58 protein-coding genes, 1 tRNA gene and 2 pseudogenes (2 of these 61 only partly in view) are annotated in these 57671 nt (G+C 37.1%); 32 read left to right on the top strand and 29 right to left on the bottom strand.

The features are described 5' to 3' along the window. From IPP64_02545 to IPP64_02515, 7 genes are all read left to right on the top strand, one after another. Positions 1-776 carry the end of a tetratricopeptide repeat protein gene (locus tag IPP64_02545; protein ID MBL0328309.1) on the top strand. The gene continues 997 nt to the left of window position 1, outside the view, so the window shows 776 of its 1773 coding nt (coding positions 998-1773); its start codon lies beyond the left edge, outside the window; the stop codon is at positions 774-776. 13 nt (positions 777-789) lie between these two features. Continuing rightward, complete coding sequence (locus IPP64_02540) at positions 790-1275, top strand: hypothetical protein (protein ID MBL0328308.1); 486 nt, start codon at positions 790-792, stop codon at positions 1273-1275. 5 nt (positions 1276-1280) lie between these two features. Next, positions 1281-1583 (top strand): DUF4286 family protein, encoded by a 303-nt coding sequence (locus IPP64_02535; GenBank protein MBL0328307.1) that lies wholly within the window; start codon positions 1281-1283, stop codon positions 1581-1583. Between the two features lie 2 nt (positions 1584-1585). Beyond that, positions 1586-2365 (top strand): 16S rRNA (adenine(1518)-N(6)/adenine(1519)-N(6))-dimethyltransferase RsmA, encoded by a 780-nt coding sequence (gene rsmA, locus IPP64_02530; GenBank protein MBL0328306.1) that lies wholly within the window; start codon positions 1586-1588, stop codon positions 2363-2365. A 74-nt stretch (positions 2366-2439) separates the two neighbouring features. After that, on the top strand, positions 2440-2700 hold the full coding sequence (locus IPP64_02525; protein MBL0328305.1) for a hypothetical protein: 261 nt from the start codon (positions 2440-2442) through the stop codon (positions 2698-2700). Then, positions 2651-3832, top strand: a complete 1182-nt coding sequence (gene mgtE, locus IPP64_02520) for a magnesium transporter (protein MBL0328304.1) — start codon at positions 2651-2653, stop codon at positions 3830-3832. The genes IPP64_02525 and mgtE overlap by 50 nt, the downstream gene beginning before the upstream one ends. 50 nt (positions 3833-3882) lie before the next feature. Next, positions 3883-4815 (top strand): hydroxyacid dehydrogenase, encoded by a 933-nt coding sequence (locus IPP64_02515; protein ID MBL0328303.1) that lies wholly within the window; start codon positions 3883-3885, stop codon positions 4813-4815. On the opposite strand, the gene IPP64_02510 is transcribed toward IPP64_02515, so the two are convergent. Further along, on the bottom strand, positions 4810-6123 hold the full coding sequence (locus IPP64_02510) for an aspartate kinase (protein MBL0328302.1): 1314 nt from the start codon (positions 6121-6123) through the stop codon (positions 4810-4812). The genes IPP64_02515 and IPP64_02510 overlap by 6 nt on opposite strands. A gap of 3 nt (positions 6124-6126) precedes the next feature. Then, entirely contained in the window at positions 6127-6594 is a 468-nt protein-coding gene (locus tag IPP64_02505) for a GNAT family N-acetyltransferase (GenBank protein MBL0328301.1), read from the bottom strand. A gap of 86 nt (positions 6595-6680) precedes the next feature. Between IPP64_02505 and fbp the strand changes: the two genes are divergently transcribed. The 5 genes from fbp (at position 6681) to IPP64_02480 (ending at position 13895) form a co-directional block, all read left to right on the top strand. Continuing rightward, the gene (gene fbp / locus IPP64_02500; GenBank protein ID MBL0328300.1) at positions 6681-7700 is read left to right on the top strand and encodes a class 1 fructose-bisphosphatase; all 1020 of its coding nucleotides are present in this window, start codon (positions 6681-6683) and stop codon (positions 7698-7700) included. A gap of 265 nt (positions 7701-7965) precedes the next feature. Then, positions 7966-11337 (top strand): transcription-repair coupling factor, encoded by a 3372-nt coding sequence (gene mfd / locus IPP64_02495; protein ID MBL0328299.1) that lies wholly within the window; start codon positions 7966-7968, stop codon positions 11335-11337. A 33-nt stretch (positions 11338-11370) separates the two neighbouring features. Then, positions 11371-11820: a KTSC domain-containing protein gene (locus tag IPP64_02490; GenBank protein ID MBL0328298.1), complete on the top strand. Its 450-nt coding sequence runs from the start codon at positions 11371-11373 to the stop codon at positions 11818-11820. Between the two features lie 87 nt (positions 11821-11907). Beyond that, a complete protein-coding gene (locus tag IPP64_02485) occupies positions 11908-12585 on the top strand; it encodes a hypothetical protein (GenBank protein MBL0328297.1) in 678 nt (225 codons plus the stop codon). 29 nt (positions 12586-12614) lie between these two features. After that, positions 12615-13895 (top strand): hypothetical protein, encoded by a 1281-nt coding sequence (locus IPP64_02480; protein MBL0328296.1) that lies wholly within the window; start codon positions 12615-12617, stop codon positions 13893-13895. Positions 13896-14017: 122 nt separating this feature from the next. On the opposite strand, the gene IPP64_02475 is transcribed toward IPP64_02480, so the two are convergent. The 3 genes from IPP64_02475 to IPP64_02465 form a co-directional block, all read right to left on the bottom strand. Then, a complete protein-coding gene (locus IPP64_02475; protein MBL0328295.1) occupies positions 14018-15136 on the bottom strand; it encodes an acyl-CoA desaturase in 1119 nt (372 codons plus the stop codon). Between the two features lie 76 nt (positions 15137-15212). Continuing rightward, positions 15213-15554, bottom strand: a complete 342-nt coding sequence (locus tag IPP64_02470) for a hypothetical protein (GenBank protein MBL0328294.1) — start codon at positions 15552-15554, stop codon at positions 15213-15215. A gap of 82 nt (positions 15555-15636) precedes the next feature. Then, a complete protein-coding gene (locus IPP64_02465) occupies positions 15637-16881 on the bottom strand; it encodes an ABC transporter permease (GenBank protein MBL0328293.1) in 1245 nt (414 codons plus the stop codon). Between the two features lie 188 nt (positions 16882-17069). Here IPP64_02465 and purH point away from each other — a divergent pair, with 188 nt between their 5' ends. From purH to IPP64_02435, 6 genes and pseudogenes are all read left to right on the top strand, one after another. Further along, positions 17070-18596 (top strand): bifunctional phosphoribosylaminoimidazolecarboxamide formyltransferase/IMP cyclohydrolase, encoded by a 1527-nt coding sequence (purH, locus tag IPP64_02460; protein MBL0328292.1) that lies wholly within the window; start codon positions 17070-17072, stop codon positions 18594-18596. Positions 18597-18714: 118 nt separating this feature from the next. After that, positions 18715-19737 carry a rod shape-determining protein gene (locus IPP64_02455; protein ID MBL0328291.1) on the top strand — a complete coding sequence of 341 codons (1023 nt, stop codon included), beginning with the start codon at positions 18715-18717 and terminating at the stop codon, positions 19735-19737. 71 nt (positions 19738-19808) lie between these two features. After that, positions 19809-20648: a rod shape-determining protein MreC gene (mreC, locus tag IPP64_02450; GenBank protein ID MBL0328290.1), complete on the top strand. Its 840-nt coding sequence runs from the start codon at positions 19809-19811 to the stop codon at positions 20646-20648. Between the two features lie 2 nt (positions 20649-20650). Next, positions 20651-21263, top strand: a pseudogene (mreD, locus tag IPP64_02445) (rod shape-determining protein MreD). After that, positions 21166-23022 (top strand): penicillin-binding protein 2, encoded by a 1857-nt coding sequence (locus tag IPP64_02440; GenBank protein ID MBL0328289.1) that lies wholly within the window; start codon positions 21166-21168, stop codon positions 23020-23022. Before mreD ends, IPP64_02440 begins: the two are co-directional and overlap by 98 nt. After that, a complete protein-coding gene (locus tag IPP64_02435) occupies positions 22997-24271 on the top strand; it encodes a rod shape-determining protein RodA (protein MBL0328288.1) in 1275 nt (424 codons plus the stop codon). The genes IPP64_02440 and IPP64_02435 overlap by 26 nt, the downstream gene beginning before the upstream one ends. A 31-nt stretch (positions 24272-24302) precedes the next feature. On the opposite strand, the gene IPP64_02430 is transcribed toward IPP64_02435, so the two are convergent. After that, positions 24303-25853: a hypothetical protein gene (locus IPP64_02430; GenBank protein ID MBL0328287.1), complete on the bottom strand. Its 1551-nt coding sequence runs from the start codon at positions 25851-25853 to the stop codon at positions 24303-24305. A 134-nt stretch (positions 25854-25987) separates the two neighbouring features. Here IPP64_02430 and IPP64_02425 point away from each other — a divergent pair, with 134 nt between their 5' ends. The 3 genes from IPP64_02425 (at position 25988) to IPP64_02415 (ending at position 29205) form a co-directional block, all read left to right on the top strand. Next, positions 25988-26974 carry a ketoacyl-ACP synthase III gene (locus IPP64_02425; protein ID MBL0328286.1) on the top strand — a complete coding sequence of 329 codons (987 nt, stop codon included), beginning with the start codon at positions 25988-25990 and terminating at the stop codon, positions 26972-26974. An 83-nt stretch (positions 26975-27057) separates the two neighbouring features. Beyond that, complete coding sequence (locus IPP64_02420) at positions 27058-28164, top strand: hypothetical protein (GenBank protein ID MBL0328285.1); 1107 nt, start codon at positions 27058-27060, stop codon at positions 28162-28164. 27 nt (positions 28165-28191) lie between these two features. Beyond that, positions 28192-29205: a T9SS type A sorting domain-containing protein gene (locus IPP64_02415; protein MBL0328284.1), complete on the top strand. Its 1014-nt coding sequence runs from the start codon at positions 28192-28194 to the stop codon at positions 29203-29205. Between the two features lie 67 nt (positions 29206-29272). Here the strand turns inward: IPP64_02415 and IPP64_02410 are convergent, their stop codons facing one another. The 8 genes from IPP64_02410 to IPP64_02375 form a co-directional block, all read right to left on the bottom strand. Next, positions 29273-31471 carry a SurA N-terminal domain-containing protein gene (locus IPP64_02410; GenBank protein ID MBL0328283.1) on the bottom strand — a complete coding sequence of 733 codons (2199 nt, stop codon included), beginning with the start codon at positions 31469-31471 and terminating at the stop codon, positions 29273-29275. Positions 31472-31613: 142 nt separating this feature from the next. Then, positions 31614-32885 (bottom strand): HlyC/CorC family transporter, encoded by a 1272-nt coding sequence (locus tag IPP64_02405; GenBank protein MBL0328282.1) that lies wholly within the window; start codon positions 32883-32885, stop codon positions 31614-31616. A 1-nt stretch (position 32886) separates the two neighbouring features. Further along, complete coding sequence (locus tag IPP64_02400) at positions 32887-33099, bottom strand: hypothetical protein (GenBank protein ID MBL0328281.1); 213 nt, start codon at positions 33097-33099, stop codon at positions 32887-32889. Positions 33100-33123: 24 nt separating this feature from the next. Then, complete coding sequence (lptC, locus tag IPP64_02395) at positions 33124-33714, bottom strand: LPS export ABC transporter periplasmic protein LptC (GenBank protein ID MBL0328280.1); 591 nt, start codon at positions 33712-33714, stop codon at positions 33124-33126. A gap of 149 nt (positions 33715-33863) precedes the next feature. Next, the gene (locus tag IPP64_02390; GenBank protein MBL0328279.1) at positions 33864-34733 is read right to left on the bottom strand and encodes a hypothetical protein; all 870 of its coding nucleotides are present in this window, start codon (positions 34731-34733) and stop codon (positions 33864-33866) included. Continuing rightward, entirely contained in the window at positions 34663-35394 is a 732-nt protein-coding gene (locus tag IPP64_02385) for a hypothetical protein (protein MBL0328278.1), read from the bottom strand. Before IPP64_02385 ends, IPP64_02390 begins: the two co-directional genes overlap by 71 nt. Next, positions 35395-35790, bottom strand: a complete 396-nt coding sequence (locus IPP64_02380; protein ID MBL0328277.1) for a type III pantothenate kinase — start codon at positions 35788-35790, stop codon at positions 35395-35397. It lies immediately after the preceding gene. Beyond that, positions 35700-36125, bottom strand: coding sequence for a type III pantothenate kinase (locus IPP64_02375; protein MBL0328276.1), 426 nt, complete (start codon positions 36123-36125; stop codon positions 35700-35702). Before IPP64_02375 ends, IPP64_02380 begins: the two co-directional genes overlap by 91 nt. 105 nt (positions 36126-36230) lie before the next feature. On the opposite strand from IPP64_02375, the gene IPP64_02370 reads away from it, so the two are divergent. Continuing rightward, positions 36231-36303 (top strand) — tRNA-Phe (locus tag IPP64_02370). Between the two features lie 505 nt (positions 36304-36808). Here the strand turns inward: IPP64_02370 and IPP64_02365 are convergent. The 13 genes from IPP64_02365 to IPP64_02305 all read right to left on the bottom strand — a co-directional run bounded on the left by IPP64_02365 (position 36809) and on the right by IPP64_02305 (position 42861). Beyond that, complete coding sequence (locus IPP64_02365) at positions 36809-37450, bottom strand: T9SS type A sorting domain-containing protein (GenBank protein ID MBL0328275.1); 642 nt, start codon at positions 37448-37450, stop codon at positions 36809-36811. Then, on the bottom strand, positions 37432-37620 hold the full coding sequence (gene nrtS, locus IPP64_02360; protein MBL0328274.1) for a nitrate/nitrite transporter NrtS: 189 nt from the start codon (positions 37618-37620) through the stop codon (positions 37432-37434). Before nrtS ends, IPP64_02365 begins: the two co-directional genes overlap by 19 nt. Further along, on the bottom strand, positions 37590-37988 hold the full coding sequence (locus IPP64_02355; protein MBL0328273.1) for a thioredoxin family protein: 399 nt from the start codon (positions 37986-37988) through the stop codon (positions 37590-37592). Before IPP64_02355 ends, nrtS begins: the two co-directional genes overlap by 31 nt. A gap of 3 nt (positions 37989-37991) precedes the next feature. Further along, positions 37992-38213 carry a hypothetical protein gene (locus tag IPP64_02350; GenBank protein MBL0328272.1) on the bottom strand — a complete coding sequence of 74 codons (222 nt, stop codon included), beginning with the start codon at positions 38211-38213 and terminating at the stop codon, positions 37992-37994. Position 38214: 1 nt separating this feature from the next. Further along, positions 38215-38658, bottom strand: coding sequence for a DUF255 domain-containing protein (locus IPP64_02345; GenBank protein ID MBL0328271.1), 444 nt, complete (start codon positions 38656-38658; stop codon positions 38215-38217). A gap of 5 nt (positions 38659-38663) precedes the next feature. After that, positions 38664-38912 carry a hypothetical protein gene (locus IPP64_02340; protein ID MBL0328270.1) on the bottom strand — a complete coding sequence of 83 codons (249 nt, stop codon included), beginning with the start codon at positions 38910-38912 and terminating at the stop codon, positions 38664-38666. A gap of 31 nt (positions 38913-38943) precedes the next feature. Continuing rightward, on the bottom strand, positions 38944-39603 hold the full coding sequence (locus tag IPP64_02335) for a hypothetical protein (protein ID MBL0328269.1): 660 nt from the start codon (positions 39601-39603) through the stop codon (positions 38944-38946). Then, on the bottom strand, positions 39596-40333 hold the full coding sequence (locus IPP64_02330) for an NRDE family protein (protein MBL0328268.1): 738 nt from the start codon (positions 40331-40333) through the stop codon (positions 39596-39598). The genes IPP64_02335 and IPP64_02330 overlap by 8 nt, the downstream gene beginning before the upstream one ends. Further along, positions 40321-40827: a DinB family protein gene (locus IPP64_02325; protein MBL0328267.1), complete on the bottom strand. Its 507-nt coding sequence runs from the start codon at positions 40825-40827 to the stop codon at positions 40321-40323. The genes IPP64_02330 and IPP64_02325 overlap by 13 nt, the downstream gene beginning before the upstream one ends. A gap of 23 nt (positions 40828-40850) precedes the next feature. After that, positions 40851-41405 (bottom strand): DUF4833 domain-containing protein, encoded by a 555-nt coding sequence (locus IPP64_02320; protein ID MBL0328266.1) that lies wholly within the window; start codon positions 41403-41405, stop codon positions 40851-40853. An 82-nt stretch (positions 41406-41487) separates the two neighbouring features. Further along, positions 41488-41886 (bottom strand): hypothetical protein, encoded by a 399-nt coding sequence (locus tag IPP64_02315; GenBank protein MBL0328265.1) that lies wholly within the window; start codon positions 41884-41886, stop codon positions 41488-41490. Between the two features lie 69 nt (positions 41887-41955). Next, positions 41956-42234 carry a hypothetical protein gene (locus IPP64_02310; protein MBL0328264.1) on the bottom strand — a complete coding sequence of 93 codons (279 nt, stop codon included), beginning with the start codon at positions 42232-42234 and terminating at the stop codon, positions 41956-41958. 42 nt (positions 42235-42276) lie between these two features. Further along, positions 42277-42861, bottom strand: coding sequence for a sigma-70 family RNA polymerase sigma factor (locus IPP64_02305; protein MBL0328263.1), 585 nt, complete (start codon positions 42859-42861; stop codon positions 42277-42279). Between the two features lie 144 nt (positions 42862-43005). Here IPP64_02305 and IPP64_02300 point away from each other — a divergent pair. The 3 genes and pseudogenes from IPP64_02300 (at position 43006) to IPP64_02290 (ending at position 44872) form a co-directional block, all read left to right on the top strand. Continuing rightward, a pseudogene (locus IPP64_02300) lies at positions 43006-43946 on the top strand (YafY family transcriptional regulator). Between the two features lie 75 nt (positions 43947-44021). Then, on the top strand, positions 44022-44519 hold the full coding sequence (locus IPP64_02295) for a DinB family protein (protein ID MBL0328262.1): 498 nt from the start codon (positions 44022-44024) through the stop codon (positions 44517-44519). A gap of 143 nt (positions 44520-44662) precedes the next feature. Then, entirely contained in the window at positions 44663-44872 is a 210-nt protein-coding gene (locus IPP64_02290) for a hypothetical protein (GenBank protein ID MBL0328261.1), read from the top strand. A 72-nt stretch (positions 44873-44944) separates the two neighbouring features. Here IPP64_02290 and IPP64_02285 read toward each other — a convergent pair whose 3' ends face one another. Both IPP64_02285 and IPP64_02280 read right to left on the bottom strand, forming a co-directional pair. Beyond that, positions 44945-48124, bottom strand: a complete 3180-nt coding sequence (locus tag IPP64_02285) for a tail fiber domain-containing protein (protein MBL0328260.1) — start codon at positions 48122-48124, stop codon at positions 44945-44947. A gap of 164 nt (positions 48125-48288) precedes the next feature. After that, complete coding sequence (locus IPP64_02280) at positions 48289-50880, bottom strand: LytTR family transcriptional regulator DNA-binding domain-containing protein (GenBank protein ID MBL0328259.1); 2592 nt, start codon at positions 50878-50880, stop codon at positions 48289-48291. A gap of 304 nt (positions 50881-51184) precedes the next feature. Between IPP64_02280 and IPP64_02275 the strand changes: the two genes are divergently transcribed. From IPP64_02275 to IPP64_02245, 7 genes are all read left to right on the top strand, one after another. Next, complete coding sequence (locus IPP64_02275; GenBank protein ID MBL0328258.1) at positions 51185-51574, top strand: response regulator; 390 nt, start codon at positions 51185-51187, stop codon at positions 51572-51574. 60 nt (positions 51575-51634) lie between these two features. Further along, positions 51635-52570, top strand: coding sequence for a hypothetical protein (locus IPP64_02270; protein MBL0328257.1), 936 nt, complete (start codon positions 51635-51637; stop codon positions 52568-52570). A 219-nt stretch (positions 52571-52789) separates the two neighbouring features. After that, entirely contained in the window at positions 52790-53152 is a 363-nt protein-coding gene (locus IPP64_02265; protein MBL0328256.1) for a DUF2200 domain-containing protein, read from the top strand. A gap of 406 nt (positions 53153-53558) precedes the next feature. After that, entirely contained in the window at positions 53559-55007 is a 1449-nt protein-coding gene (locus IPP64_02260) for a class A beta-lactamase-related serine hydrolase (GenBank protein ID MBL0328255.1), read from the top strand. A 94-nt stretch (positions 55008-55101) separates the two neighbouring features. Beyond that, the gene (locus IPP64_02255; protein MBL0328254.1) at positions 55102-55596 is read left to right on the top strand and encodes a hypothetical protein; all 495 of its coding nucleotides are present in this window, start codon (positions 55102-55104) and stop codon (positions 55594-55596) included. A 329-nt stretch (positions 55597-55925) separates the two neighbouring features. Continuing rightward, complete coding sequence (locus IPP64_02250) at positions 55926-56990, top strand: (p)ppGpp synthetase (GenBank protein MBL0328253.1); 1065 nt, start codon at positions 55926-55928, stop codon at positions 56988-56990. A 152-nt stretch (positions 56991-57142) separates the two neighbouring features. Then, a protein-coding gene (locus IPP64_02245; GenBank protein MBL0328252.1) for a hypothetical protein crosses the window boundary here: on the top strand, positions 57143-57671 show its beginning. The gene runs 1154 nt beyond the window's last position; only the first 529 of its 1683 coding nucleotides appear in the window; it begins with the start codon at positions 57143-57145; the stop codon falls past the right edge of the window.

Here is a 57671-nt window from a genome sequence, read left to right as displayed (position 1 = left end):
TAAAAAATCTGGCGCACCTTCAAGCTTTCTATTTAAACAAAACCGATGAGGCAAAAACCATTCTGGAAGAAGCGATAAACATGCCTAAATTAGCACCGATAACGCAGGCTGAATGCAAATTAGAGTTGGCTGATGTACTATTAATGACAGGTGATATCTGGGAAGCATCCTTACGTTATTCACAAGTAGAAAAAGCATTTAAGTACGATGTTATCGGACAAGAAGCAAAATTTAGAGTTGCAAGAATTTCTTATTACACAGGAGATTTCGGCTGGGCCCAAACACAACTGGATGTTTTGAAAGGTGCAACATCAAAGTTAATCGCCAATGACGCATTGCAACTCTCATTAACCATCAGTGATGCATTGGCAATCGATACGAATGAAGCACCGCTAGAACTCTTTGCTATGGCCGATTTATTCGCTTTCCGCAATTTGGATGCAGAGGCATTTCTACTTTTTGATTCTTTAAATAAGACCTATCCTAACCATGCACTCGCAGATGATATCGTTTATAAAAAAGCGCAAATTGCACTCAAAAAAATGCAGTTCGAAAAAGCAGCTGAATACTTTGAAGAAATTCTAAAAAATTATGGCGAGGACATTCTTGCTGATGATGCATTGTTTAAACTAGCCGACCTTTATGAAAATCAATTTAAAAACACAGATAAAGCAAAAGAACTTTATCAACAGCTATTAGAAAAATATCCGGATAGCTTGTATGTGGTGGAAGCACGAAAACGCTTCCGGAAATTAAGAGGAGATAGTATTAACTAATTTTTAGATGCCTTTGAAAACAACAATTTTACTTTTACTTGGGGGAATCACCATTTTTTTTGCTTCTTGTTCTAACTCTGAAAGCAAAACCAACACCGTTGAAACCGAAACAATAAAAGCTGAAAACACGGACTCCTTGACGTTTTATATTGACCAACCTTGTTTGGTATTTATCATTCCCGATAGCCTTGAATTGTGGCAAATGAAAAACGATGATTCAACCAGCTTTTATGCAGCCATGGATGACTATTCCTATTATTTATCTCAAGCAGAAGTGCTTGCCGATTCATTAATGATTAAATCGTTTCCTACAACTAAAAAACTACTCGATTTTAAAACCATTAAAAACGAACACATTCTTATAGACTTGTCAAAACTTAAAGCAGAAGACCCAGCATGGGGCATTTATTTATTCAATGGAGAAGAAGCCCCACAACTGAAAAGCTCAATTGATATAGATAAGAAATTATTAGTAACGTACTTTAAACTAACAGAATAATTAAAATGATAATATACAACGTTACCATTAACATCGAAAAAGATGTGCATGATGAATGGCTGGAATGGATGAAAACCAAACACATTCCGGATGTAATGGCTACAGGATTTTTTCTTGAAAACAAATTGTGCAAAGTATTAGTAGATGAAGAACAAGGCATCACCTACTCTTTTCAGTACACCAGCAAAAACATGGAAGACTTGAAAGAATACCAACGATTGCATGCACCCCGCTTGCAAAAAGAAGTTGCCGATAGATATGCAAACAAGTTTGTTGCATTTAGAACTTTATTAGAAGTAATTAAATAGATATGACAGAACAAGTTCGTGCAAAAAAACATTTAGGACAGCATTTTTTAAAGGATGAAACCATCGCGCTGAACATTGTTAAAAGTCTCAAGCATTCCTCCCTCTATAAAAAAATAATTGAAGTTGGCCCCGGAATGGGCGTCCTTACAAAGTATTTGATTGAGGAAAAACAATACGAAACATTTATTATCGATATTGACAGAGAATCCATCGCATACTTAAAACAAAATTTTCCTATACTTGAAAATAAAATTATTGAAGGTGATTTTTTAAAATTGGATTTCGATAATTTATTTAATAACGAGCCATTTGCTGTTATTGGGAACTTCCCGTATAATATTTCAACCGAAATTTTATTCAAAGTTCTGGATCATAAAAACCAAGTTCCTGAAGTAGTTGGAATGTTCCAAAAGGAAGTAGCCGAGCGCATCGCTTCTAAACCCCGAAATAAAACTTATGGAATTACCAGTGTTTTATTGCAAGCCTTTTACGATATAGAATATTTATTTACGGTAGATGCCAGTGTATTTAATCCGCCACCAAAAGTACAATCCGCGGTTATTCGCCTCACAAGAAACAATCTACAACAACTTGATTGTAACGAGAAACTATTCAAGCAAGTTGTAAAGGCGGGATTCAACCAACGTAGGAAAACATTGCGGAATTCCATTAAAGCATTTAAGCTAAAACCTGAGTTTCTAGACCATAAATATCTTACGCAACGGGCTGAAGAATTATCGGTTGCCGACTTTGTAAACCTGACAAATATGGTTGAAGTTTAAATTTCCGTTAAACGTTCGCTCCAATAGGTATAAATCTTACCTTTGCACCCGTATCTATCTAAATACAAGATAAAGTGCAATTTGAATTAACAGACGACTTTTTAATTCAACTCCGTGAAGCCATTCGTGCTCGTAACGGAGCATTTGTCGTTAATCAATTTAAAGAGCTGTATCCACCGGATATTGCTGTTGTATTTAATGAACTCGAAATTGAAGAAGCCAAGTATGTTTATTCTTTATTGGATGAACAAATTGCGGCCGATGTGTTGGTTGAACTGGATGACGATGTTCGTGAAGACTTCCTTGCTTCCCTTTACCTCAAAAGAAATTGCTGAGCACATCGACAACATGGATTCCGATGATGCGGCTGACGTTATCGCAGAACTTCCGGATGCAGTGCAAGATGAGGTTTTGTCGCACATGGAAGATAGTGAACAAGCCAGCGACATTGTTGAACTTTTAAATTACGATGAAAATACTGCCGGTGGTTTAATGGCTACCGAGTTGGTTCGTGTGCATGTAAACAGTAACGCCATTGAATGTGTGCGTGAAATCCGTGAGCAAGCCGACAACGTAGAAAACATTTATGCTATTTATGTAGTAGATGATGATGAAAAATTAGTTGGGTTACTTCACCTGAAAAAATTAATCGTCTCCTCTACTCGCTCACGTGTTTCTGAAATATACGATCCAAAAGTCATTTCAGTAAAAACCAATACCGATGCCGAAGAAGTTGCCAATCTAATGGATAAATACAACTTGGTAGTTTTGCCGGTTGTAGACGCCTTAGGACGATTGGTTGGACGAATCACGATTGATGACATCGTTGATGTTCGAAGAGAAGAAGAAACGGAAGACCTTCAGAAAATGGCCGGTATGGAAGCCCTTGACGAACCGTACATGAATGTTTCTATCTGGGGAATTCTGAAAAAGCGTGCCGGTTGGCTGGTCATCTTATTTTTAGGAGAAACATTAACAGTAACGGTTATGGGCTTTTTCGAAAATGAAATAGCAAAAGTGGTCATCCTCTCTTTGTTTGTCCCTTTAATTATCTCCAGCGGAGGAAATACCGGATCACAAGCCTCTACACTTGTTATCCGTGCATTAGCATTGGGTGAAATCACTATTCGCAATTGGTGGACCATCATCCAACGTGAAATAAAAGTAGGATTTATCTTGGGCTTGATACTCGGTGTTATTGGATTTTTAAGAGTTGCTGTTTGGTCACAGTTCACCCCAATTTATGGTCCACACTGGAGAGAAATTGCTTTTACTGTCGGCACCTCACTGGTTGGTGTTGTACTTTGGGGAAACATCATTGGCTCCTTGTTCCCGCTAATTTTAAAACGTTTTGGATTTGATCCTGCTGTTTCTTCAGCGCCATTCGTGGCTACCTTAGTAGACATCACCGGATTGATTATTTATTTTTCTGTTGCATCCTTGCTTTTGGGAAGTGTAATTGTTTAAAATACCGTATCGCAGGTTTTCAACCTGCGTAATTTTAATTGCCTTAAAAAATGAACATTCTCTTTATCGATTCCAATCATTCATTATTACACGAAACGCTTATCAAAGCGGGACATACCTGCGACTTGAATTATCAATGGACAAAAGAGGAAATTGAAAACAACATTCACTTGTATGATGGTATTGTTATTCGCAGTAAAATAAAAATCACAAAAGAACTAATCGACAAAGCAACAAAGTTGAAGTTTATTGCTCGAGCCGGAGCGGGAATGGAAAACATTGATGTGGCATATGCTGAAAGTAAAGGCATAAAATGTTTGCATGCACCCGAAGGAAACAAAGATGCAGTTGCAGAACAAGCAATAGGAATGTTATTAGGTTTATTTAATAATTTATTCAGAGCCAACAAAGAAGTACGTGAAGGCAAATGGATTCGTGAAGGAAATCGTGGAGTGGAATTAATGGGAAAGACCATTGGAATTATCGGTTACGGAAATATGGGTAGCGCTTTCGCAGAACGTTTAAAAGGTTTTGGTGTGAATGTATTGGTATACGATAAATACAAAAAGAATTACGGAACTGATGTCGTAAAAGAATCTACGCTTGACGAAATTTTTAAAAATGCTGATGTATTAAGTTTACACACTCCACTTACCGATGAAACAAATTATTTAATCAACGATTCATTTATAAATAAGTTTTCGAAAAACATTTACATCATCAATACTGCAAGAGGAAAATGTTTAAACACTTCCGACTTAGTTAAAAATTTAAAATCTGGGAAAGTACTTGGTACTTGCTTGGATGTAATGGAATATGAAATGCTTTCGTTTGAGGCGTTAGACACCAAACAACTTCCTGAAGCATTTCAATACTTGATTCAATCGGATAATGTAGTTTTATCTCCTCACATTGCTGGCTGGACACAGGAGAGCAATGAGAAAATTGCGAGAGTTTTGGCTGAGAAAATATTAAGCCTATAACGGCTTCACCACCAACTGCACCGTATATCTACTCTTCACTTCCAATAACACTTTTTTATCTATTGTTACTCTATCAATGGTCGCTTGATCATAATAACGAATGGTAATTAATTCTAAATTGTCGTTATATAAAACGCGATACTGTTTCTGAAGTGTTTTAATTAAATCAGGAAGTTTACGTTCATCCGCATCCACACTCACTGAAAAGCTGATTGCTGAATTTTGCATCACATTTACTTTCACCTGCTTTTCGGCAAATAGATTAAATATATTACTGAAATTTTCTTCTGCAATAAAGGAGAAGTCTTTTGGAGAAATAGAAATCAACACCTGATTTACTTTAAAAATAAAACAAGGAATTGGCAAAGGCGATTGCACTTCATTGATGATTGTCCCTTTTTCAGAAGGATTCAAAAATGATTTTACCAACAGAGGAATCTTTTTATTCTGTAAAGGTTTAATTGTTTTCGGGTGAATGACAGTCGCTCCGTAATACGCCAACTCAATTGCATCTTGATACGAAATCTGTTCGAGCTTTTTGGTTTCATCAAACCATTTCGGATCGGCATTCAATACACCCGGAACATCTTTCCAAATGGTTACACTTTCGGCATTGGTTGTATATGCTAGGATTGCAGCTGTATAATCGGATCCTTCACGACCTAAGGTTGTGGTAAAGTTTTCGGAAGTCCCACCAATAAATCCTTGTGTAACGATGATTTTTGCGTCATCCCCCTTGCCCCCTTCTAAGGGGGACTTGATAGCGGTCATTAAATGTTCATCGACTAAAGTTTGAGTCAACTCCCAATCTACTTTTCCTTCTCTGTAGGTATTGTCTGTTTGGATAAAGTCGCGAACGTCTTTCCATTGACTATTCAATCCAACTTCTTTTAAATACGCTTGAACAATTTTTGTAGAAATAATTTCACCCATGCTTACAATCTTATCATACTCATAATTGTAATTTTCTGTTGGTGTATCTTCCACAGCCCAATCCAGCTCCACGAATGTATTGTTGATTTCATTATAAATAGGATGCGTTTTCGAAGGAAATAGCTCTTCAATAATATCAAAATGATACTTTTTAATTTCCGCCAAAATCGTTGATGCACTTTCCTTTTGTTCATCTGAAATTTTTGCCGGATAAAAAATTGCATCTGTCAAACGCTCCAAAGCATTGGTTACTTTTCCCATCGCAGACACCACCACCAAAATATTTTCTTTTGGAAAAAACTTAAGAATTTCTGCTACATTTTTTACCGCTTTTGCATCTTTCACGGATGCGCCACCGAATTTGAATACTTTCATGTACTAAAATTTATAATTCTGTATTTCTGAATCAGTCAATTTGCAATTAATCCATTCGCCATCAAAATGCGAATCTAATTTCTCATAAAATTTAATCGCAGGTTCATTCCACTCCAACACTTGCCATTCCATTCTACGAGCATTCATTTCTTTCGCTACCTGAACAACAGGGTCGAATAATTTTTTACCGATGCCATGCTTTCTAAACTCCTCCGTCACAATGATGTCTTCCAAAAACACACATTTGCCTTTCCAAGTCGAATATTTGATATAATACAAGGATATTCCAACAATCTTCCCTTCTACTTCCGCCACAAAAAATTTAAAGATGGGATCTTTTCCAAATCCATCGCGCTCCATTTCAGCAAGGGTAACAGCCACTTCATCGGGCGCTTTCTCATACGTTGCTAGTTCCTGAACCAATTTCAATACCTCGGGCAAGTCAGGTTTTAGTCCTTTTCGAATGATCATATTCATAGCCACAAAGTTATTTAATTCTTTGGTTTTTATCATCCAAAAATATTGCGATATTTGTAGGAATTCAAAATAAACAAACAATGAGCAGAGTTAAAACGTTAGGACAATTTATTATTGAAAAACAGGCTGATTTCCCTTATGCAAAGGGCGAATTATCGCGATTATTACGTGACATTGCCATTGCATCCAAAATTGTAAACCGTGAGGTAACAAAAGCCGGATTAGCCGATATACTTGGTGATGCAGGAGAAATTAACGTGCAAGGGGAAAATGTTAAAAAGCTGGATGTATACGCAAATGAACAATTTATAGCCGCATTAAGTGTAGGCGGAGAATGTTGCGCGATTGCTTCAGAAGAAAACGAAGACATCATTATTATTGATAACGAAGTTTCCAAAAATGCGAAATATGTAGTGGCAATGGACCCGTTGGATGGTTCTTCCAATATTGATGTAAATGTTTCCATCGGAACCATTTTCTCTATCTATCGCAGAACTTCGCTTTCCGGACCAGGCACCTACGAGGATTTTATGCAACGCGGAACAGAACAAGTGGCTGCCGGATACGTGATTTACGGCTCTTCTTGCATGATGGTTTATACCACAGGAAAAGGCGTAAACGGATTTACCTTAGACCCTTCTATCGGTGAATTTTGTTTGTCGCATCCCAACTTACAAACCCCGAAACAAGCTAAAACCTACTCAATCAACGAAGGAAACTATGTACACTTTCCGGAAGGAGTAAAAAAATACATTAAATATTGTCAGGAAGAAGATGTATCAATGAATCGCCCTTATTCATCTAGATACATAGGATCTGGTGTTGCTGACATTCACCGTAATTTAATTACCGGTGGCGTTTACATTTATCCCACCACAGCAAAATCTCCGAAAGGGAAATTACGTTTATTATACGAATGTAACCCCTTGGCATTTATCCTTGAACAAGCCGGTGGTAAAGCCACTGATGGATTTAAGCGCATTATGGAATTAGACATCAAAGAACTTCACCAACGCACACCCCTATTTTTAGGTTCCGCGGATATGGTTGATTTGGCCGGTGAATACATGAAAAAGTATTCGGTTGCTGAAAAGGTATAGTTAATTCGAATAAGATTTCTCGCCCTTCGACTCCACTCAGGGTGATAGCTCGAACTGACATAAATGTCATCTCGACACTATTTTTTGTCATCTCGACCGAAGCGGAGAGATCTAAATAAACCCTCGTTTTTTCTAAGAAAACGAGGGTTTATTTTTTGTACTTTTACATTCCCATTTTGAAAATTTCTTTCAAACAGGAAAGCTTGCAAAGTGGGAAAAAGAGAAGTGAACAAAATTGTTCATGCTCAAATAATAAAAACTGTCTTTGACAGCGAAAGAAGATATATTACGCAAGTACGGTGAATCCACTAACAATTCTTTACTAACACAAGAATTGGCTGGGAATACTACGCGCACTCAGCTCAAAGGCGTTATTGGATCAGGCATCTCTTTTATTGCTGCCAGCGCTTTTCAGCACATCCACAAAACAAATTTATTCATACTGGCCGATAAAGAAGAAGCCGCCTACTTTCTCAACGACCTCGAAAACTTAATTGGTGAACAAAATGTTTTATTCTTCCCGGCTTCGTATCGCATGCCCTACGAACACGAAGAAATTGATAATGCCAATATTTTATTACGTGCCGAAGTATTAAATAAAATCAATACAGGTAAAAAACACATTGCCGTTGTTACTTATCCGGAAGCATTGACCGAAAAGGTGGTCACCAAAGCTCACCTCACCAAAAACACCTTGGAATTAAAACAAGGTGAAAAAATTTCCATCGACTTTATCACTGATGTATTAAATGAATATGGTTTTGAACGTGCTGATTATGTCGTGGAACCAGGACAATATTCCGTGCGTGGAGGAATTGTAGATATCTTTTCTTTCTCCAACGAACATCCCTACCGGGTTGAATTTTTAGGAAATGAGGTGGATTCCATCCGCAGCTTTGATCCCATTTCACAATTATCCATTCATAAACTCACCTATTGCAGCATCATTCCGAATGTGCAAACAAAGCTCTTACAGGAAAGCCGACAAACATTGTTTGAATTTTTTCCCGAGAGCACCGTTTTATGGTTCAAACATTTTCAACTCACACTTGATCGTATCGAAAAAGCATTTGCACTGGCAGAACTTTCCTACAGCAAATTGGATAATGTAATTGCGCAATTGCCCCCGGAAGAACTTTACATTCACAAAGATGTTTTTAGTAAACAAGCCTTAGGATTTCCTGTGGTTGAATTTGGCAATCACTTTTCGTTAGCGCCAACAAAAACAATCACCTATAATTTTTCGCCTCAACCAAGTTTCAACAAAAATTTTAGTTTCTTAAACGATAACTTCAAAAGCAATCTCCGCAATGGCTTAACCAACATTATTTTTGCAGATGCGGCAAAACAAATTGAACGGTTGTATAAAATTTTTGAAGACATCGCTCCAAAAAAATCCGAAGAACCGGAAGTGTTTACTCCTATTCTTCTTTCGATTCACGAAGGATTTATTGACAATGAATTAAAACTCGCGTGTTATACCGACCACCAAATATTCGACCGGTATCATCGCTTCCGCTTAAAAAGCAGTTTCTCAAAAAAGAACGAGGCCCTTACATTAAAAGAACTGAAAGGATTAAATCCGGGAGATTACATCACGCACATCGATTATGGTGTGGGGCGTTATGGCGGATTGGAAACCATTGAAGTAAATGGTAAAACGCAGGAAACTATTCGATTGATTTATAAAGATTATGATATTGTAAACATCAGTATTCATTCGTTACACCGCATTGCAAAATATTCGGGTAAAGAAGGTGCAGAACCGAAAATAAATAAACTCGGAACAAATACGTGGGCAACCTTAAAACAAAAAACCAAGAAAAAGGTAAAAGAGATTGCGTACGATTTAATTCAACTCTATGCCAAACGAAAAGCGTTAAAAGGTTTTCAATTTAGTCCGGATACCTATTTGCAAAATGAGTTAGAAGCATCCTTCATTTACGAAGACACGCCTGACCAAATTAAATCCACAGCGGATGTAAAAAAAGACATGGAAAGCGAATGGCCCATGGACAGGCTTGTTTGCGGAGATGTGGGTTTTGGGAAAACGGAAGTTGCTGTTCGTGCAGCATTCAAAGCTGTATGCGACAGTAAACAAGTTGCGATTTTGGTTCCTACTACCATTCTTGCTTTGCAACATTATAAAACATTTAAGGAACGATTAAAAGATTTGCCTTGCACGGTCGATTATATTAATCGCTACCGCTCATCCAAACAACAAAAAGAAACATTGGAAAAAGTGGCAGAAGGGAAAGTGGATATTTTAATTGGCACACATGGTATCGTAGGCAAAGGAGTGAAATTCAAAGATCTTGGATTAATTATCATTGATGAAGAACAAAAATTCGGAGTGGGTGTAAAAGACAAATTGAAAACGATTAAAACAAATGTCGATACGCTTACATTGACCGCAACTCCGATTCCGCGTACATTACAATTTTCAATGATGGGTGCGCGCGACTTATCGGTTATCAGCACACCTCCGCCTAATCGCTATCCGGTGCAAACAGAGTTGCATACATTTAATGAAGAAATTATTCGAGATGCGGTTTCATTTGAAATATCGAGAGGTGGACAAGTATTTTTTGTGCACAACCGTGTACAGAACATTCTTGAAATTGCCGGGATGATTCAACGCTTATGCCCGGATGCAAAAGTAGCCATCGGTCACGGGCAATTAGAAGGCGACAAGCTTGAACAAGTGATGATGGATTTTGTGGAAGGAGAATACGATGTATTGGTTGCCACCACCATCATTGAAGCAGGTTTAGATATTTCGAATGCCAACACCATCATCATCAACCAAGCACATATGTTTGGGTTAAGCGATTTGCATCAGATGCGTGGTCGTGTTGGACGATCGAACAAAAAAGCATTTTGTTACTTATTGACTACTCCGGTTTCATTACTAACACCGGAAGCGCGCAAACGATTAAAAGCCATCGAAGAGTTTTCGGATCTAGGAAGTGGCTTCAACATTGCGATGCGCGATTTGGATATACGTGGAGCAGGAAATTTATTGGGAGGCGAACAAAGCGGTTTCATCAATGAAATTGGCTTTGAGATGTATCAGAAAATTTTGGATGAAGCCATCATGGAATTGCGCATGGAGCACGAAGAATTGCGCGACACGAATGTGGGAGGCTCTCAAAAATACACACAAAAGCAGCACAGTCAATACATTTCTGATTGTGTGATTGACACCGATATGGAAATTTTGATTCCGGATGAATACGTCAATAATATTACAGAGCGATTGAATTTATACCGCGAGTTGGATGATTCCAACAACGAAGAAGCATTAACCAAATTTGAAGCACAGTTGAAAGATCGTTTTGGACCTGTTCCTGAACAAGCCTTGGAATTGATTCACACGATTCGTTTGCGTTGGCTGGCGATGGAAATTGGTTTTGAAAAATTGATTTTAAAAAACAATCGCATGGTGGGTTACTTCCTTCAAAACCAACAATCTCCGTATTATCAAAGTGAAACATTTACCAAAGTATTGAAATTTGTACAACACAATGCGCGTGTTTGTAAAATGAAAGAGAACAATGGAAAATTGAGTCTTACATTTGAAAACATCAAATCCATTGACGATGCGATGAAGGTATTGAAGCCGGTAATTAATTAACATTTTAAATAAGAAATAAAATTTCAAAAAACGATGAATAGAATTATCAATTACAGAAAATTATTTGACATCAATCAGGAAACAGATCTTGTGAAGTTGAAAATTAGTTACAGAAATTTAATGAAGGAGTGGCATCCTGATAAATTTACTGAAGACGATGAACGAAAACAGGAGGCAGAATTAAAAAGCAAACGAATAATTGAAGCATACCATTTTTTAGTGAGTATTTCACCCGAAACACATGAATTAAACAAAGAAGCATACGCTCTTACAACTACCAATTCTGCAATCGATGACTTTTCGTATAAAGGACAAAATCTAAAAATTACTTTTCAAGATGGAAGTGTTTATGAATACTTCGGGATTCCAAAAAACGTTTATACCAAACTTTCAAATTCTCTTACATTATCAAGATTTGCAAGAAGACATATTTTCTATTCCTACACCTACAGTAATGTGAGTAAACCAGCCACAATAGCATAGGATTTTAATAATAAAATCCATTTCTGTATCTTTTTCTTCCTCTTGCATTATGACCTCAAAAAGTATTCACCTCTAAAACTAAATAGTATGAAAAAGAGTCTAAATGTAGTGGGATTCATAGCAGCATTGCTAGTGTTCTCAACCGTTGTAATGAAAAGCAATCATCTTCCAGGAGCTGGAATAGTAATGGTATTATCAGGAGTGGCTGTAAGTATTTATTTGCCTTTCTTTTTACTTTACAAACCAGGAGAAGCATCAAATTCTGAAAAAAATACAGCGGGAGTGGTGGGTGCGATTTCAGCTTCTATTCTAAATTTAGGAATCACTTTCAAATTTATGCATTGGCCTGGAGCAGGAGTGATGATTGTATTAGGACTTACATTTTTTGCGCTGGTTTTTATTCCAATGCTTTTGAGAAAAAAATTAAAAGGAGAAGCATCTGAAAGAAAAACAACCATGAATACTTTAGGAGCAAGTGGATTGACATTATTTGCTTTGGGCATTTTATTTAAAATACAATACTGGCCAGGTGCGGATGTAATGTTAGGGTTAAGTGTATTCCTTTTGTTTTTCGGATATTTTTTAATGTATATGTTAGACAAATCAATAGAGTTGGAAGCAAAAACAAACTATTTAAGAAAAGCATTTTTTGCAGTAATTCTTGGAAGTGTTGTAGCTTCTTTAATTTTGGTAGCGTTGAATAAACCGTTCTTGAAACAAAATCCGGGACAAGAGGTAGCAACAGTAGTAGAAAGTAATCAGTAGTTCGCTGCAAGCTTTAGAAGATCTTAACTATGAAATTCATGAATTTGTTTCGGCTATTTATCATAACATTCCTGTTGATTTTATCTTCAAAGAGTACACGCGCTTGCAGTGCTTATAAAGTTACTGTAGCTGACCATACGATGCTTGGAGTAAATTTCGACACATGGACAACGCATCCAAAGATTTGGTTCGAAACCAAGGGCTATGGCTCAGTATTTACTGGCGCGAATTACGATGAAGATGGCTTGAGACCACAATCAGGAATGAATGAATATGGCCTTGCATTCGGAACACTTGCAGCACAAACCCCTCCGAACCGAAAGGAGATGCTCAACAAAAAACAAATTACGAGTCGAATAAATTATCTTAAAGACATATTACATTCTTGTAGAACCGTTGAGGAAGTAAAAGCTTACATTGAACAATACGATCATAGTTCATTGCAGAACGATGTGTTCATTTACACTGATAAATCAGGGAAATATCTTATTGTTGAACCATACACAATTACTCTCGGCAATGATAATAAATATGTTCTTGCCAACTTCTGCCCCTCAACAATCAACGACTTCAGTACTATTCAACAGCAACGGTATATTAATGGTGCAGCCTTTCTAAAAAACAAAATTGATACGTCCCTTGCTTTTTGCACTGCTCTTTCAGACACAATGCACGTTTGCAGAGAAAAAATGGGAGACGGGACATTGCTCACTACAATTTGGAACCCGAGCAACGGTGTCGTTCATCTTTTTTTCTATCATGATTACAGCCATAAAGTAACGCTTGACCTAAAGAATGAATTAGCAAAAGGCGATCATTTGCTGGAAATAACCTCCATATTTCCAACAAATTCTGAATATCAAAACCTACTTGATTTTAAGACTCCCGCGAATAGCAATTCTATCGATAAATTTATACTTGTTTGCTTCTTTTTATTCCTGTTTTCATTTGTCTATTTTGGTATTGACTATTTTAGAAATAGAAAAGTAAAATATGCATATCTTAAACTTTTGTTGGCAATGCTAAGTACATTTATGGCGTATTACATGATCATTTTAGCTAGAGAGCAAGGTATTTTCTATTTTCCTGCACCTTACAAAAGTTCTCAGTTTGGCTTAATAGAATTTACGGCCTATCTTCCATTCTTGGTTTTATTATTAATCATTCCATTAGTGATTATTAATATTAACGTCATTAAGAATAATCTCTGGAAGACGATTTCAAAATTGCTTTTTACATTAAACAATTTCACTTATATCATATTAATTGTACTATTTTTTTACTGGGGGTTATTTGATGTCTTTCATTAAAACGATAACCCTTTTGGGCAACCAAATGGACGGAAGGAGACATCCTCTTTGCTAAAAATAATTTATAAAATAAAAAAGGTCAAACATACATGTTTGACCTTTTTTTAATTTCTTATTGAAAATTAACCCATGCTATTTGCAATAGCACTAAATGTTACATCGTCCTTACCCAATTTGGAAATAATGGTCATGTGTGATTTAAGTGCTTTTACGAATGTTTCATTATAGATATACGGAACGCCAAATTCTTTTGCTGTAGCCTGCACAATTGGAGCAATTTCAGGATAATGAATATGGCAAATACGTGGGAATAAATGGTGTTCAGTTTGATAATTTAAGCCACCTACATAATACGTGATTAACCAACTACCTCTTGAAAAATCAGCAGTGGTTTCCATTTGGTGAATTGCCCATTCATTTTGAATGTTTCCTTTTTCATCCGGAACAGGGAATTTTGCATCTTCCACAACATGTGCTAACTGGAAGACAATACTTAAAATCAAACCCGCAATGGTATGCATCAGCAAGAATCCTAAAAACAATTGTAGGAAACTGAAGTTAAAGAACACCATCGGAATCACAAACATATAGGTAAAGTATACCGCTTTCCAGAAAATCAAGGTCATCAAGGTCACAAACTTTTGCATCCCACTGTCGCGGTGCTGACCTTCTTTATTAAATTGAATGTATTGAACAAAATCTTTCGCGGTTGTCCAGTATAACGACATGATCGCATAAAACACAAATACATAAAACACCTGAAAGCGTTGAACTTTTTTGTATTCCCCAGCTGGAGAAAAGCGCATAATTACCTTATTATCAATGTCTCTATCGTGTTCATAGATATTGGTATAGGTATGGTGCAATACATTGTGTTGCGTTCTCCAGTTTCTATTATCTCCACCAACAATCGTAAGTGCCTGAGCCACAATCTTATTCACAAGTGGATTGGCTGAATATGCATCATGGTTTGCATCGTGCATCACACTCATTCCGATTCCAGCTAATCCTAATCCCATCGCGCCATAACAAAGGTAAACGCCTAATGGCCCGAACCCTTGAGTAAGGATTAATGCATACGGAACAAAATAGAGAGAAAGCATGACAATTGTTTTAAAAACCATATTGGCATTGGCATGCGGAGATATTTTATTATCGATAAAGTACTGATCAACGCGTGTTTTTAAGGTATTGTAAAATTGCGTTTTGTCCTTATTGATGAACTTAATTTTCTGTTTCATTATATTCGTAATTTGGACGCAAAGTTACTCAAAAAAATCTCAGGTTGGTACATTTTTGACTAATGTCAGTTTTGGCTTATAGATTGAGATCCATTCGCTTGTAAAAGAGCAACATAGACACCAAAAAGAAGGTCGAAATTACTATTCCGGGATAACTTATATCGTTCACCAAAAAGAGTAATGCCTCCTTTACAAAGAAGGTAATTGCAAAAAGTTGCACTCCCCAGCGTTTCATATGCCATACACCTATATAAGAGATAAAGCTGCTGGCGACAATCAAGCCAAATAACGCAGGGTACCAGTCGCCCAATTTCTTTACAGAAGGAGAAAACACGGACGGGAAGCTAAATACAATCCAGATAAAACCCAGAATGCAAATGATTCGAATAAGTACCGGACGTTTAATGGATGATTGCATGCTATAAATTTTGAACCTTTTAATTTTTGATTTGCGGGATGTGCAAAAACGCAACAATTCTACAAAACAACAACACTATAAGCTAGTTACTCCGAATCGCCTCCACCGGATCCAATTGTGATGCCCCATATGCTGGAACAAATCCAGAAACCACACCTATTAATATAGAGATAGTAAACCCTAAAATGACATTGGATTTACTCAATACAATCTCCATCCCGATGGAATCGCCTGCCACCAATGTCAAGAGGAATACAATCATTAACCCTATCGTTCCTCCTAGCAACGATAAAAAGATGGCCTCAAATAAGAATTGAGAAAGGATGAAATAATTTTTTGCTCCAAGGGATTTTTGAATCCCTATAATATTTGTGCGTTCCTTTACAGATACAAACATGATATTGGCAATTCCAAAACCACCCACCAAGATAGAAAAACCACCAATCACCCAACCGACAAGTCCGACTACCCCAAACAAACTATCAAACTGAGTAGAAATTAAACTGGTTTGGTTGAGCGCAAAGTTATCATCCGAACGCGGTTTCAGCTTTCGGATAGAACGCATCAATCCGGTTAATTCATCAATCAAGTCATCATTGCTGATGCCAGGTTTTGCCCGCACTAAGATTTGAGGGTCGAGATCCTCGCTTCGAATATCCACCAAGCTGCGAGCATAATTGATGGGCACCAACACTTCCGTATCCACACTTCCACCCAAAATGCTTTCTCCTTCCTTTTTGAAAACGCCAATCACCATTACTTTAGCGCCATTAATTTTCACCATTTCGCCAATCGGGTTTTGGTTGGGGAATAAGGCTTTTGCAAGCACATCACCGATAATAGCGACCGGCCGGCCGGAAGCGGATTCAATATCTGTAAAATAGCGCCCTTCAGCAATTTCAAAATTCTTTACACGGTCGTATTGATGTGAAGCCATGTTGATGTTCACACGTTCAATACTATTGCTTTTGTGTTTGATGGTAATACGTGAACTAGCCAAAAAGGCTGCCGATTGAGCACCATCACACTTTTCGAGGATTTTATTGAGTTCGGGATAATCCGGCACAGGACGATTCATGTACTTCCACCATGGGTAATCCGGACCAAAGGTCCATGGCCATTTTTGAACAAACACCACATCATCACCCAAGCTTTGAACGCTTTTACGGAGGTTTTGCTCTAAAGAATCGACAATGGTAAACACAATGATAATGGCGAAAATACCAATGGTAATGCCCAATAGCGAAAGAATCGTGCGCAACTTATTTGTTGCCAAAGATGCAATCGCAAATGAAACACTTTCCTTTAATAAGCCAAAAACTATCATCCGAAAATCGGTTTTAAAACGTACAAATGTACCAAAAAAAAGAGCGATAAAACTTGTAAATTTTTGCGGGGCAAAAAAGCCTTGAAACCTGCTTTATTAACAAAAACAACATTTATCAACAAAGTGCGTATAACAGGCGGAACGCGGATAAAAATTAATACTTTTGCAATACAAAATTAACATCGATTATGAGTGGAACAAAAAAGATAAAGAATGCACTTATTTCGGTGTATTATAAAGATAATTTAGAGCCTGTGATTCATCAACTGAATGCATTGGGCGTAAAAATATTCAGCACCGGTGGCACACAAGAGTTTATTGAAAAGCTTGGTGTTGCTGTTACTCCGGTTGAATCATTAACTTCTTATCCGTCCATTTTAGGTGGACGTGTAAAAACATTGCACCCGAAAATTTTTGGTGGAATCCTTAGCAGAAGAGAGTTACAAAGTGATATTGATCAATTGGAAGAATATGAAATTCCTGAAATCGATTTAGTTATTGTAGATTTATATCCATTTGAAGAGACTGTAAAATCAGGTGCTGCAGAACAAGCCATCATCGAAAAAATTGACATTGGCGGAATTTCCTTGATTCGTGCTGCTGCAAAAAATTTCAAAGATGTGGTAATTGTTTCTTCAAAAAACGAATACACGTATGTGCATGATACTATCCTTGTTGCTCAAAAAGGAGAATCAACTTTAGAGAATCGAAGATACCTAGCAACCTGTGCATTCAATGTTTCTTCACATTACGATACCGCCATTTTTAATTATTTCAACGGAGAAAACACAGTCGCATTCAAACAAAGTATTCAAGATGCACAAGTATTGCGATACGGAGAAAACCCGCATCAAAAAGGGGTGTTCTACGGAAACTTGGATGCCATGTTTACAAAGTTGAACGGAAAAGAATTATCCTATAACAACTTATTGGATGTAGATGCAGCCGTTAGTTTGATTGCTGAATTTACGGATACAACTTTCGCCATTTTAAAACATAACAACGCTTGTGGCATCGCTTCTCGAAAAAATTTAGTGGATGCTTACAAAGCAGCATTGGCTGGCGACCCAACAAGTGCATTCGGTGGCGTACTCATCACCAACAAAGAAATTGATTTGGCTACGGCTGAAGAAATCAACAAACTATTTTGTGAAGTAATTATTGCTCCGGCTTATGATCCAAAAGCAATAGACTTATTAAAATCAAAACCAAACAGAATTATTCTGATTCAAAAAAATGTTCCTCTCGCAAAAAAATCATTCCGCACATTGTTGAATGGTGTGATTGAGCAAGACAAAGATTTGAAAACAGAAACAACAGTTGAAATGCAGACAGTAACCATAACATCACCGACTGCAGATGAGTTGAGTGATTTGGAATTTGCGAATAAAATTGTGAAGCATACAAAATCAAACACCATTGTTCTTGCTAAAAACAAATCTTTATTAGCAAGTGGTGTCGGACAAACTTCACGTGTAGCTGCTTTGCAACAAGCAATCGTGAAAGCAAACCATTTTGGATTTGACTTGAAAGGTTCTGTAATGGCATCCGATGCATTCTTTCCATTTCCGGATTGTGTAGAGATTGCTCACAAAGCAGGAATCACTGCTGTTGTTCAACCGGGTGGATCGATCAAAGACAAAGATTCTGTTGCGTATTGCGATGCAAACGGGGTTGCGATGGTGATGACAGGAACGAGACATTTTAAACATTAACGAATTAGCATTAAGGATTTAATTATTTAGGATTTAAACCTTAGTTCAAAAATAAAATATTACACAGATTTTGAAATCCCAATCCTAAATTTCAAAATCCTAAATCTAAAAATCAACTATGGGTTTATTTAATTTTTTAACACAAGAAATTGCGATTGACTTAGGAACAGCCAACACGCTTATTATTCACAATGATAAAGTAGTTGTAGACGAACCAAGTATCGTTGCTGTTGATCGAATGAGTGGAAAAGTAATTGCTGTTGGGAAGCAAGCCATGCAAATGCACGGAAAAACACATGAGAACATCAAAACCATTCGTCCTTTGAAAGACGGAGTAATTGCGGATTTCCACGCAGCAGAGCACATGATTCGCGGAATGATTAAAATGATTAATCCGGGAAGACGCTTATTTCAGCCATCTTTAAAGATGGTTATTTGTATTCCTTCCGGAATCACCGAGGTGGAGAAACGTGCGGTACGTGATAGTGCTGAACATGCAGGTGGCAAAGAAGTATACTTAATTCACGAACCAATGGCAGCAGCAATTGGTATCGGTATTGATGTGGAAGAACCGATGGGAAACATGATCATTGATATCGGTGGTGGTACCAGCGAAATTGCCGTTATCGCATTGGGTGGAATTGTTTGTGATAAATCTATCCGTATTGCCGGTGATGAATTCACGTCCAACATTGAAGAATACATGCGTAGACAACACAATATTTTAATTGGTGAACGTTCTGCCGAACGTGTAAAAATTGAAGTAGGTGCTGCCATGACAGAAATTGATAATCCTCCACCGGATTATGCTGTGCACGGAAGAGATTTGATGACCGGTATTCCAAAAGAAATTTATGTATCGTACGTAGAGATTGCACATGCATTGGATAAATCTATTTCGAAAGTGGAAGAAGCGATTTTGAATGCATTGGAGATGACACCTCCCGAACTTTCTGCCGATATTTTCAGAACAGGAATTTATTTAGCAGGTGGTGGTTCGATGTTACGTGGCTTGGATAAACGTATTTCGTTAAAAACAAAATTACCGGTTCACATTGCGGAAGATCCACTAAGAGCGGTTGCACGCGGAACAGGTATTGCGTTGAAAAACGTAACCAAGTTCCCTTTCCTAATGAAATAATTTTTGAATTGTAGATTTTTAGAGTTCTTCAATTCTAAAAATCTACAACTCTACAACTCAAAAATTGATAAATGCGCAACCTGCTCGTTTTTATTACTAAAAATTATTTTTTCTTTATGTTTCTACTCCTGGAAACATTTTGCATTTCCATTCTCGCTCAAAACAATAAATTTCAACGTGCAAGTTTTGTTAATTCTTCCAATCAAATTTCTGCTTCTGTTTTAAGCACTTCCGAAAACATTCAACAATATTTCTATTTAAAAAGTGAAAACGAGCGATTGGCAAAAGAAAATGCAGAACTATTATCTCACGACTTACTCTCCTTTTCTGTTTTGGTAAATGGTGAATACACCGTAAATGATACTGTAAAAAGACAAAAATATACATTCACACATGCAAAGGTGGTAAACAATTCCACCAACAGAAGAAACAATTATCTGACGCTTGACAAGGGCTCCAAACAAGGTGTCACCAATAAGATGGGTGTAACATCCAGTTCAGGCGTTGTTGGAATTGTAGAAAATGTTTCCGAAAATTTTTGTACCGTTAAATCATTATTGCATAGCAATACCATCATCAATTCGAAATTAAAAAAAGATGGTTCTTTCGGTCCGTTAAACTGGGATGGTGAAAGTTTTGAATTTGCAACCCTCAATGACATTCCTACACATGTTCGTTTATTCAAAGGTGATACCGTTGTAACCAGTCAATACACATTGATGTTTCCCGAGAACATCATGATTGGAACAGTTGATAGTTACTATAGAGAATCGACCAAACCATTTTATACCGTAAAAGTAAAACTGTCGACCGACTTTAAAAAACTGAGTCATGTTTATATTGTAGACAATAAATTACGTGTAGAACAAGAGACGCTCGAAGAAAAAACAAAAGCCAACGATAAAGAATAACGATGACCAATAGCATTATCAGAAATATTCTTCGTTTTTTTGTACTGGTACTGGTGCAAGTACTCATCGTGAAAAACATTGAGCTTGGTCGATTTATCAACCCATTTGTGTATGTCCTCTTTATTATTGTTTTACCTTTTGAAACACCAAAATGGTTGCTCCTACTCTTAGCGTTTATATTAGGAATCACCATTGATATGTTTTATGATACTTCCGGAATGCATGCTGCCGCTTGTGTTTTCATGGCCTATATCCGTCCGGGTGTTTTAAAATTATTTTCTCCCCGTGATGGTTATGAATTTGGGACACAACCCAGCATTCAATACTTGGGAATTCCCTGGTTCCTTTCCTATGCAGGAATATTGATTGTAGCGCATCACCTTATTTTATTCTACATCGAAATTTTTTCGTCTCAGCGAATTTTTCTCTACTTTCTTTAGAGTCATTGTCAGCTCCATCTTCACCCTGGTATTAGTTATTATTAGTCAGTATTTATTTCAACGTAAAAAGAGCAAGAATGAACCAATTATCCGACAGAAAATTTATCATTATCGGAGTATTTATATTGGTTGGACTGATATACATTTCCCGTTTATTTTATATTCAGGTAATTGATGATACCTATAAATTAGATGCACGTAACCAGGCATTCCGCTACACAACAGAGTTTCCAATCAGAGGATACATCTACGACAGAAACAACAAGCTTTTGGTTTACAATGAAGCAGCATATGATTTAATGGTGCTTCCCAAAAACGTAAAGAACATTGATACAATGGATTTTTGCGGGCTCTTGGGAATAACAAAAGAGCAGTTCCTAAAAAAAATGAAAAAGGCAACACAAGCGCCTAATTCACCACGCAAAGAATCCATTTTTGAAAAACAACTATCTCCGAAAGATTATGCCTCCCTTCAAGAAGTGCTTTATCGTTTTCCAGGATTTTTTGTTCAATCACGTACCCTCCGAAAATATCCTAAAAAAATTGCTGCCCACATGTTGGGGTATATTGGTGAAGCCGACAAACGCACCACCGAAAAAGATCCGTATTATAAAGAAGGAGATTATTTAGGAATAAGTGGAATAGAAAAAAGCTACGAAAAAGTATTGCGTGGAAAAAAAGGAATGCACATCATTATGAAAGATGTGAACAACCGTGATATGGGAAGTTATATGAATGGCTTGTACGACACGGCTGCTATTTCAGGAAAACCACTGACCACAACATTGGATGCCGACCTGCAAGAATATGCAGAGGAACTTATGCAAAATAAACTGGGAAGCGTTGTTGCTATTGACCCCTCTACCGGAGAAATTTTAGCGATTGTTACCAGCCCGACTTATGATCCAAACTTATTTGTTGGAAGAGCAAGGAATAAAAACTTTGTGGAGTTATCAAAAGATTCTATCGGCAAACCGTTATTCAATCGTTCAACAATGGCATCGTATCCTCCGGGATCTACTTTTAAATTGGTGATGGCATTAATTGGATTGAATGAAGGTGTATTAACTGCCAGCACACGCTATCCTTGCGCAAGAGGTTATCCGCCACTGGGTGGCCGACCGAAATGCCATCCGCATGGTTCGCCCATGGATTTAGAAGGTGCGATTGGAACATCTTGTAACTCTTATTTCTCATACGTTTTCAAAAGTGTGATTGAAGACAAAAAATACCACAATACGTATAAAGCTTATGCCAACTGGCGCGACATCGCAACCAGTTTTTGTTTGGGAACAAAAACCAATTCCGATTTGGCAAACGAATTAAGAGGTAACGTGCCAAGTATTGCTTATTATGATAAGATTTTCGGAAAAGGAAGTTGGAAAGCGAGTACGGTTATTTCATTGGGAATTGGACAAAATGAATTAGGGATTACGCCTTTGCAGAATGCCAACTTAGTAGCAATCATTGCAAACAAAGGCTGGTATTATACTCCCCACATTGTAAAAGCCATTGATGGAAATCCAAATGATACCTTGTTGGATCGTTTTAAAGTAAAAAATTATACAAAAATTAAGGATACCGCTATTTATAACATTGTAATTGCAGGGATGGCAAAAGCTGTAGATGCAGGAACAGCGGCATCACTTAAAATTGAAGGAATTCCGTATTGCGCAAAAACAGGAACAGCACAAAATGCAGGAAAAGATCACTCCGTGTTTGTTTGTTTTGCTCCTAGAGATAATCCCAAAATAGCCATTGGAATTTTAATTGAAAATGCAGGGTTTGGAGCTACATATGCCGGACCGATTGCGCGATTGATGATGGAAAAATACTTAAAAGGAAAAATCACTCGTCCTGATTTAGAAAAGAGAATGTTTGAAGCAGATTTAATTCACAAACCACAAAATGCAGCGGTCCCAAAACAACACTAGCATTTTTTATAATGTCGACTGGATAACAGTCCTCACCTATTTGGTATTAATCCTAATGGGGTGGTTGAATATTTATGCAGCTGTGTATAATGAAGAACATTATATCATTACTGACATCACTCAGAAATACGGAAAACAATTAATCTGGATTGGAACTTCGTTGGTGATTGCCTTGGTAATTTTAATTATTGATGAAAATTTCTTTACGGCCTTCGCCTATTTTATTTTTGGCGCCCTCCTACTCGCCAACATTGCCGTACCTTTCCTGGGGAGAGAAGTAAAAGGGAGCAGCTCGTGGTTTCGGTTTGGCGACTTTGGAATTCAGCCGGCAGAGTTCATGAAGTTTGCAGCGAATTTGGCGCTCGCAAAATTTTTAAGTAATCAAAATATCAAAATTGCAGACTATAAAAACACCATCGTTTCACTTTTGATTATTGGTATACCCGCCATCATTATTATGAAGCTGCAAAACGAAACAGGATTGGCCATTGTTTTTGCTGCGTTCATTCTGATGCTTTATAGAGAAGGATTATCCGTGAACTACCTCATCATTGGTGTACTGGCCGCAATCCTATTCATTCTAGCTTTACTAGTCAACAATTTATACCTCTACATCATAATTGTATTGCTTTCGGTAATCGCAATGTTGTTTTACAAACGTAGTGCTAAAAATTTAATCATCGGAGCCGCTATTGCTCTGGTCGCCTGTGTGATGGTGAAAGGAACGAGCTATGTGTATGAACACATGGAAGCGCATCAAAAAACACGTATCGATGTTTTACTTGGAAGAGGCACTGTTGATTTAAAAAAAGAAGGCTACAATGTGAATCAAGCGAAAATAGCAATTGGGTCAGGTGGATTTGCCGGCAAAGGCTATTTGCAAGGCACACAAACCAAATATGATTTTGTTCCTGAACAAGACACCGATTTTATTTTTTGCACCGTTGGTGAAGAGTGGGGATTTATTGGAAGTACTGTAGTAATCCTTCTTCAGCTCTTTCTCATCATTCGACTGATTTTTATGGCCGAACGGCAACGTTCACCATTCAGCAGAATCTACGGATATGGTGTAGCCTCCGTATTGTTTTTCCATTTAACGGTAAACATCGGGATGACGATTGGCTTAGCACCGGTGATTGGAATTCCATTGCCGTTCTTTAGTTACGGTGGTTCTTCGTTGTGGTCGTTTACTATACTTCTCTTTATTTTTATAAAATTAGATTCCAAGCGATTACAGATTTTGAGATAGAATCGTATTCCAACAGAAGAGTTGAACGTCATCACATAATCTTTTTTCTAGCTTTCTCTTTGATAATCTCCTGCACCGATTTGTTTTCAATTTTACTTTCTAACCAAGAAATAATATCGAAATAGAGAAAGGCCCGTCTTTCATATTTATTCGACTCCAAGCGCACCATTTGTTTTTTTAACTCTACAAATTGCTTCTTCAAGTTCCGGTCAGAAAAATCGGAGAACAAATCTCTTAGAAATTTCAAAATGTATTTCTGATACTGACTTAACTCCCCTTTCTTTCTAAAATAACGGTATGTTGAACGGATATTGGATTCAACGAGATAATCATTGCCCAATTCAAAATGGCATACCAGCAAGAGAATGCGTGTAAACGAATAAATATCTGCCCGTAAGTCAATTTCCTTTTCATTGTAAATTTTATTCAGCCATTTGATAGCGGTGCGGTAGTTCCCACTACCCACATACAAACATGCAATCTTATAATACAAAAGTAAAACCGAATGTTTATCCAATTTCGGAACAAATTTATCGAGCTCATTTTCGAGTGCAGCAACAATTCTTGTCCCCGACTTAAACTCCCCCAGCATAAAATGCCGGTTGATTTCATGAACATAAATTGCTTTAAACAAATTCAGGTTAATGTTCTCTGTTAGTACCAAATTTTTATCCCGTTTAATCGCAATCAATTGTTTTTGTGTTTCCGAAAATTCTTTGTACTTGTACAACTTATTTTGAACCGCCAACAAACTGTTGAGTGCTTTGATATAAAGCTCAAGCTTATGTCGCTTCATTTCCGGCTGTTGCTCAAACAAAGCTACCCACTTAGCGGCATATTTATATCCATTTGAAAAGTCTTGGATATAAAAATAGTATCCTACAAAAGATGAATAGAGGTACATTTTTTCCTGAAACGATAAATTCACTTCTTTGTAATCCGGTAAGCTAGAATGAAAATAATTGGTCACCTTTTGTAAATCTTCCTTACTCTTACTAAAACCCGTTTGCACATAATAGGAATTCAATCGAAGTGATAGATTCGAAAAAGTATTAATATTTTTAATACTTTCCGCCATATAGTTGGTTGTATTAATAACTAAATTAACACGCTGTTCATTTCCCGACTCCAATGTTTTAGGTATCACCAATTTTTCAAGTTCTAAAATCTCCAGCAACAATACAGAGCGATCGTTTTCTGAGGCCATTGCTTTCGCTTTGTCAATCATCTTCACACATTCTTTGTATAAGCATTTATTATAGAGAATTCGAGCGTAATCCAAGAGCTCAGTAATTTTTATATTTTCCAGATTCGAGCTATTGCACAACTTGGTGCTTTTGAGTAATTGGTAATACAGGTGTGCTTTAAGATTAGAAAATTGTGTCGGATTTAACTGTTTATTTTTTTCTAAAATCTTGTCTTCGTTATACACCTTTTGTTTTTCGATGGCATCAAATAACATCACAAATTTTTTATCTCCGGCTGTAGTTAATCGTGAGGCATACAATTTAAAGAAACGCTTTTCACCCTTTGAAAGGGAATGAATGAGATTGAATAGCTGATCAGATTTAACGTTAGACATCGTATTTATAAAATATAATAATCCTTTATTTCAGAAAGTTATAGCGAATATAGTACATAATTATACTATTTGTACATCGTAGACTAATTTAATTTTAAAAACTAAAATGAGTGCATTAAAAATACATTTGCCGAATGAAAATATCAGCCGCAATTACAGGAGTAGCCGCTTACGTTCCGGATTATGTTCTTACAAATGAAGAATTGGAGCAATCAGTAGATACAACCAACGAATGGATTGTGACACGGTGCGGAGTGAGTGAGCGAAGAATATTAAAGGACAAAGACAAAGCCAGCGCATTTATGGCTGCCGAAGCAGCAAAAAAATTATTGGCAAAAAAAAATATATCACCCTTAGACATTGAGTTAATCATTGTTGCTACGGTAACACCTGACTATCAATATCCGGCAACAGCGAATAGTGTTGCCGATATGATTGGAGCAACCAATGCTTGGGGATTTGATTTACAAGCAGCCTGTTCGAGTTTTCTTTCAGCAGTGCACACTGCATCAAAATTTATTGAGAGCGGAACCCATAAAAAAGTATTGGTCATTGGCTCCGACAAAATGAGCAGTGTGGTGGATTATAGTTGTAGAAAAACATCCATCTTGTTTGGTGATGCAGCTGGAGCAATTTTATTAGAACCTTCTACCGATGAAACCGGAATTATAGATGCAAAATTATATGCCGATGGAAGTGGAATCAAACAGCTGTATCAACCGGGAGGTGGAAGTTTAAATCCTGCCACTTTGGATACAGTGGTTAACAAACAGCATTACATTCACATGGATGGACAGTCGGTTTTTAAATTTGCAGTAGTAAAGATGGCTGATGTGGCAGAAGAGATGATGACGCGAAACAATTTAGTGGCGGATGACATTGCTTTTCTAACACCTCATCAAGCCAACAAACGCATCATCGAAGCAACTGCAAACCGTATGGGGGTTTCAATGGATAAAGTAATGATGAATATTCACAAGTACGGAAACACCACCTCCGCAACCATTCCATTGTGCCTAGCAGAATGGGAACATCTATTGAAAAAAGGCGACAATTTGATTCTGACTACATTTGGAGCCGGATTTACCTGGGGTGGGATGTATGTAAAGTGGAGTTATTAGCCTTTTAAACAATCTTTCAATAAATTTGTTTAACTTGTATTGTCGAAGTATACTAGATGATACAGATAACCAAAATATTATTGATGAGAAAAGTATTCTTACTTTTTTTTCTACTCTTTTTCCATTTTGGAATAATTTCCATCAATGCTCAAGGCTGCAGTGATGCTGGTGTTTGTACAATTGGATCTCTGAGCTTAGTACAATTCAAACTGGAGCTATTACCTTTTGATGATAATAAATTACCGTTACTGCAGAATGAAGACCCTGGTATTGACACGTCAAAAACAGGAAAGGTTGCAGATTCCACGCTTCGTACTTTTAAATATGTTGAACCAAGTGTTGTTTTAAAGGACACTTCAAAAGCAAAAAATATAGTCGTTCAAAAATATGCTTTTCAGTATCCTAGATATTTCTTCCAACTTTCTACATCAATAGGAAAAGGAGATCGTGGTGTACTTATTTCTACAACACAATTGGAAGCGAATATGCGACTTATAAACAAAAAGCTTTTCGCACAAATTAAATTGCCTTACACCTACATTTCAGGCAATCTTGGAAGCACAAGCGGAATCGGAGACATTACTATTGGTGCAACATTTATTGCTTTTGCAAAAACGAAAAGTAATTTAAGTTTTTCTGCCGGTGTTAAAATCCCAACAAATGGTGCTAATCTTGCAAAAGACACATTATCACTTCCAATGGTTTATCAAACTAGTTTAGGATCGACTGATATTTTGGTTGGTGCAAAATACACTTATAAAAAATTGGACTTTACTGTAGGTTACCAACATGCATTCAACTCTAATAACAATGGCTATTTGCACCGTTCAACAGCTGACAGCAACACATACAACAGTTATTTTGAATCGAATAAACTACAACGCGCTGATGATGCAATCTTCAGAGTAAACAGAACATTTATCGTTAAGAAAATAAATTTTAATGCTGGGTTGCTGTTTATTTACCATTTGCAAAACGACACGTATGTAAACAAGTTGAATCAACGCGCAACCATAAAAGATTCAGAAGGATTGACTTTGAATCTAAATTTTGCTGCTGTTGCTCCAATATCCAAAAAGCTTGATTTCATTTTTATCTATGCTAGCCCGGTTGTTGTCAGAAAGGTTCGTCCAGATGGATTAACAAGAAAATTTATCGCACAGATTGGAATAAAATATAACATATTCTAATTTACAATTTTCATTAAATACCTCGTCATGAAAAAGACATTCTTTCTCTTAACCTATCTCTTTGCGCATCAATACGCCACAGCGCAAGTACCTAAAAAAGTAGTTGTTGAACATTTTACAAATACGAAATGCAGTGTTTGTGCTTTAAGAAATCCAGGATTCTATAGCAATTTATACAACCAAACGGATGTGATTCATTTGGCAATACACCCCAGCTCCCCATACTCTGCTTGTTTATTTAGTTTACACAATGCATTGGAAAATGATGGTCGCACCAATTATTATGGCGTATATGGTGGGACCCCCCGATTGGTTATTCAAGGAGAAGTCATTTCAGGGTCGGCTGATTATAGTCTAGCTTCTATGTTTACTCCATACTTATCACAAACTTCACCAGCGAGTATAAAAATAACACAATCAAAATATGGAACCGACTCGATCCGCTCCACAATTGTAATTAAAACAGAAGCCGTTCATAGTCTTGGAGCGTTGAGTTTATTTGTTGCTTTGGCAGAAGACACGATTAATTATACTGGATCAAATGGTGAATCGGTACATTATGATGTATTTCGAAAATCACTTACCGGCACTTCCGGTGTTCCGATTCTATTGCCATCAACTGTAGGTGATTCTGTTGTTTATACGATGGTATCCACAACAAATGCGGCTTGGAATGTTTCCAGAATATTTACGTTGGCCATTTTGCAAGAAACAATTTCTAAATCAGTGGTACAATCGGAAGCGATTTCGGCAAGTTCAAATACAATTTCTACGGGCATCAGTTCAAACGAAGCAGATGTTTCCAACACAATTGTTTATTCAAATGCTTCCAACATTTTTATTCAAACTGAACTTGTTTTTAAAAACGAAATTTTACTGATTTATGATTTAACCGGGCGATTGCTGTTTCAACAAGCGTTGCAAACGGCAACAGAGCAAACGATTTCATTGGCAGGGTTATCGAATGGGATTTATGTTTATTCAATCCAATCAAACAATCAATCCATAAAAAAAGGAAAAGTGTTATTGATAAATCAATAAGCAAGAAAAATTTTAAATAAAAAAGGCTCCACATTGTGGAGCCTTTTTTATTTAAATGGGTTTATTCTTAGTAACCAAACTTTGTTAAGTGCTCAACAATGTTTGCATTTTCTTTTAAAGCATTGTATACTTCATAATCAACACGTGGCTGAATATTTTGCATTTGTGATTTTTGCGGACCAGTGTACTCTTTTAATGCCGGAGCATCCACTACTGATTCAACAAATACAACAAATACACCTTCTTTACCAGCAACCGGTTTGCTCATGCCTTTGGCTTTCATGGCTGTAACTGTTCCAATCACAGCAGGCTCGCTGTTTGATCCTGGGATTTGGTTGGTCATAAAGTTCACATTATTTGCTGTTTCAACAGGCAATTTCATTGCTGAAGCAATTGCATCAATGTTTGCATTTCCTGCCATTGCTGTTGTGAATTCTTTTGTAAAGATTTCAGCTTTTTTCTCTTGAATTACTTTTGCTGTTACTTGTTCTTTCACTTGTTCTAAAGGAGCAATTCCTTTTTCTCTTACATCAGTAATAACAGCAACAATGTATTTGTTACCATATTCCTGAGGTTCAGAAACTGTTCCTAGTTTATTGTCGTATGCCCAACGAATTAAAGGTTTAGGTGATTCAATACCAGAGATATTTTTATCACTTTCTTTTAATTTTTCAGTAACGCGCTTATCTAATTTTTGTTCAGAAACCGCTTTTTGAAACAATTCGTTGGTGTTGTATTTACCAGAAAAATCGTTTGCCAATGAATAAATAGCTTGTTTGGTTTTGCTACTTGCTTCTGATTTCACTTCAATTGTACCTACCTGCACTTTCTTTTGTGAACCTTTCGAATCCATTACTTCCATCACATGGTATCCGAAGCTTGATTCAGCAATTACCAAATCACCTTTTTTACCATCCAATCCTGCATTTTTAAATGGTTCTACGAAACCACTTTTTGCGTTGATCCATCCGTAATCGCCACCTTTACCCATATAGTCTTCACCTTCTTTTTTGTTTGGAGGCATTTTTTTACCACCATCATCAGAGAATTTTTCTACAAAATCAGCGAACTTACCACCTTTTTTAAGAGCGCCTAAAATACTATCTGCTTTTGTTTTTGCTTCTGCTTTTGAACGTTTGATGTTTGGATCAGCACCCGAGTTTGCGTAAGCAATTAAGATGTGACGAACTTTTGCAGAATCGGCAGACATCTTAGAAGCCAATAATTTTGAAACTTTCAAAGAACCATTTTCTTCGTATGGACCATAAACTGTTCCTGTTTCTGCTTTAAACATCATTGTATCAATGATTGGAGAAAGTGAACCTGCAGTAACAAAACGTTGATCGAAGCTACGAGATTCTGATTCAGCAACAATGAACGTTGAATCATCGGTAAATGATTTTGTTGTTTTAAATTCATCTGCAATTTTTTGCATCATCTTTTTAGCTTCTTCAATATCTTCAGCAGAAGGAACGATATCGTAAGAGATGTATTCCATTGTGCGAGATGCTTCTTGCTTGTACTCATTTTGGTGAGCAGCATAATACGCATTCAACTCATCGTTGGTTGGTTTGATAGTGCTATCCGCAATCAATTTGTAATTTTTAACAACATAACGAATGGTTGCGTTTGTATTTTGTGCCGTGTACTCACGCTTTGCAGCAGCAGTAGTTACGTACAATCCTTTTTTAATTAAGTTGTTGTATTTTTCGATGATACGCACTTGACGTACATATTCTTCCAATTGCATCCATTGTTGTTCTTGCTCATCGGTCATAGATTGTGTAAACTCACGAATTTTAGCAGGATCAATTTGTCCGGTTTGTGCATTTGCAAACATTGGAGAAACAGCACCTGTTTGAGGATCGCTTAAGTTACGAACCAAAGCAGAGTGTGGGTGAGTTACCATTAAGTCGTACAACTCTTCATCAGAAATAGCGATTCCTAATTTCTCATACTCTTTCACCATCACTTGTTCGTTGATCATTTGATTCCAAACTTGTTGAACAATTTGATCTTTCTCTTCAGGAGTTAAGGTTGTTTTTTGAGTGTTACGCAATTGTGCTGACTCCGCTTCGTCCACTTTTGTTTTGAAAACATTAATATCGATAGAGTTACCGGCAATTTCTCCGACTACCAAATCACTGTTTCCAAAAATGGAACCTTTCCCACCGAAGAAATCGGTTAGAATAAAAGCCAAAATTGCTAAACCAACAATTCCAACCAACAAACCCGAACGCTTACGCAAACTTTCTAAAACACTCATATATTTAATTTTTAATAATTGTTATCAATCTATACTTTAACAAAGCCTGTTACAATTCATTAACAGGGTTGCAAATATAAGATTCTTAGCGAAATCTTAAAAGTTTTTCGGGAAAAGGTTTTTGGCATTAATTTACTGATTTTCAGCTATTTGAGTTTTGAATCTTCAAATTCACTTGTTCAATGCGTGTTCTTGTAACCGCATTTATCGTAAATAGAAAGTTCTCAATACGAATTTCTTCGTTCACCCGGGGGATACTTTCATGGTAATGCATCACTAAACCGCCAAGGGTTTCTACATTATCCAGAATGGGTAATTGCAAACCAAATTTATTGTTGATATAGTCGGTTTCCAATCGGGCAGAGAATACAAATTCGGTTTCACTGATTTGGCGTTCCACCATTTCTTCCTTATCGTGTTCGTCCTCAATTTCACCAAAAATCTCTTCCATCACATCTTCCATAGTCAACATTCCGGACGTACCGCCAAACTCATCCACTACCACTGCGATACTTTTATGTTGTTGAATAAACACGGTTAATACTTCACTCGCAGCCATTGATTCGGGAACGATGCTCACCGGCAACAAAATACTTTTAATGCTTTGTGGATTTTTGAATAATTCTTTTGAATAGATGTAACCAATTATGTTATCAATGCTTTCCGAGAAAATCAAAATTTTCGACAAACGCGTTTGAATAAATTTTTGTTTCAGCACCTCAATGCTTTCATTTACATCCAGCGCAATAATTTCGGTACGTGGAATCATACATTCGCGTGCCTTTACGCTGGAGAAGTCCAACGCGTTTTGAAAAATCTGAATCTCATGATCCATATCTGCTTTCTTCTCAACAGATACGGCTGTTCCTTCACGTACATAATTGTCCAGATCGATCATGGTAAATGCAGCATTTTCATTTTCGATTTTTAAACGAAATATCCGTTTAAGAATAAACTCCGAGAAGCCAATGGTAATCATCACGATTGGATAAAGCAATCCGTAAACGATGGTTAAAGGGAATGAGAATAAGGTGAGTGTTTTATTCGGGTTGATACGAAATAAATTCTTGGGTAAAAATTCAGCTGTAATTAAAATCAACATGGTGGATAGGAACGTAGACACCAATAAAATAATAATGTCGTAATGCGGGGAGATGAATCGACCTAAAAAATGCTCGAGTTCTTCGTCCATATAAATCCCGAAAATTACCAGGGAAATATTATTGCCCAGCAACATGGTTCCAAGATAGCGGGAAGGATATTTATTAAAGTGTGCTAATATTTTAGCAGAGAAATTTCCTTGCTTGTTTTCGAGCTCAATGCGCAACTTGTTGGAAGTGATGAATGCAATTTCGAGTCCGGAAAAAAAAGCCGAAGTCAGAATGGTAATCAGGATGATGATGGTACTTTCCAATTTATTTTTTCTCCTCTTTAGGTTTTTGAGAAGCTTCAAACTTGATGCGTTGTTTTCTTCTCACAGCATACATTAATCCACTTGCAAATGTAAATACCAAAAAGTAAATTGCACCTCGGTTATCATGACTAACAATTGAGAAGGCGGTCATGATGATTCCAACGCAGCCCATAAATAGCCAAACGATTTCTAATATTCTAAATGTTTTATTCATTGTATAAATTATTATTCTTTTTAATTACTCCTTTTTACCATCCGGAGCTAAATCGGCATCTTTAATATCAAAGGTACCTTTTACATTTTTAATTTCATAGCTCGAAAAATCCTGATCGGCTTCCATCCCATCTCCAACAATTACTTGATCTTTGGTAGTAATTTTCACAAAGGCATCGGTATATATTTTTTTGGTGAAGGTATTCCAAATCAAATGTTCGGTATTTAACTTTTCACCTTTTTCATTGATCACAATCACATTGCCTTTGGCTTCCATTTTTTCCCAAACCCCATTTCCATTGTCGTACCCGATACCATAGTTGGCAGTAAGGTTGGTTTGTTCTTTTTTATCTTCTTGAAAAAACACCACATTCATTCCCAACGGCATTACCAAATAAGGCTTTTCTCCACCATACCGATCAATTTGAGGTGCTTTTAAACGGGCACGTACAATGGCTGAATCGCTGTAAACAAATTCCACATTTTTACTGGTTTCCAATGGAAGTAATTTTTCAGCTGCAGCGGTAATGGAATTCACCTCATCAATATTGTTTTCACAAGCTGTGAAAAAAGAAAAAGTGAACAGGGAAATTGTATATAAAAATGTTTTTTTCATTAAAGTAATGCTGAGGCAAATTTAAGGATTTTTTTCTTAGTAGGAAGATGGAAGCCCGAATCACCTGGTACGAGAGAGATTGCTTCACTTCGCTCGAAATGACGGACATCATCCTTAATCACTCAATCACCTAGTTACTTAGTCACTGTCTAATCAAACTTTGGTTTTTGGAACCATCGGTCGTTTAAGGTAAATCCGATTGTAGCTTTAATGAAGTTTTCTTTTACCAATCCATTGGTTAATGTACCACGTTGTCCGAATTCAGCACCAATGTTCACCATAGAAAAGTTTTGCAAAATAAAACTTCTTCCTACAGGAAAACCAAAGCCAATGCTTCCGGCATATTCGTTTAATGGAGTTGCTTTTAATTCCAATGCAGTTTGCAAATACCTTACTCCAACGCGATAATGCACACGCTTAAAATAGGTTGCATTGGTTTTTGAGCTCGGGATAAACTGAAACCCTAACGAAGTACGCATGCTGTTGCGCAATCCATCACTTTCACCAAAGGCGGTGTAGGCGCTCCAATTTTGAATGGCTACATCGGCTGCAATGGTTATGCGTTCACCTTTTTTAAAGGCTACACCAAAACCAAACGATAATGGAATGGTAATTTTTCCTTTGGTTCCTTTTGTATTTTCAATGGTATCTTTTACAATTTCATATCCCAACGAGTTGGTGAAGTAACTATATGATAAACTATCAATGGTTGCTTGCAAATTTGATTGTGCAGAGAATGTTGCTCCGAACATAATTCTAACTTTCTCATCCAGCTTTCTGAATTTCACCGGACGACAGGTGTCTTTATCATCTTTATAACGAACGGAATCCACACCATACGCCATTTGCATACCATAGTCGAAATACAACCCATCTACACGGGTATCTGTTCCGGTGCGGGTATTAAAGCCATAATAACTTCCAGGGAAAATGGAGCGTCTGGTATTTTCAATATTTCCAAAAAGGTAAGAAGCGTTGACACCTAACGATAAACTTTGCAAAAACTTTTTGCGGTTCATGGCATGACGGATTTTTTTGCATGTCTGCATAAACTTCCTGACATGTTTTTAAGGTATTATCCGAACGCTTCAACGATTTTAATGCTCTGTATTTTGCTGATGTTTGATACATGCGTGGCAAACCATAAAGTGGTTTTATTCCGTTTCCGAAATACACTTGATTGATTCCACCGGTACCTTCGTACAAAAATTTTACGTTGCCAACATTTGTAATGTCCTGTTCGTCAGATATCTTATATCCTACCGAGCTGAATGGGATAAGTCCGGCACTAGCGCCCCACCATTTTTTAAACGGGAATGCCAACGAAATATATCCTAACGAAGCGTTATTAATTGTTTTTTTTGCCGTTGAACTTTGGAGTGTTGTGCGGGAGTAGTTAGCACCTACTTCAGCCGTTACCAACCGCATATTGGAATACGAAGCCGGATTTCCATTATTAATAAAGAACATAGGAATCGTATCGTTTTGCATTGCGATATGTGTACCACCTAAGGAAAACCCTTGACCATAGCCTTTCACGCCCAAATCACCAATACCATAACGGGAATAAGGTGAGCTGGTTGTTTGAGCAACTGCACCGGATGCGAAAAACAAAGTACTAATAAATACGAGGGTAATTAATTTAAGAGGGCTCCACTTACTGCTATACATTCCGATCACTTAATTCGATTTTAAATTGTAGTCTAAAATTTCATTTAACCCTTTCAGGATTAAATTTTGGTCTGCAAAGATGCTGTTTTTTAACCGTTTCGCAAAAAAATTAACATCTCCACCGGTTAAAAGCACTTTTATATCGGGATATTGTTGTTTGTACTGTGTGATTATCCCATCCACTTCAGCAATTACGCCCATTTGAACACCCGAAATTATGCTATCGTTCGAGTTGGTTCCGATGAGGGTATTAAACGTATCATCAACATCCAATAACGGCAAACGTGACGTAAAAGTATGTACGGCCTTAAATCTCATCTGGAGTCCGGGTGCAATGCCACCACCAATGTATTCATTCTTTTGAGTAACAAAGTTATATTTGATGCAGGTACCGCAATCCACCACCAAAAAATTGGTATTTGGAAAACAGAATATCCTCCAACAGCACCTGCCAGGCGGTCGCTACCCAAGGTATGAGCCGATTGATAGCAATTAATGATGGGTGTAGGGGTATCGGCTTTAAAAACAAGTACGTTTACTTTTTCTTTCACTTGGTCGATAAAAGGCTCGATGCCATTCACAACCGAAGCCAGAATACAAGCTTTGAGCGGATATTGGTCCAAAAGACCTGATGCAAGCAAATCATCGGTAGATTTGTAGACAAAAAAATGTTTCACTTCCTTTTGAGCGAAGATTGCTGCCTTTACACGGGTATTGCCGATATCAATAACTAGTTGCATATCACAAAACTACAAATATCTCAAAGGAAAGCGGAAATATTTTTTTGAGAAATAGAAATAATGTTTACATTTGCCCTCCCAATTGCAATAGTAGTTGGATGAGTTGGTACCCTAGCTCAGTTGGTAGAGCAAAGGACTGAAAATCCTTGTGTCACTGGTTCGATCCCAGTGGGTACCACAAACAACATGATAAAAACCCCTTCAAACTACTCCGTTTGAAGGGGTTTTTTGTTTTTACTACACGTTCGTCTATTAAAACCGTCATTGCGAGGTACGAAGCAATCTCTCTCCGTTCTAAACCAGATTGCTTCGTCATTCTTCCTCGCAATGACGATGCTAAAGGTTTCGTGATAAGTAACAAGCATGAATTCGGAGCGTCATTGCGAGGTACGAAGCAATCTCTCTTCGTTATAAACCAGATTGCTTCGTCATTCTTCCTCGCAATGACGATGCTAATGTTGATTCTTCTTTTTAATATTAATTGTTAAAAAAAACGTCATTGCGAGGAACGCGCAGCGTGACAAAGCAATCTCTCCGTTTTTAATTAGATTGCTTCGTGCCTCGCAATGACGTGCTAAATAACAATGACCAATAGAATCGTCATTTCGAAGTAGCGACAGCGGATGAAGCCCGCCTGAATGCAATTCATTCACATTCGTCAAAACGAAAGCAAGTAAAGTCCTCTATTCGCCAGCAATTAAAAATTTTTGTTTGAGAGATACTCCATCTGACCCCACGAGCGTTACTATATAAACTCCAACGCTCCAATTGGTGGTATCGAGCAGTATTTCATTCCCCGACACGTCTTTTTTCAACAATACGGTTTCTCCACGGCTATTCAGAATAACCAATTCAAAGGTGTCATTCGTATCATTATTAAATTCAATACTAACGTTTCTTGAAGTTGGGTTGGGCTTCACAATCAATTTACCAGGCTCCGTATAGCCAAAATAAATAGCTTGTGGGTCAGAAAACTGAGTAAAGCCTAACTGTAGTTTATAATAATTGGTTTGATTATGTAGTGGATTAGAATCCGTAAAACTATATTGTATTGCAGAACTGCTGCTTCCACATATTCCACCAATATTACCAACTTCCATGTACACTAAACTGTCTGATGATCGCAAAATTGTTATTCCGGTACAGGTAGGTCCTCTATCAATTGTCCAATGCAACAAAACTTCCGTATTTCTTTGCAATAAATAAAAATCAGCAAGTATTACATCTTGTGCTGATGATGAACTTAATAAACCGATTAAACACAACGTTAAAAATGTTCTGTTTAGCAATTTTTTAATATTGTATTTTATTGAACCGCTTTCCATGATGAATACATTGATACAAAAAAAGGTACAGAATAAGTTAGTAAAATTTTAAGAATCAATTTCAAATCCCATTCATTAGAAAATATAGCATCATAATTATTAATACCATTTAAAACAGTACCTACAACAAGAGCAATTTTTATGGCTGTAAAATAATTTTCTTTTCGCATACGTCAATCAAATTGATGAGTTCGCTAATAATCTCCTGTCCCTTATCTTTTGTATACCAAAGATGCAATTCCTTTTCAAAATCTTCCCAAGAAATAGTATCTTTATTTGCTTTCCAATGCAGCATAATTGCTTGTGCCGAATGTGGTCTCGGCCCCCAAGAACCAATCACCTCATTCGTTCCGGAACCAATTACAAGAAGTTTAGGAATTGCCTGTGTACCATTGGTAAGATTCGCTTCAATCAATCCCGGATAAGTATCTCTCGAAACAATTTTAAATTCAATAAAATTTTCGCTCGCCTCTGCAACTTTATTTATTACCGGAATAATCTGAGCACAATCACCACACCACGCATCTCCAATAAGCAACCACTAAACGAATTTTTTACTTTTCTTGATGGCATCAATGAATTGCTCCAATAGTTGAATTGTTTTATCCAACCAATTCATACATTGAACATTTAGTTTGGTAAACTCCACCAATTTTTCACTTTGATTATTGCCTGTTGTTTTACCGGTAGCAACCAAACTATTAACTAATTCTCTGTACTCGTTATATGTTAAAGCGGATTTAACGATTTTGTTTAGTTCCATTTTATTTTGATTTTATTGCATGTTCCCCTATTTCTATAAATTCTTTTGACTTACGAAACCCCATTGCCTTCCCCATTAAAGTTCCATCGGGATACAAATAAATTAACGTTGGATAAGCTTCTACACGATATTTATTTGCTAAAAAAGGTCCTTCCCCTTTTTCCATATCCACAGCCACATTTATAAAATTGTTGTTATAAAATGCGCCAACCGACTTGTCTTTAAATGTTTTGTTCTTCATCATTTTACAGGGACCACACCAACTTGCATAGGCATCTAAAAAAATGCATTTGTTTTCTTTCTTTGCTTTATCAAGCACTTGCTGCCAGGTTCCTGAAAAAAATTGGATGCCATCTTCCTTTTTAATTTCTGTTCTATTTACAGTAAATCCAAACACAAAAAAAAGGATTATAAAAAATGTTACGGTGGTTGTTATTGGTTTCATCGTGTTTAGATTCGTTTAAATTTTAGGATTTGATTGTTCTGAATGATATTCACTTCTGCACAGTGACTTAAATAGGTAAAATCAAATCGTTCATTTATTTGAAAAGAAAGACCTGAAACTTGATTAAAAACACCATCACATTCTAATTTCCCTTCAGGACTATACCTTGAAATAACAAACCCGATATCGTTTTGTTCAATATGAAACCACGAGCCGCATCCCTCTCCGCTTAACCAATGGATATTTTGGGGCAACTGAGTCGGTTTTAAAGGACTGGGCAAAATTTTAGGAGACACTGTTGTGGGGTTCATTTGAAAATGGTATCAGATTAAATTCTGGTGATGAATGATGTATCGTTGTGTAATTTGACAAACATTTAACATTTCCGATTGGGGTCGGACTTAAGGTTTTGGGATTTGACAAAACAAAACGATAATACCAATTTGGTTTCCCGGCTAACACTACTGAATTTACAAATCGTGAACAGTTCGTTCCTTTTGCCAAAAATGGGCCATAAGGAATTGGCGAAATCAATTGAAGCGCATTTGCTTTAGCATAAGCCAAGTCAAAGTTTACCAAACAATAAGAAGCATGCAGTTTGCCGGAACCGTGGCAGGATTCATTATTAAAAAGTTCCAATAAAATTTCGTTGTAATTTTCCAATGTCCCTTCTGCAGAAACAAATGCTTTCGTTTTCATTTTCAAATCATGATCGGTATACGCACTTCGAACTCTTCCATGTTGATAGGGAGAATGATACCTCCCAAAATCAAAATAATGACATGCTCCATTTTGGTTATCCACTAATACAATTGCAGCATGTCCTACTTTATAATAATTTGATTTGTTTATTCCCAACCATTTTAAGGGTGTGTCATACCAAGCTCCTGCCTGTTTACACAAGGTTTCAGGCCAAGCCAATACGATTGCAATTCCATTATGCATTTACAGGTTCTGTATTTGTAAGTTCAACACAATATTTTTTTTCATGAACCACATCTAAATAATTAAAATGTGTAGCTCGCTGCCCAACATGAATTTGAGAGATACTCAACGTCATCAAGTCGCCATCCCCTTTCATTAGAATATCCTCTGATACATTCAATCCATGTTTCCTATTATGAAAATCTAAAATCATTCGGTCTTCAAAATCTTTATGTTTTTCCACCCAGTGATTAAATAATTTTTGACGTTCCAATTGGATGAAAGGGCGATACAAAGTAGCAGACGACCATATTTGAGGAGCCTCAGTTGTCAATTGTTTTAAATGTTTTTTCTCACCATCCCATCTCAACTCAAAAAAATCAGTTAAGGTTCCCATGCTGTAATCCAATGTTAATAATGTAAATGGTTCAATATTTATAAAATCGGATTGCTCATAAAAGTCAAACGCGTTGCGAAAATTAAAGCTATCCAATAAAATTAAACCACGACTTTTAGCATAGCTGTTTTGTTTCGTATGATTTACAAAGGCACCATTTAACAAGCACGCTGTTTTTCCGATTTTGCTGGAGGCAATCCATGTTCCGCCAGCTTTTTCATCTTTCGGATACACAAGGCCAATCCCATTGTTCGTATATTCAACAGGAGGAATCGTGTTACGGCTCATTTTTTCATCTCTGCTGGATGTAAAATAAAAGCCGTGCGCGTTGGGGATGAATGTTACTGTGCACATATTTTAATATGTCGGATAGTTGAAGGTGCATAGCCAAATGTATCTTTCACCAAGGTAGTTAATTGCATTTCTGTAATGGCCACTTTTATAAGCGCTTGATGATGGATACTATGCTCCAGATTATACGCCAATTCGCGGTAAAACGAAGAAGGGATATATTCCGGTTGTTGACCATCTTTGGTAGAATAATCAGCAATAAATGTTACCGGAAAATCACTTTTTATATCGAGTAAAGCATTCACAATTTTATCAATTGTTTGAGAAGCGAAAGGAAGGTCTGTTTCCAATTTCAAATCTCTCTGACGCACATCATAATTCACTTCCTTGCTTTGTTCCCCAGCAAACAAACATTTGTAAAACTCGAGTATATGCCTCACATGTTGCCCGATGGACGCATCTGATAAAATTTCCAGTTTACGATTGTATTGCTCCTGCGATAATCCATTTAGAAGATCCTTAATTTCTATCAGGTTATGAATAATGTGTCCGGTCATACGATTTATTTTAGTTTAACTTTTTAAGGTTTAATGATTTCGGTAATTTCTTCCGATACTGTTGGATCCATTGTTTTTACCTCAACATATTTAATATTCGGAACCCAAAATGTACCGCCTTCAATTTTCACTAAGATATTGTTTAATATGGTCAGTTTGTTGTTAAAATATCCCCAAACATGATATTTGTTATCCGCCTTCGATTTTAACAAATAAAATTGTCTTTTATGGTAAGATACAAATTCAATGAGGTACGACTTTTTTTCTTTATCAAGGAGTGTCGACTTTATGCCATAGGCATAATTCTTTTGGATATAGGTTAAAGGATCAATCTTTCCGCCTTGTTCATATTTTATCCAATACACTTTAATAGGTTCCGTTTCATTTAAGCTCCCATCATTATTTTGATTAAGTGCATAAACAATTGTATTCGAATTAATTGTTCGTTGGATATAAAACAGCATATTTTCAATACCTTGAGGCTTAGGGTACATCGTTCTCCCATCGGATGAGATGGGAGTAAACGAAGTAGCACCTACAAACAACAAAAGTAAGAGAACACTATTTTTAAATTTCATTGTATTCAAAAAAGTTAGTTATACAATCGGGAGAACTCGTTTTACTAACTTGTCCTCCCGATGTTTTTGAATATATATTCAATTATAAGTTTTTTAAAGATTCATCAATGGCTGCTTTGATTTTTTCAGTGGATTTGGTAACACTGATTGTGGTAATTACTTTTTTTGTTTTTGCATCAATTAAAGTAATAATGCCGGTTGAATTACTATTTTTTGCAACATCCGCAATCCCTGCCGCTTCAATTTCTTTTTTGCAGGTACTTTTCGAAGCATCATCCGTAAGGTCGTTTGCAATCACTTTTACATCGCCATTGGTATACGATGAAAAAACTTCCTTACCCATTCGCTCGCCATTGGCCTTGCAAGCAGGGCACCAGTTGGCTTTTGTAACCAGTGCAATCACTTTTGAATTGTCTTGTGCAAATGCGCCTATTCCAAAGAATAAGGCAACGAGGGTGATGAATGTTTTTAAATTTTTCATTTTTTGAGGGTTTAATGGTTTATACTGTATTAGTAGTGAACCTTTCAAAAACCTTACACAAAAAATGAATTATTTTTTCAGATGTTCGTCAATCGACTGCTGTATGCGCACCTTAGAAGTATTTGCCAATTTTAAGGCGGAAGGATTTGAGAAGTTATGGTGATTTGCTTTGAGTGTATTTTCAATGAGTAGACTTTGCTTTTCGTAATCAGCACATTTATCACAAATTTTTAAGTGAATACGTAATTGTAATTTATCCATAAACGACAACGGATGCGCATGGCTCTTCTCCACCAAGAGTGTTGCTCTTTGGCACGACAATACAATTAAGTTCATTAATTTTTTCATCTGTTATTTTGTGTTTATTCTCACAACCTTTCCACTATTTTTTTATGCTTTCAACCAATTTTTTTCAAGGCATGCCCTTAATTGCAACTTCGCCCGGTGGATGATTACCCAATAGTTAGTAGGAGTGATCTTTAATTCCTTACAAACAACTTCCGTTTCTTCTTCCTCCACCAATTTTAACAGGATTAATCGCTTTTGACTATCCGGCAATTTATCAATACAGGCATTTAATGCATTTGCCAATTCTTTGTTTTCAATGGCTTTTAAATGCTCGGCAGTCCATTCCTTAGGAGCTGCGCTTTCAATCCAATCACCATCTTCATTAAAATAAGCCGTTGAAAAAGCATCCGTAGCATCACCAAAAGTGGAGGAACTGACTTCATACTTTGTGGATGCTTTCCGATAATGATCTGCAATTTTAAATTTCAAGATGGCAAATAACCAAGTGCGTTCACTGCTTTCTCCTTTAAATCGACTCATTGCATTCAATGCAGATAAAAAAGTTTCCTGCACCAAATCCTCCGACAATTCCTGTTTCCCTGTTTTGTGCATAGCATAGCCATACAGCTCATCCGCGTAGGCTGCTGTCCAATTTTCCGGGGTTAATGTATTTTGTAAGTTCGACAAAGTGATTACAAATGTATCGTTATTCTTGAATAGTTGAAGTTCAAACTATTCAGTAATCTATTTTGTCCGTTAAAAAACACTTGTTTATTATTTTAACCGATTGACACCTTTGGCAGAACTTATTTTATTTTACATTTGTTCCCCATGAACCGCATCGACAGAGTAACCGCCATCTTAATTCATTTGCAATCGCGCAGAGTGGTAAAGGCAAGCGACCTGGCCGAACGATTTCAAATTAGCTTACGTACCGTTTACCGCGATATCCGCACCCTTGAAGAAGCCGGAATTCCACTTGTGGGTGAAGCCGGTGTGGGTTACTCCATCATGGAAGGCTATCGCCTACCGCCTATCATGCTCACACAGGAAGAAGCCACGGCTTTTTTAACAGCTGAAAAATTAGTGGAAAAATTAACGGATGCTTCTACCCGCGAAAGTTATCAGTCTGCGATGTATAAAATAAAATCGGTGTTGCGTGCCGGTGAAAAAGATCATCTCGAAATTCTTGAAAAACACATTGAAGTGGTTCCTAACCGCTATCTGCCCAAGGACAATAATACCGCCAATCCTTTGCAAACCATTTTAAAAAGTATTGCTACTAAAAATGTAGTGCACATCCATTATTTTGCAAATCATTCGCAAGAAAAAACAAACAGAGCCATCGAACCGGTTGGTGTATTTTTCCAAAGCAACCATTGGCACCTCATTGCGTATTGCCGCCTGCGTAAAGATTATCGCAATTTCAGAACCGACCGCATTTCAAAAATTGAATTTACCAACGAGTCGTTTATCAAAGAGCATCCCACTTTAAGAACCTACCTTAAAGAAATTTCGAAAGAAAAAGAATTGCAGACCGTAGTGATTCGTTTCGATAAAAACATTCTCAAATTTTTTGGCGAACAGAAATATTACAACGGTTATGTCTCAGAAAAGAAGTGAACGGAAAGGTTGAAATGACTTTTTTAACGGCTTCACTCGAAGGCTTCGCCCGTTGGTTCATTATGTATGGCGATATGGCCGACATTCTTCAGCCGGTTTCCCTTACCAAACGGGTAAAAGAAATTGCCCGCTCCATTGCCAAAAAATAATTTTTTTACTGTTGACATAGGGTTGTCACTTGCCGGTTGTTAGTTTGTACCATTAATAAACTAAAACCTAAAAAGATGAAATTAATTCCCATGTTAGTAAAAGAGATGGAGCACGAAGCAGCCACCACACGTAAAATGTTAACCATTGTTCCGGACGATAAATACGATTGGAAACCACATCCAAAAAGTATGAACATGAAAAGTTTAGCAATACATATTGCCGAGCTAACCACTTGGGTATCGATGGTGATTCATACCAGTGAATTAAATTTTGGTGCCACGCCTTACAAGCAGGAGGACTTAAAAAACACAAAGGAGCTACTTGCGTATTTTGAAAAATGTTTGGCGGATGCAAAAGCAACGCTTGAAAAAGCGGATGAAGAAAAGCTAAACGAAATTTGGACATTGCGCAGCGGAGACGATATTTTGATGCAAGCTACGAAGGCCGAAACCATTCGTCATACCTATTGCCAAATTGTACACCACCGTGCACAGTTGGGTGTGTATTTACGTTTATTAAACATTCCGATTCCGGGAAGTTATGGTCCAAGTGCAGATGAAATGGGTATGTAGTGATGGAACACTGAATTGCTCGGGGCAGGCTACTGATGACGCAGATATAACGGATAAAAACGGATTTCTTGTTTGCTGTATTTAAATAACAACGAACGAAAAAGTGCTAATTGAGGTCAATACATGTTTTTAATGATTAAGTAATGGTAGAAATTTTCAAAACAAATGTGGTAGAAAAAACACAAGCCATGCTGGTGCAGAAAATTCTTTCGAAAACATTTCCGCAGTACAAAATCAATTTTGATTTATGTGATTGTGATAAGGTGTTGCGCATAGAAGGAGAATCCATTGTTCCCAAAAGCATCATTGCGGTGCTTGAAGCGAATGCCTATGATTGTGAGCTTATAAATTGATTGTTGCCATGGTTAAAAATAAAGCCCCGAATAATTTCGGGGCTTTATTGCTTTGCAATTCTAATTTAAAGTTTAGTTGCTTTTCACCATACGTTTTGAGTCAATGATTATACCATCAACTACTAAAGTATACGTATACATACCGTTGCTTAAATCACTTGCGAAAACATTTAACTGTCCTCTTCCTTGTTTTGTGTCAAGTTCTACGCTGTTGATTAATTTTCCATCCACATTGTAGAACAACATTTGTGCTTTTTGAACACCATCTGTTAAATTATAAGTAATAGATGTTTGTTCAGCAAATGGATTTGGAGTATTTTGATCCAACACAATTGATTTAACATCACTTAATTCTACTGATGCAATTGCTGTAGTAGAAGTGTTTGCCGGATTTACTTTGGCTATTTCTTTCAACTCAGCAACCTCTTTTATTAATTTTTCAATAATTACTTGTTGCTCTTGAATTGATTTTGTTAATACAGGAATTAAACCACTATAACTAATTCCTTTGTATTCGCCACCTTTGCTAATTACATTTCCTTCTGCATCTTTAAATTCAGGCTTAGTTGATTTGGTAACCAATTCTGGAATTACTTGCTCCACCTCCTGAGCAATAAAACCATATTGTAAACGGTCGCTCAAATTTAATTCAGGATATTCACCAATTTTGTAATCATACGTCACCGGATTTAATTTGTTCAATAAGGTCAGTCCGCTTTCAATAGTATTTACATTTGTCTTAATTTTTTGATCCGAAAAAGAAATTGGTAGCTGAGAAGTTAAAACTACTCCTGTAAAATAGCCAGCAACTGCTCCATCACCATAAATACCAATACTGTTTGTTGCAGTTGCTCCTGCTCCAAGAGTAGCAATCCCCACAACTCCAACGTTATTTACTGTCGTACTTCCAGCATCGGCCTGAGCAGTTGAAAAGGTGCCAATGTTATTGAAGGTTGCTGCACCTGTTTCGGTTTTCGCAGTTGATTTTGTGGCCATGTTATTAGTGCTTGTGCCACCTGTTGCGGTATTTGCTGTTGAACTTGTACCCATGTTATCTACAGCTCCCGCTAAATTACTTGAAGCATTGGTTTGTACTCCATAATTTAATTTAGAACCGCTAGCTGTAAATCCACCGGCAGTAGTTGATACTGTCATTGGATTTGTTGAGCTCACACTTCCTGAAACTCCCACATTCGTTCTTCCATTATTTGCTACTCCACTAACTCCTGTATTGAACATCGCTGCGGATGCACCGGCATACGTTTGTGATACATTTCCTCTTACCCCGGCATTGGTCATTGCATTTTCTGAAGTACCATACACACCTGCATTTTCACGATTGGTACCTTTTGCAATACCGTAAGTTGCATATCCGAATCCAATGTAAGGAGTATTAGTTGCTATATCTGCATTTTCAACTCGGTTAGCAATTACTGTTGATAGTGAATTAGTAGTAACTCCACGAATCACTTCCAATTTAGCTGCTGGTGTACATGATGTACCAATCCCCACAAAGTTTACTCCATCATTCACTGTTCCTGCTGCATCAGCAAAACGGAAATTAAAATTGTTCATTGGAATTTCCCAACTAGAAGCCAATGGCGAAGGTGTGCCTGATGCACAAGCATTACCCAATCCTGAGCCTGGAGTTAAAGCACCATCAACATAAATAACATCACCGTTTGCGTCTACCGCTAAAAGACCTAAACCAGGATTTGGAATAGTTGGTGTAGTAGTATTTAAATGCTCAAAACGTAAACCACTTCCACCACCTGGTGTTGTTGTAGGCGTTCCAAAATCTTTGATATGAACCGTATTCAGTGGTGCAATATCACCAAATCCTGTTCTTCCTTCATTTCCATTGCTCCACATTTCAGCAATTTCTAATCCGCTGACTAATGAAGCTGTTGTAGTAGATGGGCTTGTTGGTTTTGTATGCGTAAAACGCATTACCTGTATTGTATTCCCTCCGAAATTAATTGCTGCTTCTGGTCCTGCTGCTCCTGCTTTTAATCCAACATACATGTTGTTTGAATTTTGCGAAGTAAAGGTTCCAACATCCATCCAAGGGCGGTGTCCGAATTGGCTTCCAAGTGCATCGTTGTTATAACCAAGATGTAATAAGGATAATGGGCGTGTTAATGGTGCGCCCGGATTGTGCGAAATACTTACACGTGTTGCATCAGGGTTTGTTCCTGGTGAAGGATTGTTTACACCATAACCAGAACTAAGTAATGCTGTTGGTGTGCTATAACTCATAATACGTACACGCTCTTGAGTTAATGTAGCCGTAGCTGTAGTTGTATTGGCATTGGTTGAAAACAACAATGGACGCAATTCCTGATTGTACAACATAGCAATACCATTTGCATTTGGATTTGCATTTCCAAAAATTCCTAAACGCAAACCATCTGCAGCTGTTACTGTTGTTGGACCCGGATTGGTAAACGCTCCTCCTGCTAAATATTGATTGGTGATTTGATACCAACTACTTGTCCCATCTTCGTTGTGCTGGTGTAAACGACTTGTTGGAGAAATAGATAATGTTCCAGCGCTGACGAAACGTGGACCAATACCAACATTTCCGCTACCCATAACGCGAACAATTTCTCTTCCGTCATTATCCTGCCCACCTAAATCTGCAACTCCACCAGATGCTGTTCCATTACCTCCAGTAAATCTGAAACTCATTACATCGGGACCAAGAGCTCCGGGCAGACCATTATCACTCCATTGGATTACAGCTTCTGTTAAATCTGGCCCAGCACCTACTTTACGATGACCAACATACATCAAATCGTTATTGCTAGTAAACGTTATTCCAGTTTGCATCCAGTTTCTATAACCAAGCTCCTGAACAAATCCTCCTGGACCATTCAAATGCAATAAACTAAATGCACCGCGGTCGGCACCGCCATATAAATTTCCAAAAGTTGCAGTTCCATCTTCTCCCAACAATAAATAACCATTCCGTGGCTGTGTATAACCATTAACAGAATAAGTAGTATTTCCATTTAAACGCATACGGCTAGCACCTGCAGTTTGAGTAAAAATAGGGGAGTTCCATTTTGTCCCAAAAATATTTTTAGTGCCAGCTGGACCACCAGGGTTATTTCCTCCTCTGTACCAAGCGTGATCTGCTTGTTGAGCTGTTGAGGCTGTTGCTGAGATAGCTGGACCTGTTGCCCCTTGTTGTGCATTCATTCCGATGGCTCCCATCAGAAACAATGATGTTATTATTCGTTTTTTCATGTGACTAGGATTTTACAGTTTCTCGCAAAACTATACCCCAAAATAAAATAAAACCCCATCAAATAGAGGGATTGTGACGAACCCACCTTAAAATAGTGACGAACCCATGAAAGGAAAATGGCGTTTTGGATGAACAAATAGAAAATTGTGACGGGAAGAAGGAATTAAAATTTGATTTTTGAAAGTTGCTCCAAATACGTTTCGCCTACAGCCAATTTTTCGCCACAAACGGTCACATCTTTTTTGCTTTTCGACTGTACCTTATCAATACGTATAATATAGGAACGATTTATTCGAAGGTATTCCAGCGGATCGGGAACCAAATCCAAAAACTCCCCAATCTTGTATCGGATCACATGTCGACCTGTATCTGTATGGATTTCAATATAGTTACCATCGGATTTTACAAAACAAATCGTATTTGTTGCAATACGAATGTCCTTTCCTTGTTCCCTGAAAACCACATAGTTGGTTTTCTTGGTCAACCGTTTTAATACCTGACGCATTAACTCACGGGTAATATCTCGGTTATAAGTCAGGATGCGGAATCGGAAAAACAAATAAATAAGTAATACTATAAGAATAATAACGCTCAACCGAAACCACAACGTTTGCCAAAAAGGAGGTAAAATGGTAAACGAAAACTGTTGTTGCCCTTGCGCCCAACTTGCATTCTTCCCTTTGGCTTGTACCATAAAGGTATAGTTGCCAGGTGGCAATGAGGTGTAGCGAATACTGAGTGCGGTGGTATAATTCCATTCCGTTTCCAAACCTTGTAATTTAAATCGGTATTGCATGGGCGAGAATTCAAAAAACGAAATGGCTTTAAAACCAAACTCAACTCTATTTTCGTTGTAATTTAATTCAGAAGTTTTTTCCCGCTCCTGATCATTTACTTTAAACTGATCTATTTTTAAAAAATAATTGGTGGTAGTAGTGATGGTTTTATCCAACATCGATTTTGGAAAATAACACAAGCCTTCGCGTGTACCCACCCAAACTGTATCGTTTACAATTTCAATATCCGTAATTTCATTGCTGATTAATCCGTTGTGGTTGGAAATCACATCCACCTTTTTTACTTTTTTGTTTTTAAATACAATGCGGTTCAAGCCACTGTTGGTGCATGCCCATACCACCGAATCGTTTTCGATGTGCACTTTGTTCACGATTTTACCACGGAGTCCTTGCTTCTCGTCAATTTTATACACCACATCATCTTGCAATATCAATACACCCGAACCCTTGGTAGCCATCACTAACTTATCCGTCCAACATTCGATATCCATCAATCGTTGTAAGAGCGAATCGTTTTTGCAGGTATACTTTTTTAGTTGCTTGTTGGCATACGTATACAAACCGGTGTTGCTCACAAACATGAACTTGCCTTTATAAAAACATAAGTCATTTATTCGGGATTGCGTTTCAATCGGAGTTCGTTGTCCGTTATAATACACCATTACACCACGGTAGGTCGAAAACAAAACCGAATCGTTGAAATGCGTATACATATTAATATGATTTCCTTGTAAATCGTAAACCGGATTTTTGTTGTTGGTAGTAAACAATTTATGATCAGAAAAATAATACGTCCGTTTTGTATGTTTATCGTAACTCACCAATGCCGGCTTTTTTATCGAAGATTCATAAACCAACGAAAGTTGATTGTTGGAGAGGTGTGAAATATTTCCATTGTAATAGGCAATCCAAATGGTTCCGTTTTCATCCTTTGTCATTTCCCGAATCCAGTTGTCGGCAGAAACAGCCGGATTAAAGTTTTTGATGACCGAACTTTTGGAATGAAACACACCATCACTTAAAGTTCCAAACCAATAACCACCTTCGTGATCCACAAACATTTTGGTTACCGACTTGCCAACCAAAAACGATTGTTGTTGTTCCCCTTTTATAGTATACACGTTGATGCCTCCGTAGCGAAATCCCACCCAAAATTGATCCTCGTTTAAAATGCCCATGGAGATAGGTTCGTACAAAACAGGAACTTCTATTGAATCTGCTGAAGGAGATAAAAGAATGAGTTTATTGCGGGTAGAAAAAACAGCGATGTTTTGTTTTTGAAAATAACAAGCTTGGGTATAATTACTTCCACAATCTTGTTCTTTTTGTGAATAGGTAACTTGTTTGTCCCACTTTCCGGTAATGGCGGTTGATGTTTTCGATTGAATGTAAAAAAAATCGGAACTATACTTTTTAGTCAATAAAACAATATTCGCAGGCGCTAGATCAGGAATGGTGATGTTATTTGCAATTACTTTTCCGTTTGCATCAATGTGCAAATAGCCTGTACCGTTGATGATGCTAACAAAAAGTGATTTGTCGGCTGCCACATGCATACCGTTCACCACAAAATAGTCGGGGATGGCAGTTAACAGCTGGTTGTAGGGATAGGCTTTAAAAACGGGAGTGTTTTTTCCGGTGATCGAAAACACGGTTTTATTAAAGGTACTGGCATAAATATCACCGTTGGGTTGTTTGTAGAGTTTAAAAACAACATTGTCGGTGAGGCCATCATCGGTGGTAAAGTTTTTAAAGGAATAGCCGTCAAAGCGCGATAAGCCGTGATCGGTGGAAAACCATAAATTACCATCATTACCCTGTACAATATCATGCACCTGCGAACTAGGCAGACCTTCGCTTACGGAGTAGTGATAAAAGTTCAGATCCTGAGCATAAACTATTGTAAAGCAAAACGAAAAAATGGTAAGTATAAGCAGTGAACTTATTCTTTTTTGCATACAATACATTTCAATAACCAAGGCTGCAAATATAAAAACATTTTTGAGCTGACCCTTTTCTATATCTGATTGCCCGAACGAATAACGATGATAATGGTGTTTTAGTATAGCGCGTTTCTCCTTCCCAAAAACTATTCAGGGCTTTTCAAAAATTTAATGGTATCTTGGTACAATCAAACTCGTCCTACTCCTGTCGTCAAACACAATTGTGTTTGGTATTTAACACGATGCACTTGTAACACCGCACACTGTTTACATTTTTTCTGACCCATTACCGATTTTTTAAATCCTTTACGCGAAAGAAATGATGAAAACAATACTCATTATCGAAGACAATGCAGATATTCTGGAAAACCTTTCCGAATATTTTCAATCGTTTCAGTACCGTGTACTTCCTGCCTCCAACGGCAAATGCGGAGTGGAATTGGCGCAGAAAAATTTACCCGATTTAATTATTTGTGACATTTGTATGTCGGATATGGATGGTTATGAAGTTTTGCAACACATTCAAGCCAATGCATCCACCAATAAAATTCCATTCATTTTCAGCACTGCCAAATCCGAACAAATCGACCGACAAAGAGCACTCGCATTGGGTGCAGATGATTATCTTATTAAACCTTACGACATGGAACTACTCCTGCAAACTACCCAAACATGGATTTGCAAAACCAGCAACCGTTGTTGCGGCTAAGTTGTATTGAATGCTCTGAACACATGCACCAAAAGGAGTTTTATTAACTACCTTTGCCCCATGTTTCAAAAACACCTTTGCTTTTTCTTTTTTATTGTTTCTTTTTTTACTTCAACAGCACAACTTCAGGTTGCCCACATGGACGAGGCCATCTTGTCGACTTCCGACAGAACTTACCTCACCTTTGGACAAGGCATTGGCAACTACAAAACACCGTATGGCATAAAACCCTTGAATCCACTTATTTTTGAAGGACAAATTTCTCCCGATTTCTTTTTACGTCTTTCAAAAAAACGAACCGTTGGATTGGCCGTGTTTCCAAAAATCATTATCCGAATGTTTAACCAGCCCAGCATGCCGGTGAAAACACCCAGCTATATGCCCAGCATTTTATTCTATCACCAACTCAACATCCCGTTTACCAAGCAGCTGTTTCGTTTTTTTAGCTCCGATGAACAAATGGCATTTATGACGTATAGAGCCATTCATCATTCAAACGGACAAGAAGGCAATTATTATTTAACCGGCACCGACAGTGTGAACTATCGTAACGGAAATTTTTCCACCAATGCTGTTGAAATTGCATTCAGCTGGAGTGCGGTAGATTCGGGACGAGTAGGGAAATCGTTTGCCAATGGTCGTATTGCGTATGAGCGACAGTTGGACATTGAGCGCGAAACAGAACTACGACATACCTATTATTATGATAAAATTTCATTGGAAAGCAGGTTTATTTATTCCGAAAAAGTAAAAGCCTATATTAAATATTCGGTGATGTGGGGAACAGCAAAATTTCGTCCGCGCAATTCGGTGGATTTGTTTCTGGCTTTTAAACCCTCAAAAAAATTATCCAACTTTTCAATTTTTATGCGTGGTTATATCGGCCCCGACTATTACAACCTCTATTACGAAAACATGCTTCGCACCATCACCCTCGGCATCATTGCCGACCCATTGAGCATACCTGTTTTTCAAAAAGTAAAAAATAAAAAGTAGTTGGAATTTCATTTTCACTAAAGAGACTATTAGAATCGTCATTGCGAAGTAGCGACAGCGGATGAAGCAATCTCTCTCTGTTCTTAACTAGATTGCTTCGTCATTCTTCCTCGCAATGACGTGCTAAGTTACTGTGACAATTAGAACCGTCATTGCGAGGTACGAAGCAATCTCACTTCATTAAAAGTAATTATCTTCGTACAACAAAACCATCACCGCATGAACACCACCGACACACATAACCAACGCATGGCCAGCATGACCTTTGCATCCGTTTATCCTTTGTATCTAACGAAAGTTGAAAGAAAAGGACGCACCAAGGAAGAGCTACACCAAGTCATTACCTGGCTTACCGGTTTCGACAACAAAAAAATTCAGGAACTCATCAACAAAAAAGTAACCTTTCAGGAATTTTTTAAACGTGCGAAACTCCACCCCAATGCCTCCCTCATTACCGGATTAATTTGTGGCTACCGTATCGAAGAAATTGAAAACCCCTTAACACAACAAGTACGTTATTTGGATAAGTTGGTAGACGAACTTGCCAAAGGGAGAAAGATGGAAAAAATTTTACGCGGGTAGTAAATATTTTTTTTGTCAATACGTTTTAAACCATCAGACAGTTCTAATGAACATTCTATCACTAACATCATTCACCCGGAGCGTCATTGCGAAGTAGCGACAGCGGATGAAGCAATCTCTCTTCGTTTGCAACTAGATTGCTTCGTGCCTCGCTCCCGATAGACATCGGGAGACGGTTCAAATGAACATTATATCTCTAACATCATCCACCCGGAACATCTCCCGATCCCGATAGTCCCGATAGCTATCGGGATCGGGACTATCGAGGTCGGGAGACGTGCATTAGAACCGTTATTCTTGCGAGCCTAAATAAATCCGCTAAATTTGTAACGATAACAGTGCAAAAGAAAATAAATTAACAAACCCCGAATGAGAAACTATTTAATCCTTACCTGTCTTTTTTTACATTCATTTCTGCACCTGCTCAGTTGACAAAAATACAACCCTCTACAAAACCATTCTAACCAACGATAGTTTACTTTTTAATATAGGATTCAACACCTGTCAAATTTCACAGTTCGAAAATTTATTAAGTCCAAGCTTTGAATTTGTACACGATAAAGATGGAATCTTAAACAAACAACAATTTATAACCGCATTAAAAAACGGTTTATGCAATTCACCAACAACCTATCAATCCAGAAGAGAGTTGATAAAAGAAAGCACAGAAATTTTTCCACTCTATAAAAACAATTTACTGTATGGAGCCATTCAAACCGGAAACCATCGGTTTTATGAAACCAGTTCCGGGAAAAAAGAAACCTATGCCAGCACCGCAAAATTCACGCATGTATGGAGTTTCGAAAATCAAACTTGGAAATTAACAAAAGGATTAAGCTTTGATCATCAAGATACCGATAAAGCCAATTATCAATCTACCTTCTTCGATAACGACAAAGAAATTGAAAAATGGATGAAAGAAAACCACATTCCTACCTTGGGAATTGGAATTATTAAGGATGGTAACTTAAATCAAGTAAAGGTTTTTGGCGAACTGCAACAAGGCATTGCAGCACCGTACAATACACTCTTTAATGTAGCATCGCTTACCAAACCCATCACCGCCATAGTAACATTAAAATTGGTAAGTGCAGGCAAGTGGGACTTGGATGCACCCATCTATCAATTTTGGGTGGACCCCGATGTTGCAAAAGATCCAAATTTAAAACTACTCACCACACGTCACATTTTATCCCATCAAACAGGATTTACCAATTGGCGTGGCAACAACGTTGATGGAAAATTACATTTCGAATTTACACCCGGCACAAAATATCAATACTCAGGCGAAGGGTTCGAATATTTACGAAAAGCATTAGAAAACAAATTCAAAAAAACACTCAATCAATTAGCCAACGAATTAATTTTTGAGCCACTAAAAATGGTGGATACAAAATACATTTGGGACGAAAAAACCGACAGCACCCGATATGCTAAGGGCTACAACACCGAAGGAATACCTTATGCAACCGTAAAGAACACCACCGCCAATGCAGCCGATAATCTGCTCACAACCGTGGAGGATTATGGTTTGTTTTTAACCAGCGTGCTAACCGGTGAAGGATTGACAAAAAATGTTTTTGACGAAATGGTTAAGCCACAAGTGGCAACAAAAAAAGATAAATCCTTCGGATTGGGTTTTGAAATTTACGATTTTGGAAACGGAGATTATGCTTTGTCGCATGGTGGTTCCGACCTGGGATGCCATACCATTGTATTTATTTTTCCGAAAACAAAACAAGGCATACTTATTTTTACCAATGTAGACGAAGGATATAAAGTATACGAAAAACTATTGATGCATTACTTGGGCAATTATGGGAAACGAATTATAGAAATTGAAACAAAACAATAAAAAATAAAATGGGAGCCTACCAAAGAACTTATTTATTGAAGGGTATTCCATCAGCATTCGTAATTATGTAAACGAAACAACCGCACCACCCATTTTGAAAAAACTCATCTCCATACTCCTCCTTTTTATCTCTTTCAACAGCGTTGCTCAAAAAGATACGGCAGCACATAAACATTATGGAGCCATGCAGTTTGGCGGACAAACCATGGTTTCGATGCATTACGAATATTCCCTTGTTGCAAGAACATACTTTATTTTGAATACCAATATTGGGCTCGGACTAAATGAAAATGCCGATGACTCCGACCCAACCGACCGACCCATTTACGGAATTCATTCCGGCATTATTTGTTTGGCAGGACCAAAGCTTATTTCAGTAGAGCTGGGCATTTACCCCACTACCTATTTTTACAAATCCACCACCTTTGTAAATTTAAACAGCTGGGCTGGTATACGACTTCGTCCTCAAAAAATGGAAGGATTTTTTATGAGCGTTGGATATACCCCACGACTATACTATACCTATAGCGACCCCAACAACCATTTTTTTAATGCAGCCATTGCAGCCAAATTTGGAATTAACTTTTAAAACCATCCAACAACCAAACATTCCTTCCAATAAATTTGCTATTACAAATTATAGTTTTAATTTAGCTTTGATTCTGAGCTACTCCCTCAATCAAATTTTATTTTAATAGAATTTTTATGCATGAAAAACATCAGCTTCTACCTTTCCGGTAGAGAAGTTTTCATTGGGAGTTTGCGATTTTCCTTTTGTGGTGTTTTTGAATAAAAATTATCCGTGTATACACGAGTAATAAACGAGTATACTTGGGTAATTTGAAGACAGGTAAAGATGGAGTTGGGATAATTAAAATATTGTAGTAGCGCGTAACAATAAGTTAGCTGAGATTTTATATGAAAGACAAAATTCTAAATGACTTTAAGACAAAAAAGGACACTCTTGATGCTTTCAAGAATCGTGTTATTAATCTTATTGTTGACCTATTGAAAGAAAAAAAATTAAATTACCACCAAATAACGGGTAGGACGAAAGACTTTGAAAGTCTTTCAAAAAAAATTGACAGGAAAAATGGTAAGTATAACGACCTTCACGAAATCACAGACCTTGTTGGAATTAGAATTATAACATATTTAGAAAGTGACGTAGATTTAATAGCAGAGATACTTGAAAAAGAATTTAATGTTGACCTTAAAAATTCATCCGACAAAAGAATTCTTAAAGCGGATCAATTTGGGTATAAATCTTTACATTATGTTGTCTCACTTAGTGACAAAAGAGCGGCTTTGTCTGAATACATATCTTACAAAGAAATTAAATGTGAAATACAGATTAGGTCTATTTTACAGCACGCATGGGCTGAAATAGAACATGATCTGGGCTACAAAGGCGAGTCATCAATACCGATAGATTATATAAGAAGTTTCAACAGACTTGCTGCTCTTCTAGAAACTGCAGATATAGAATTTGATCGATTAAAAAGAGAGATTTCGGAATATGAAAAAGAAATGCCAAAATTGATTAAGGAGCAACCTGAGCAAGTAAGCATTGATCAAACTTCACTATTTTCTTTTACCGAGACAAATAGTGTTTTTGCTGAAGCAAAAGAAATCATTGCGAAAAACATGAACGCTCAATTTTTCCCAGAAAACAATTATAATAGCATCATACCAAGATTTCAACTATTCAATATTAATACAATTAAAGAGCTTGATGACTCCGTTCTAAATAACAAAATAGAGTATTTGAAATTTGTAAAGGATTTCACAAAAAGTTTATCATCTGATTTATTACCTTCAAGTGTCCCCTTATTTTATTATCAACACTATTTAATCTCGAAAACAGAAAACCCTGAAAAAATGCAGGAATATTTCGATTTTGGTGAAACTAAAATAAACGGCAACTTAAGGACTGCTCAAGAATGGATTCAGCTTTATCAGAGAATTAAAAACCTCAGCTAACAAAGGTCTGGCGGTATTTGGGTATCTCGCTCCGCAAGACAAATTTAATTGACTTTGAAATCAGGCTTCGCAATTAAAAATATAGTAAGAAACCCAAACGATAGCCAGGCCAGGGAACGTTATGTGGCATTTAAATGTAAACAATAATAAATATGATAGACAATCTACCAAAAGAAATTTCTTTGAATAGACTTCAAAAATTCAATTTCGGAAATATTGAAGCAAATGAAGACGATTTATTATTTGACAGCATATGTAGAACTTCATCAATCATGCAATTTATAAATGGAACGAAAAATATTGTGTTGGGCGAAAAAGGAACAGGAAAGACAGCCTTATTCCGATTAATAAAGGAAGATAAGTTAAAATTTAATCCAAAGAATGGATTTAAAAATATTATAATTCCAATTGAAGATAATTTTCAATATAAAAATATAAAAGGAAAATTATTAAATCTAATAAAAACAAGCAATGACGATCCTAACTTTAAATACCAGGTCATTTGGGAACTATTCTTATTTCATAAAATAACTCAGAGACTGCAAAAATCTGAATACGATTTGCCTTCAACAATTAACAAAGGAATAGATCTCGCCAATAAGATATTTAGTAATAACGGCTTAGACGATTTTATTAAAACAAAACGAACATTTGGTGTAAAATTACATAGTACACCAGAAA

It is taken from the genome of Bacteroidota bacterium, assembly GCA_016722565.1.
Lineage (GTDB): Bacteria > Bacteroidota > Bacteroidia > 2-12-FULL-35-15 > 2-12-FULL-35-15 > 2-12-FULL-35-15.
Note: the sequence above shows the minus strand (reverse complement) of the source record. Positions and strands in the feature narration are given on the sequence as shown.

What these genes read in the sequence shown, in the direction of transcription:
- IPP64_02400 (MBL0328281.1), bottom strand. Translation starts at nt 33,099, where the DNA reads ATGAATAAAACATTTAGAATATTAGAAATCGTTTGGCTATTTATGGGC.
- IPP64_02510 (MBL0328302.1), bottom strand. Translation starts at nt 6,123, where the DNA reads ATGAAAGTATTCAAATTCGGTGGCGCATCCGTGAAAGATGCAAAAGCG.
- IPP64_02490 (MBL0328298.1), top strand. Translation starts at nt 11,371, where the DNA reads ATGAATAGAATTATCAATTACAGAAAATTATTTGACATCAATCAGGAA.
- IPP64_02535 (MBL0328307.1), top strand. Translation starts at nt 1,281, where the DNA reads ATGATAATATACAACGTTACCATTAACATCGAAAAAGATGTGCATGAT.
- IPP64_02265 (MBL0328256.1), top strand. Translation starts at nt 52,790, where the DNA reads ATGAACACCACCGACACACATAACCAACGCATGGCCAGCATGACCTTT.
- IPP64_02250 (MBL0328253.1), top strand. Translation starts at nt 55,926, where the DNA reads ATGAAAGACAAAATTCTAAATGACTTTAAGACAAAAAAGGACACTCTT.
- IPP64_02365 (MBL0328275.1), bottom strand. Translation starts at nt 37,450, where the DNA reads ATGGAAAGCGGTTCAATAAAATACAATATTAAAAAATTGCTAAACAGA.
- IPP64_02315 (MBL0328265.1), bottom strand. Translation starts at nt 41,886, where the DNA reads ATGAAAAATTTAAAAACATTCATCACCCTCGTTGCCTTATTCTTTGGA.
- IPP64_02270 (MBL0328257.1), top strand. Translation starts at nt 51,635, where the DNA reads ATGTTTCAAAAACACCTTTGCTTTTTCTTTTTTATTGTTTCTTTTTTT.
- IPP64_02345 (MBL0328271.1), bottom strand. Translation starts at nt 38,658, where the DNA reads ATGAAACCAATAACAACCACCGTAACATTTTTTATAATCCTTTTTTTT.
- IPP64_02470 (MBL0328294.1), bottom strand. Translation starts at nt 15,554, where the DNA reads ATGCAATCATCCATTAAACGTCCGGTACTTATTCGAATCATTTGCATT.
- IPP64_02475 (MBL0328295.1), bottom strand. Translation starts at nt 15,136, where the DNA reads ATGAAACAGAAAATTAAGTTCATCAATAAGGACAAAACGCAATTTTAC.
- lptC (MBL0328280.1), bottom strand. Translation starts at nt 33,714, where the DNA reads ATGAAAAAAACATTTTTATATACAATTTCCCTGTTCACTTTTTCTTTT.
- IPP64_02435 (MBL0328288.1), top strand. Translation starts at nt 22,997, where the DNA reads ATGCAGCGGTCCCAAAACAACACTAGCATTTTTTATAATGTCGACTGG.
- IPP64_02280 (MBL0328259.1), bottom strand. Translation starts at nt 50,880, where the DNA reads ATGCAAAAAAGAATAAGTTCACTGCTTATACTTACCATTTTTTCGTTT.
- IPP64_02290 (MBL0328261.1), top strand. Translation starts at nt 44,663, where the DNA reads ATGGTAGAAATTTTCAAAACAAATGTGGTAGAAAAAACACAAGCCATG.
- IPP64_02285 (MBL0328260.1), bottom strand. Translation starts at nt 48,124, where the DNA reads ATGAAAAAACGAATAATAACATCATTGTTTCTGATGGGAGCCATCGGA.
- IPP64_02485 (MBL0328297.1), top strand. Translation starts at nt 11,908, where the DNA reads ATGAAAAAGAGTCTAAATGTAGTGGGATTCATAGCAGCATTGCTAGTG.
- purH (MBL0328292.1), top strand. Translation starts at nt 17,070, where the DNA reads ATGAGTGGAACAAAAAAGATAAAGAATGCACTTATTTCGGTGTATTAT.
- IPP64_02515 (MBL0328303.1), top strand. Translation starts at nt 3,883, where the DNA reads ATGAACATTCTCTTTATCGATTCCAATCATTCATTATTACACGAAACG.
- IPP64_02420 (MBL0328285.1), top strand. Translation starts at nt 27,058, where the DNA reads ATGAGAAAAGTATTCTTACTTTTTTTTCTACTCTTTTTCCATTTTGGA.
- nrtS (MBL0328274.1), bottom strand. Translation starts at nt 37,620, where the DNA reads ATGCGAAAAGAAAATTATTTTACAGCCATAAAAATTGCTCTTGTTGTA.
- IPP64_02310 (MBL0328264.1), bottom strand. Translation starts at nt 42,234, where the DNA reads ATGAAAAAATTAATGAACTTAATTGTATTGTCGTGCCAAAGAGCAACA.
- IPP64_02320 (MBL0328266.1), bottom strand. Translation starts at nt 41,405, where the DNA reads ATGAAATTTAAAAATAGTGTTCTCTTACTTTTGTTGTTTGTAGGTGCT.
- IPP64_02430 (MBL0328287.1), bottom strand. Translation starts at nt 25,853, where the DNA reads ATGTCTAACGTTAAATCTGATCAGCTATTCAATCTCATTCATTCCCTT.
- IPP64_02415 (MBL0328284.1), top strand. Translation starts at nt 28,192, where the DNA reads ATGAAAAAGACATTCTTTCTCTTAACCTATCTCTTTGCGCATCAATAC.
- IPP64_02455 (MBL0328291.1), top strand. Translation starts at nt 18,715, where the DNA reads ATGGGTTTATTTAATTTTTTAACACAAGAAATTGCGATTGACTTAGGA.
- IPP64_02505 (MBL0328301.1), bottom strand. Translation starts at nt 6,594, where the DNA reads ATGATCATTCGAAAAGGACTAAAACCTGACTTGCCCGAGGTATTGAAA.
- fbp (MBL0328300.1), top strand. Translation starts at nt 6,681, where the DNA reads ATGAGCAGAGTTAAAACGTTAGGACAATTTATTATTGAAAAACAGGCT.
- mreC (MBL0328290.1), top strand. Translation starts at nt 19,809, where the DNA reads ATGCGCAACCTGCTCGTTTTTATTACTAAAAATTATTTTTTCTTTATG.
- IPP64_02335 (MBL0328269.1), bottom strand. Translation starts at nt 39,603, where the DNA reads ATGCATAATGGAATTGCAATCGTATTGGCTTGGCCTGAAACCTTGTGT.
- IPP64_02325 (MBL0328267.1), bottom strand. Translation starts at nt 40,827, where the DNA reads ATGACCGGACACATTATTCATAACCTGATAGAAATTAAGGATCTTCTA.
- IPP64_02480 (MBL0328296.1), top strand. Translation starts at nt 12,615, where the DNA reads ATGAAATTCATGAATTTGTTTCGGCTATTTATCATAACATTCCTGTTG.
- rsmA (MBL0328306.1), top strand. Translation starts at nt 1,586, where the DNA reads ATGACAGAACAAGTTCGTGCAAAAAAACATTTAGGACAGCATTTTTTA.
- IPP64_02465 (MBL0328293.1), bottom strand. Translation starts at nt 16,881, where the DNA reads ATGATAGTTTTTGGCTTATTAAAGGAAAGTGTTTCATTTGCGATTGCA.
- IPP64_02350 (MBL0328272.1), bottom strand. Translation starts at nt 38,213, where the DNA reads ATGGAACTAAACAAAATCGTTAAATCCGCTTTAACATATAACGAGTAC.
- IPP64_02440 (MBL0328289.1), top strand. Translation starts at nt 21,166, where the DNA reads ATGAACCAATTATCCGACAGAAAATTTATCATTATCGGAGTATTTATA.
- IPP64_02375 (MBL0328276.1), bottom strand. Translation starts at nt 36,125, where the DNA reads ATGCAACTAGTTATTGATATCGGCAATACCCGTGTAAAGGCAGCAATC.
- IPP64_02425 (MBL0328286.1), top strand. Translation starts at nt 25,988, where the DNA reads ATGAAAATATCAGCCGCAATTACAGGAGTAGCCGCTTACGTTCCGGAT.
- IPP64_02275 (MBL0328258.1), top strand. Translation starts at nt 51,185, where the DNA reads ATGATGAAAACAATACTCATTATCGAAGACAATGCAGATATTCTGGAA.
- IPP64_02330 (MBL0328268.1), bottom strand. Translation starts at nt 40,333, where the DNA reads ATGTGCACAGTAACATTCATCCCCAACGCGCACGGCTTTTATTTTACA.
- IPP64_02390 (MBL0328279.1), bottom strand. Translation starts at nt 34,733, where the DNA reads ATGAACCGCAAAAAGTTTTTGCAAAGTTTATCGTTAGGTGTCAACGCT.
- IPP64_02410 (MBL0328283.1), bottom strand. Translation starts at nt 31,471, where the DNA reads ATGAGTGTTTTAGAAAGTTTGCGTAAGCGTTCGGGTTTGTTGGTTGGA.
- mgtE (MBL0328304.1), top strand. Translation starts at nt 2,651, where the DNA reads ATGTTCGTGAAGACTTCCTTGCTTCCCTTTACCTCAAAAGAAATTGCT.
- IPP64_02295 (MBL0328262.1), top strand. Translation starts at nt 44,022, where the DNA reads ATGAAATTAATTCCCATGTTAGTAAAAGAGATGGAGCACGAAGCAGCC.